This window comes from Pseudozobellia thermophila, assembly GCF_900141855.1.
GTDB lineage: Bacteria > Bacteroidota > Bacteroidia > Flavobacteriales > Flavobacteriaceae > Pseudozobellia > Pseudozobellia thermophila.
On sequence record NZ_FQYU01000009.1, the window covers coordinates 1 to 57,671 of the forward strand.

Here is a 57,671-nt window from a genome sequence, read left to right on the forward strand (position 1 = left end):
GCAAGAAGGTCCCGGTTTTTAAAAAGTAGATCATCCCGTGTAAGACGGCATACTTTGTCGGGAACGATTCCCAAATCTTCCAAGGGCACACCGCGATTGAGGCCGTTTCTCAAGGTTCGGCGAACTGCCACCCGGATATCGGCCCCGTAGCCCAAGGGGCGGAAAAAATCGGACCTGCCCGTTTCATCACGGGTCAGGTGGTAGAGCAGCGAATGTGTCCATACATTGGCGCCCCCTGCACCGGTATTTTTGTGCACCCCGATAATCTTGCCCAGATTTTCGTCGCGGAAGCCGGCGGCAAAAATATCACTGGCACTATAGCAAAGGGCATCGGTAATCAGCACTACCTTATAATTGCGTTTGGCCCGCAGACCATCAAGTTCGGCAACCGGAGTAATGGGATAACCGATGGAAAAAGCCGTTCCGGTATATCGAATATCGGCGAGGGTCGTGTTCCAATCGGTCAAATCGAGTCCGTTCAGGGAGGTCGACGGCGAATGGATGCGGCAAATCGCCTCGGTCAGTCCAGAATTGACGAATTGTGCATTTTGCGGAGTTATCGGTTCCTTTTTGAGGGCCTGCAAAACGAATTCCGACGCCCACACATGTCCACCTCCATTGTTGCGGATATCGACGATGACCTTGTCGGTCTTAAACGACTGCAACAACTTTTTAAAGTACAGGGCAAAGGCCTTCGGACGCGTGGTATTAAAACTGTAGATTCTGATATAACCGACATTACCGTCCAGTACCATTGTCTTAAAATGGGCGGAAAATTCGGCTTTGTCAAATGCCTCGCTATTCTTCGACTTTTCCTTACTGGCACTTAGGGCATTTAGGGCCACTTTGGGCGCAAAGAAATGCAACTTCGTCTTATGGATCAGTTCGGTAGTATAATCGTAACCGGCACTGGTGCTGAATTTTGAAATGGCCTGGTCGTTTTCGAGGTCGTCCCAAATGTTGGAATGTACGGAACCCACCAACCACTTAAACGTACGGTACCTGGCCCGCCCCTTACCGTCGATATAGCGCACCGTAACCCAATCTTCCTCGGGTGGCAACATAACGGCCAGGGGACGGAAGGTCAAACTGTCCAATCCACGGGCAAAGCGGGCCTCGTCATTGCTTCCGGCATGTTTTTTGGCATTGTCGAGGATAGCCGTTTCGATGGCCACCCCGTTCCAATGGGTAATCGGGACCCCGGCCGTAAAGGTGGCCGAAGGTGTTCCCAATATTTTGGAAACCATAAACTTGGGGCCTTCGTCATCGTAATACTGCTCGACAAAAAAGGGCAGAAAGGCCACTTTGTCCTTATACGGCATCGGTAATTGATACATGGTATGCAGGTCGCGTAATGAATTGAACACTTCGATAATACGTTCATGAAAACGAAGCTCGCCCTCGTCTTCATAGTTACCCGTCAAGAGTTCCTGTTTGATCACCTCCAAACGCCTGACCGGATTGGAAGCGTATAGGGCCGTCTTTTGATCCAAGTGTACATAGGCCATTTCCAGTACGCCTATGGCCTGGTCGATCACATTGATCTTATCGCCCATGTTCATATAGCCTTGGGTCTCCCTAAAGTCCGACAGGCGTACCACATACTCGAACTGTGAATCGGTATTGAATTTAGGCTGCACCTTATCGCGAACGGCATCGCTGAGCCGGATGTTCTGCCCGTAATAAAGAGGAAGCCCGGTCTTAATGTATTCGGGCAGGTTGCGTTGCCGTGCCAATTGCTTAAAATGCCCCGGATCTTCAAGCACGGTAGCCTTGTCCAGTTTTCGTTTTTCCACAATCAGTTCCGATAAGGGGGTGGCGGCCTCAAATAGGTCACCGGCCGAATCGGCTCCGGCCCACGGTATATGGTGCTGGTTGTCGTGGTCGGCGTGTTCGTGTTCAATAAACCAAGTAGCATGGGTACCATCGGCAGCGGCGGCCCCTGCAAAGATACCCAGAGTTCCATTTTGCTCGAGCTGTCGCGTTAAGGACGGTAAGTTTTCCATACCCTCTTCCAATGTCCTGCGGGCGGTATTGTAATCGAGGTCGACCTCAATCGGGTTTTCCCCCAAGGTATCGGTCAGGTAGAGGTAGCGGGTTACCGTTCCCAAGCTTGTTTTTTCAAGTGCTATATCGAACTTTTGCATAAGACGCCGTTGACCACAACGGGGCACTCCCCCGATTACCGTCCAAATTACACTCGATTCACGGGCCTCGACCAAGCGTTTGTACTCGTCCCCTCCCTTTCCGGCCAAGACGATAAAATCCGCTTTCTTGCCCGGGGCCAAGGAACCCAAATGATCTTGCCATTTCAACATACGGGCGGCGTTTGTATTGGTCATTCGACATAGTTCCTCATCATTGAACACCCCTCCTTTTTCTTCGCTAACGAGTTTGGCGACCTTAAGTTCCTCCAGCATGTTCTTGCTTCCGCTCGGTGTCCAGTCCGACCCCAACCCGATCAGCACACCGTGTTCGTGTGCCGCGGCGATATCGGCGGTAACACCATACAGTAGAAAGTTGGACATGGGCGACCATACCATCCCACCCTTGTGCTGTCCCAAGATCCTAAAATCATCGGGAAACAGGCCCACGGAATGGATGCCCACCAAGGAATCGGTAATGGCATAGCCCATTGAACTGGGCAACTGAAGGGCCCTAAAATGCTTATTGGCCTTTTCTTGGGTGCCCTCGGCGAGGTGCAGCAGGTAGCAGCTGCTTTTCTTTAAGCGCTCCAATAACTTTTCGGCACTGGTTATATCTGCAATTTTGGTCTTGGCAGCGGGCAGGTCCTTGTCAACGGTACGCTCTACATTGCGGACCACCCCTTTGTACAATTTGGTAATGCCCCCATGACTCGCCAAGGTAATTCCCTGGGAAGAAGTTACCCCGGAAAAAAGCAGCCTACACTCCACAAAACGCACAATGGCCTGTAAATACCCATCGATATGCCCCAATACCTTCAGGGGACCGGTAATCGTTTTTCTGTACAGGTCACCGCCCCCCCACTGGCCCCTATGGCCATAGGTTTTCGGAACGTCCCATAAAGGAATGATGTTATAACTAAGATGATTGTGCAGTTCGATCATCCCGGGATATAGGGTGCCCCCGCAGTTGATGGCCTCCGATTTCGAAAAGCCTTCGGGCGAGGGCGCATCATAATCATTAACGGCCACGATGGTGTTACCTTCGATGTACAAAACCCCGTCATCCAAGATCTCGGAGGTCTCATTAAAAGTGACCACCTTGCCCCGTACGGCGTATTTGACATCCGGTCCGAGTTTGATTTTTTCTGCCATACTTATTGCTCTAATTGGTTGAGGAATTCGATTTCTTCAGACGACAGCGGCCGTGGTTTATTTTTGAAAACCCAATCGGGCGCATACCACTTGTAGTAATAGGGCGACCATTCTCCGTCTTCGCGCTTGGCCCTTTTGGCCCGATCCCCACTGGTGCCCTGCCAGCGCAAAAAGCCATAGGGCAGGTCGTAGCGTGGAATTTGGATGCGGTGACCGTCGTATTGAAAACTCGCCTGTGTTTCCTTTGGGTAATCTAATGTTGCCAGTTCGGCCAGTGCCTGCTGCCAACTTTGCAACCCATTTCGTTGGGAATGGTTTTTTAGCCTTACCACGGGAAGGGCGGTAGCGATACCGGCCAGGTCCCAATGGGCCTCCGCCAAGGGCCCCATAAGCAAAACGACGGAGGCATCCTTGTAGTCAAGCACCTTCTTCAAGATGGCCCGATACATTTTTTGTACGTCGGGATGGCGTACCACCTTCATTTGTTCGCTTACCGACATCCCGGTATCGTCTATCGGAAGGCTTCTTAAAATACAGTAGCGGGAGGTGATTCCCGCCGCCTCAAGAAATCCTTGAAAATGCTGTCCGCTATTGCCACAAAGGGCCCGCATGCAAAAGAGGTCGTCTACCGATTGCGGATCGGCCACCACCAAGAAGGTCGTTTTATCGGGCCGGCCGCGGAACAAGGGCATGCCCCCGAAAGAGGGGTGCGCGCCCACCCCCAAGGATACAAAATCAGGCCATTGCAAACCCGTATAACCGCCCATGATCAATTTAAGAAAGGCATCGGGAGGCCCCATATCGTACGCCCCGTAATCGTTCACGGGCGGCTCATAGGGCACATCGCCCTCCCCGTCCCGATAGCCATCGCTACTGCCCGTTGCCAGGCCGCGGTAAAAAGTATCGTGGCGCTCGCCCCTAGGAATGTCGGCGGACAGTTGGATGCTGCGTTGCTCGTCTTGCCGCTGTCCTGCGGAAGTCCCGTTTCCCAAACGCCAGCTGACCCCGGCGGGCAGGTCCCTAAAGGGAATCGGCTTCTTCAGAATTTCAAAGGGAATCGAAAAATCGCGCTCCATCCCCGGGTCGCAGGGCAACCAATCGGGATCCTGGTCGACCCATTCCTCCAGTTGCGCCATCACCCTTTTATAGTCTTCCAATACGCTGTCCCTCATATCGGCTTGGTGCAAGGCCCCTGGGTGGATGATACCTACCACCTTGGCCTTGGGGCCGATTAGGTGGGAATCCGCCGTACTCAAATCGGCGATTCCGTCCGGACATTGGCCGCCCAATCCTTCGATCCAGGTTTGAACGGTCTCCTTGGCGGCGGTACCCACGGCGATAATAAGCCGTAGATCGTTCTTTTTACGCGCATAGTCCAATAGTTCTGTCCGCTGTTTGGCAATGGGCGATGCGGGATTTTGCGCAAGCACTTTTATTTTTCGTTCGGAGTACTGCCCGAAGATGGGGTACAAAAAAGTGTTGAGGAAGAGGTAGCTGTAATCGATACCCAGGTAGTTCACTATATGTTGCATCCGGCCACCGCTACTGCCCACGAATGCCCTATGGGCCAGGCTTTCGTCCATGGCACCCTCTTGACCGATGACGAGCACCTTGACCTGCTTGCTTTTGAGTCGCCCGCGGTAATGCATCGGTCCGAAGTGCCATCGAAACTTCTCCTTACCCATATAGGTTTCGGCCAGTGCCCGATAGTTGGGCGTTTGCGAAAAGAGCCGGGCCCAGCTTGTGTTCTTTGGCGGCCCTGGGTCGTGTTCCCAGGGAAATCCCCTATGCTCCCAATATGCATTCGTTGCCATAGTGCGGTTATTTAATTGGTATTTCGATTTCTGCTGGTTGTTTGGGAGGGAACCGTTGAAGCAGGTGGGCAGGCCATTGCATTTACCCGCAAGCTGTTCTTCGCAATATAAGCTTAGTACTATTTCCACTAAGGCGCAAGCATTTATGTATCAGTGGCAGGAAATCGTGTATAGATTTTAAGTTTTATACTGCTTTTTTATAGGAAAAAAGAGATTTTTTTTGGACTTGACTTATTTGGGTTTATGGAGGCAAAAAATAACATGCACTTCAATCTTACAAGGATAGGACTTCTGCCAGTTGAAACTCAGGGACCCTGTATTTTTAACTGGGTTTCACATTGAATCGTGAATTCGACCACTTAAGTTTGGTGCATTTCGAAACTGATCTACCCTTTAGTACAACTATTACGAGACCATAGAGAGCGAGAAAGACATTTTTATTCTTTTTTTCACAAAGAATGGATTCTACCCTGAGGCATAGAAAGGTAGCGTCTCAATAATTGTTAAGTATTCAGGCCCAAATGTTTAAGAACACTTCCTTGTTCATACATGTTTTGCAAATAATACAAGCGCAGTCATTAGGGATAAATCCAATTCCTCTTTACTATTCAGGTTCCGTGTTCAAAATTTCCAATAAGTCAGGAATGTGCTCCCCTTGGGTATCCGGTGTATTCCTAGCATCTCGTATCTCCCCATTACCTAAAACATGCCGCTGTAAACCTCTCCACCATCTTGATAGCAGATCATGTTCCCTACTAGGTAGCGGCATTAGATTAGAAGGAGCGTTGGTGCCTCCCCAACTCAGCTCAATAATATGATGTACTTCTAGCGGATGGTCATGTGCATCCAAAGGCCACGCCCGCTCAACGCCATCATAATCCCTGAACGTATAACCCATCTCCCTTAATTGGTCCATGCTGTATCGATTCAATGTATCTCGAAGCGCTGCGTCAAAAGAGGCCCTTATGTCCGATGGAAGTAAACCTAGAACATCCATAAATAAACGTCGCATAGTAGAAGTGGATGGCCTATCGGTGGTGGGACGGATTACCAAGGAATCACCCGGACTAATTGGAATGGGAATTGAAACGTCATCATGAGGGTAGGGAACAGCCTCTAACATTCGCCGGGTTACCGTTACAACGACATCACCTCTATCACGTGGACGGCGGCGGCGTCCTCTTTGCGCCCAACCATCACCTAACAGTCTATCTAATATTCGACGAGCCTCTCCTCTTGTCCTTCTTGCCCATTCCTGTGGGGTTACATCTTCTCTACCCGGTCCTTCCTTGTAAGTATCAAAAAGCCTATTCAAATCACTTGAATCTTGGCCATGTCCTTCGAATCTTTCATTGTCCCCTATGAGATCATCCGGAGTTTGAGGTGCTGCATCAACAACTTCTGGTGAAGTATCTGGAGTTGCTTGTGATTCGGTGGTTTCGGTATCAGGGGATTCTGGCTCTGGAGTATCCTCAATTGCATCGGTGTGGTCTGTATTTTCCTCAGTTTCAGATGAACTTTCTTCAGAGGGTTCTGGTTGATTGAGGCGACCTCTTAAAGCATCCCTTATTTCTCGCATGCTATCAATTAAATCATTTGCATTTCCCAAAGCATCCGCACTCTCTGGGTTATTAAAGATTTCTTGCCGTTTAGTCAATGCATCCTGTATATACTGATCAAGTGCCTGGCTCATCTCATCATTACTTTCACCAACTCTCTCCTTCATTCTTTGGAATTGTTCTCGAATTGCATCCAACCTACCAATAATTTGAGCCGCTTCAGGTGGAAGACTTTCAGCATTTGGTATGGTCTCGCCTCCTCCGCCACCATTGACTACCTCCTCATGTTGATTTTCTGTTGTACTTTCTTCTGCAGGAATATTTTCGGAAGGTTCTGGCCCAGATCTTGTTTCTTCCACTGTTACACCATCTTCAGATTCGGAATGAGAACTTTCAGCATCCGGTGTCGCTGTTGAATCACCATCCTGAACTGGGCTTTCCGGCCTTGTTTCAACATTTTGAGGTAAATTATCGCTCTCTATACCTTCAGGAGTCTGGTTAGTTTCAGTAGAATTGCCGTCAGATTCTGAATGATTTTCAACGGTTAATGCTGGGGTATCCGAATCCACTCCTAAAGAAGAATCGGAATCAGGTGGTCGGTTCGGTGCGCCTCTATGATTATAAGCCCTTTCCATTAATGGCTCACCAATTAACATTCCAAAATTGATTAATGCATGACCCAGGATTAGCATTAATTGTGTTCTTTTTTCCCCTAGGGAGGCGTTCGAAGCCTGAACTTGTTCAATTTCATGAAGTGTAACACCTCCCAATATAAGACCTTGTAACCCCATTTGACCTAAACCTAGCACCATTTTGACATTCCTGCCTGGCACCTGAACTATTTTTAATGCGCGACTAACCTCACCAAACCCACCTAAAACGGACACGATGTCTGAAGCCGAATTCCAATCAAGACGAAATGTAGAGTCTTCATATCTGGTTATTAGTCTATAGGCAGCTGGAAACGCCCCAATAACCCCTAAAGGAGCCAATAAACCGAGTGAAGCCCCGGCCGTAAAAGGAGCGGCCGCCAGGGCTGCAAGTTCGATTAGCGTTACTGCATTATCAATTCCTGTTGTTATGATAACCGCTGTATCTGCGGTTACCTCTCTGATGTACCTTTCTCTTTCCCATTCTACCGCGACATGCCCTCGTTGTCCATATCCAGCCGTGCTCCTTAAAAGTCTGACAATTCCCAATACAACAGGCGGGGTATCGGAATCGTCCGTTGCGTCATCCTCTATAGAAGTATCACCGCTATTAGGGGTAGTGATATCTGAAATGTGGTATTCATTTTCGTCCTCATCGTGCACATACTCAATTACGAGACTTATGGTAGCGCCTTCATCACCGATAAACCAAGCTCTTACCCTTTGGGCATTCACAAGCCCTCGACGATCTTGTACTTCCATAACCTGCGTCATTTGAGATAAACTTTGTCGTAGTGGCGCGTAAAACGCACGATCTGTTCTACTTATCTCACTTCTCTCTTCCATTATACTTCGCGCCAAAGTAACTTGGCTATCTGCGAATGCTCGGTTTTGTTCTAGGGCAGTGTTAATTGATGTCAACCTTTCTTGGATTTCCGACCTGCTAGAGCTGCTTAATCTCATTATTCGATCCTTCTCATGTTGAAATATCGCTCGGATAATGGAATCTCGACGAACCGTTAATTCTTCCTCAACATTGAATCCGTTCAAGATTTGAAGATTCCTTAATTCAGCTTGCAGACTACGTCTTTCGGTTGTGGAAAGTTCTCTATTATTATCGAGCTGGTCTTGAATTTCAAGAATTCTATGATGTCTCTGGACAACCTCTGCCTGGGTACTTGCAAGCATAGTTTCAGAGATTGTTTCAGTACCGTTGACGAAAATAGGGAAGGAATAAATAGCAGAACTAGGTACTCTTACCACCGCGTCATTATCATCTCTTGTCATAGAATAGGCTACACAGCTTACAAAATAAACCCCAGGCTCCCTAAAATTAAACCGTTGTTCGTGTCTCGGTCTAACCGCGCGACCAATAAATGGCACTACTGTAGCCCCAAGCAATCCCAAAGCAGAATTCAATTCTACTAATGAGTAGGTGAAGGGCGAAAAAATTCCCAACTCATCATCTACTGTTTCATAATCCTGATCTCGATACCTCAAAGATCTATTTACGCCCGATACTATGGAGTCAAGTACGGTTGGTGAACCGGATACAGGGGTCTCATCTTCGGATTCATTTTCTGATAGGAATGAATTTAAAGGTACTCTGCTAAACTCCCATTGGTAGGTATAGGAGAAATAAGCTCCTAATGCCTCCAAATAATTTCGGTGCACTAGGTTCATCGAGAAATCATAATCAGTTCCAATAACACCGAACGCCAGGGGCAGTTCCTGGGCGAACCCCCTTGGCGGTAATAGGGCGGGATAACTTCTTATATGGGAAGGAAATTCTGGAGTATTATATTCCGAAGGTCTTTCCGAGATTATTTCATCTCCCGATGTGCTCAGTTGCTGAGGCAAAGCAATGTTCATAAATCTATTAATAATCTCGATTCTGGCATCATGTTCGGTAAGAGCTCTTTCCGAAAAATCTGATTGGCTATAACAGAAGAGGAGAAACCTTGAGGCTAACATCTGATCCCTTACTGCGGTTGGAATGCCTTCTTCGGGTACATTCCAGATAAGTTCATAAAACCTCCTCGTTTCTTCCACTACGGAGAGGACAAAATCGTTCCTTATAGCTTCAAGAACATTTATTGATGGGTTCAATTGTGCCAATATTCTATTGTTGAGGCAGCCTTCTCCATAACAAGCCGTTACGCCTATAATTCCTTCCTCTGCCTGTTGTCTTTGTTCTTCCCAATCGGAGGTATACTCTGACAACAAAGCTCCTTGCCTTGACATTAGTCTCTGAAAAATAAAAGTAGTGAGCCACGGTGGTAAATCGCCTTCTAACTCAATGTGCAAATCCCTTGTTACTTCGCCAAGATGGAGAAGTTCTCTTTGATGTGGGGTTAAACCGGTAATATTGTAATCATTTCTTTCCAACCAATCCAATAATTCTGTTCCCGCTTCGCCGTGCAAAGTAATATTGCTCGAGTATTGTTGTGCATTGACCGGCGAAGCATTTGGATCGCTCCAGATTCCGTGGAATTCTCCATTTTGGGGTATATCGTTTTCTAAGCCCTCACTATACTGTGAACCTATAAGCTTTCTTAAAATTGCAGCATGAAACATCTGTCTATAGGTGCGCATTGAACTCAAAGTTGCGTCTTCCAAACGAAAAGTCAGTCCAGATAATGAAGCCCTGACGGTTACTCTTGGAACTTCCCATTCATCCTCATACTTATTTATGAGGTATGGCGTCCTGTTAGCATTTTGTTGAACTACATGTGTCAACTCATGTGCCAATAAGCGTTTTCCTTCGGAACTGTGAGGACTATACTGACCTTGATTGAAGTAGATATCATTGGCATTGGTAAATGCCCTTGCTCCTAAATCTCTATTTAAGGCTGTGGCGTGTGTGCCTGTATGGATGTTAACTTCGCTAAAGTCAGCCCCGATACGTTGTTCCATAAACTCACGAGTCGAGCTAGGTAAGGCTTGTCCCCCTCCTTTTTGTGCATTTAGTCTTGATTCAAAACCCTTGGAGGGACTTACATTGGAATCGGCTTTTGGACTTATCTGGGTGGTAGTCGTGGGCGTACCTATTTCGCGATTGGGTTCGTCGTGGAATCTTGGGTAATTGTGGGTGACATCAGGCAAACTGTAAAGATCTCCGCTTAAGGCGTGACCTATCGCTCCTCCCAAATTGACAAAGGCCTCGAACGGATTTTGGTCAAAAGGTGCCGTAATGGTAAACAATACGGCGGGGTTGTTATGGCCTTCCTCCAAGGGATAGTTAAAGTAACTCACATTGATCATGGTACCAATGTCCATAGGATTGGCTACAATGTTCAGATTGGGTATCCCATTATAGTGCTCAAAATTGTAACTGCTGGGCGCCCCAAAGAGGGTCACATCATCAGCGCTGATATACCCGTAGTGCAATGCATTGCGAATAAAGGAAGTACCGCCACTTAAACCATAGGCACTGTCAAAATGTTGTCCCAAATATTGCCGTGCCCGACCCATATGAAAATGAAAGTAACTTAGGATGGGAATCCCTAGGGACTCCAAAGCAGCCAAAGGGAAGTCGACCAAGCCGTTACCTGTATATGGTGCCAAATCCACGATGCTTCCATTTGGTCCCTGTACCAAAAAAGTCGGGTTCGTAAACATTACCCCATTTGCCCGGAGGATCAGGGGCGAAGGAACCTGCAGTGTGAGATTGGGCAAGGTGTTGTTCGAGGTTACAGGTGCTTCTGTTTCCGGAGATGTTGCTTCGATACTCGTTGGTTCGTCTTCTTTTTGAATGATAGTGTCCGTAGAGATACCCTTCATTTGCAATTCACTCCCGGAACCTGATTGCTTTTGAACAATTGGAGTAATTGAAGTCGCAAGCGGTTTCATCCGTACTTCTTCCTCTTCCTCCTCCTGTTTCTGAAGAACAGGTGTGATGGTTTGGGAAAGCGGCTTCATCTGCACCTCTTCCTCTTCACAAGCTTTGCACTTACGCTGAACTGGTGGAATCTGGGTGGCAGGCATTTTCATCACCTGGTCGGCCACGGCATCCGCCTCTTGCTCGTACCTATCGTTCGGTTGGCCTATAGCAAGTTTACATTGGACCGCCTTTTTCTGATTAACTATATGCGTGGCTCCCGAGTACATTATGGTTTGGTCACTTTAACTTTTGTTAAACCTATTACCGAATGGTAATTGATCTGCCTCATTTTAGCTGCATCTGATACACCTACATGTACACAACCATGGGAGGATTCATTAAGAGGTCCAATGTGTAAGGCTTCTCCTGAATTATAAAAAACAGCATAATGCATATTCGCCGGCTTTCCTGCTTTGCTATATCTTTTCCTCGGTCCTTCTTTATCCGATAGATCCGAATATTTTCCACTGTTGTATCCAAAACCTTCAATGCGATGAACCTTAAACGTTCCTCTATCCGTAGTTCCTACTTGAATCGAGCCTCCCGATATCGAAAAACTAAAATCAGATAATTCGTGTCCGTTTTTTGAATAAACAATATCAATTGTTCCTGCTTGGGTGTCATTACCATCGGAATCCTTTATGGTGGAAGTAAAATTGATATCGATTTGCTTTATCCAAGGTTTAGTGGTTTTATCTCGGGGATTGGCAAATTCTTGCTCTACCCACGTAGGAGGAATGTCCTTTTCTCCAAAATTCCAACTACCGCTATTTCTATACAGTTGAATTGTATTCCTTTGCTGCACCACATGCGTCAATTCATGCGCCAACAAATGCTTTCCTTGCGAACTTTGCGGATTGTACTGCCCTTGGTTAAAATAAATATCGGATCCGTTGGTAAAGGCCTTGGCATTTAACTGACGGTTCATTTGTACGGCGTTGTCGTCGGTGTGGACCTTGACCTGCGAAAAGTCGGCCCCGATACCACGGCCCATAACATTTTGGGTCGATTGTGGCAAGGGTCGCCCTGAGCCCTTGCTTTTAGACAAAGACTGGGATATGTTCGGTGGGGCGACCGAAGCGGTTGAACTTGATTGTTTTTGGACAATGGGACTGATGGTGCGCCCCAAAGGCTTCATCTGCAGTTCTTCTTCCTCACATTCGGCACATTTTCGTTGGATGCCCGAACGATCATTCGAAGGCATCTTTATTACCTGATCGGCCACGGCATCGGCCTCTTGCTCATACTTGTCGTTGGGCCGACCAATAGTCAACTTCGCCTGAACAAAAGGCTGCCTGTTTTCCCTTAAAGCTGTTGCAAAAGCCATATTTTCCGTTTTAGTTGTTCCGTCTACACTGTTCTCCCGTTTTTATGGTATTCCCGTTTTATTCCCTGGACGATATCCGCCATTAGAATTTCCTCGCCCGATCGGTCCAAGGCCATCAAGGAGGCATATTGTACCGCATTGATGATCGATCCGCCGGCCAGTTCGTAGTCGTTGGCGACCTGATAGAGGTCTATGCCCTTTTCAAGTTCGCATTGGTCCGAAAAAGCCATTTGCCACAGCCGGTAGCGTTCCTTGGCCGAGGGAATCGGAAAGCGGATCACCGTTTGAAAACGCCGCAAAAAGGCATCGTCGATATTGCTTTTTAAATTGGAGGCCAAAATGACCAATCCGTTGTACTCTTCGATACGCTGTAACAAGTACGATACCTGCTGGTTGGCATAGCGGTCGTGGGCATCCTTGGTGGCCGTCCGTGCCCCGAACAGGGCATCGGCCTCGTCGAAAAACAGGATCCAATCCTTGCTTTCGGCCTTGTCGAACACCTTGGCGAGGTTCTTTTCGGTCTCCCCTATAAATTTTGATACGGTCTGCGATAGGTCGATCCGATATACATCGAAGCCCAGCTTCTTTCCCAAAAGACTGGCCGTCAATGATTTTCCGGTACCGGGAGGACCGTAGAAAAGGGATTTGTACCCCGGTTTCAGCTTTTTGTCCATCCCCCAAACCGTCATTAAGCGGTGCTGGTGCTGCAGCCATACCTCTATTTCCTTGAGCTGGTTTTGGGTGCCCTGATCCAAGATCAGGTCGTCCCATTCCATCTTGGTCTCCAAAAGGCGGGCCGGAAATACGGTACTGAAGGTGGGTTTTTTGACCTCGCCCGTGGTGATCCGGTCCAGAATTTCCTGTGAGAGCGAGAGCTGACCGTTCAAAAAGCTGGTATTGTTCGAAACCTCCGACAACCAAACCATCTGCTTTTGGGCGAAGACGTGGTCGCCCTCAAAAGGTTTTAGCAGGGCAAACCTTCGGGCCAGGTCGTTGGCGGCCAAAATGAACATCACCGTTTCCCCCGTGGGCAGAAAGCCCGAATGCTGATCGCTTACCCTGCCTCCGAATTCGGTATACAGCTGATTGGTAGTCTTGTTTTTTTGAATAAAAACGTCGAGCAGCTCCGGCTTGATGTAGGGCACTGCCGCGAGAATGAGGATAAAGCGCTCCACGAAGCCGAAGTTATTTTCCTTGACCAGTTGAGCATATCCCGAAGCGCATTCGGAAAGAACAGGGGGGGCGATTTCAAAAACATCGGCGTAGTCCGAAGCTTCGTCGACATTCAAGGCCGACCGGGTCTTCAATATCAGTTTGAGCCAATCGAGTTCCTTGGCAATATCCGTTGCGTTCGCCTTAATTTTTTCCGTTACCATTGTGTCGTGATCAAATATTCGTTCCAGGGCATCTTAATTACCGAAATCGCCCAGGTCAGCCGGTCCAACAAAACGTCGTAGGCCTTTCGTTCGATTTTTAGTTTCCATCCGTTCTCACAGGGTTCCAAAACACCGCTTCTTTGCAAAAAGGTAGTTCGAAGGCTATCGGTACCCGTATTTTTCAAAGCGGACCAATTCGTTATCACCGCTTTGAGCAGGTGTTCGCATTCTTCCTTATCGGACGTCTTCAGGTCAAATTTTTCAGGAACGAATTCCGTAGGTCCCATCCCGCATAACAGCTTGTTCAAAAGCCATTGGGTCTCATTGCCCTCTTCCGTTTTAAAGGCCAAATAGTGGAGCAAATGAACGGCCTTGACCAGGGACTGTTCATCCTTGAAGGCCCGTTCTTCCATAAGTCCCATACCCGTAAAAAAGGCCTGTAAATAGGGCCATAGCAAGATTATCCCGGCATTTTCGATCGTCGTGTCCTCTAGGGACTGTATTTCCCCGGCCGTATCGATTTTGGTCCTTTTTTCTCTATTCCCGAAATCCTTGTCGGCCTTCTTATCCACCTTGGGTTCCGCCTCCGGGGGGAGTGCCATAGGGCCGAGTTCCTCCGGTGCCCCCAGGGCCGCCCATAAGGTCTTTTCCTCTTGGCTAAACCCTTTGCTTTCCCCAGGCCCAACGGCCGACAAAAGTTTTTGCAGACGTCGGCGGAAGGGTATGGGCAGGAAGCGGAACAATCCTTCCACCCTTTGTGCGGGTGCTTCGACCCACTGTAGCAAAAGTGCTTCGACCACAAAGACATAGGTGGTTTCCCCATGCTCCAGGCTCGACCAAAGGGCCTTTGCCTCTTGACGTGGGGCGACGCCGAGGACCGATGTTCGGGCCGCCAGCTTTTGCAAACAGGTTTTTAGCGTCCTTAATTGAAACCAAGGGATTTTTTTATCCGATGGATGGTTTTCCCTTAGAAAAAATCCGTTCCATACCGCTTCATTAAAAAAATGGACGGCTCTTTTCCGGCTTTGCCTTCTTTTAAAAATGGGCAGCAAGTACTCTGTATAATCGATTCCCGCGTTTGAGAACTCCTGTTTTAGTTTTTCGAGGTTTCCTTCGTAGTACCACGGCAATTGCCCCGTGGCCAAGTAGTGCAGCAGCGCTTCGCTCTTGGTCTGCCGTTCCGCCTTCCCCTTTGGGCGCAAGGCGACTTTTTTATCCCGAATTTGGACAAAAAGCGATTCCCTTACCGCTTGTACCAAAGCCTTGGGAAAGTCGTTCGCCAGCCCTTCCAAAGGCAAATGTCCCAAATCTACGGTCAAGGAATCGAAACGAAGCACCTCATCGGGTGGAACCAGGCCTTCACAAATGTCCCCAAAGACCGTGTCCAGGTTTTCCCTACAAATTTTGGAAAGGGCCGTCGTTACCTCTTCGTGGTCATCGGCATTGGAAATGGTGATGTCAAGCACCTGCCGCTTAATGCTATGTTTTGCTATATCGCCCAAGTCCTATGCTTTAAAATTTTTGGTGATTGCCTTTACGATATCCTCCCCTAATACACGGGTCTTGCTTTCTGACCATTCCTTCATCTCGGCCTTCATATTGATGCCCGCTTTCCCTATTTTACTTGACGATTCCTTTAGAACGGCCAGGCTTTCGGCGCTGAAATCGCCTTTCTCGCTCAGGATCAGCCGGTCCATATAACTGTTGGTCAACACCTTGAGCGCAGCGGCCCTATTGGCCATGGTAACCTTGTTTTTGGTCGTTGCGAGTTCTTTGAGCAAGGCATCCCTTTGGGCCACATAAGTCTTGTTCAACACTTCCGTCGGAATATCGTCTTCCTCGTTAAATTTGGAGATGGTCTTCTCGGTCGCTATCAGCGTTTTTACGTTTTCCTTTTCGCGGAGGATAGTACTGGCAATGACCTCCTTGTAGAGGTTTCGGCTGTTTTCGTATTCCTTGGCCATTAAAAGGGCTTCCCTAGAATTCTCGTTTAGGTCTAAATGTTCAACCAGTCCTTTTATCCCACCTTTCAGATCTATGCGGGGAATGAGTTCTATATCACGTGTGGCCATCGCATTTTTGACAACCACTTCGGAGGCTTTGCCTTGATAGAAACCGTTAGCCGTGGCGAACACTTCGTAAGAACCGTTGACAAGGGCATCGTTTACTAGACTGTATCCTCCCCTTTCATCGGCCTGGGAATGGATTTCAAATTTGTTGACATTCGTCCAGACCTGCGCCCCCGGAATCGGAAGTTCCCTGCCCTTGGTATCTTTGTAGTATATACGGCCCTGTATGCCCACGACGGCCTCTCCCCTAGGGATGATCGGGACAATTACGGTAATCTCGGCCGAATCGACCAAGACGGTTTGGGACTGCCCTTCCGTGCCACTACCTTCTACCCGTGATATGGCATACTCGAAAACATCGACGAGATAGGCACTCTGGCTATTGACGGAGGCCGCCAATACCTTTTTGGTATCTGCCGTATATAAAAAAGTTTGCACCTCTTTCTCCTCATCGAAGGGAAAGGGCCTTATGTTCAATTTGGCCTGGCCGTACTTGCCTTCGGTATTTTTAAGGTCGATACGATAGGCTTCGGGGTCGTACATCGAATGGAGTATACGTTCTTCCAAGGGCTCGTATTCGATAGACGCCTGCTTTTCGCCTACGATACGGGTAGGCACTATTTCGCAAATCGGAACGGCCAAGGGGTCTAAGGGGATTTCAACGGAACCTACATCAACGCAGGGGTCACAGCATTTGTAGGGCAGGGTAAAATCGGCCAGTACCGTGCCAAAGACCTCTTTGTTCCATTCGAAAAAATCACCGAGATCCACGTCGATCTTACCAGCATCCTTCAACCATATTTCAGCCTCTTTCATTAATTTTTCCTGGGTCGAATCGCTATATCCGCCTTGGTACAACAACACAAAGGTCTGCCCTTGTTCAACACCGGCCTGATGTTCCAACCCGGTATGGTTTTTAAGAAAATTGGAAAAGCTGTGCTGTTCGCGGTATTGTTCCATGCGGCCGGTAAGGGCGTTGTTGATGATACGGATATCGATATAGGGATAGATAAACAGGTTTCTGACCAATTCTTGCAGGGCCGCGATCAATCGGATCTTCAAATTGACCTCGGTCATGTTGGTATCGTTGGGTATTTGGCCCGACTGCAGTTTGAGGTATTCGACAAAGAGGACCAAGGGGCATCTGTATGCCTCTAGCCAAGGCTCCATTTCGAAGGATGCCAAATCTTCCGGGGTGTTGTTCCTTATCGCCTTCAGGCACTCGGTAATGGCCGCATGAAGGTCGTCGACACTTGCCTTTTGGGTACCTGTGGCCGTTGCCGTTTCCCTTTCCTTTTTGATCCATTCGGCCTTGTTGTCTTCCTTGGTCTTATAATGTACCTCGTCCGCCACCCGCATCCAATTGTCTTTGGTAAGGCTGCGGTTCAAACCATCCACGTTGTTCAATTTTTTGTAGAGGGCAGAGGTGTCATGGGCCGAAGTATAGTTGTTCATATTGGCGGAAGTGTCCTTTCGCTGAAGGAAGCGGGACCCCGTGACCAACCTCGAGAAACTGCCTAAAAAATAAAGCAATTTTCCCCTCCAAATCGAATAATCGACCTGTAGGTCTTGGTAAAGGCATTCGGGAAGGCGGACTCTTTTGTCATCTTCCGGGAAGAGGTCGCCCAGATAAATACCCTTGATGTCAAAATCGATATTGGCCTTGGTCTTAAGGGCCGTCAACCCCGCTACCGTGTCGTGAATGTCCTTTCCCTGATGGCCCTCGATCCGCAAGAAATTATGACGGTCCATCTTAAAACGCAAAGGGGTGGACAAAGGGGTCTTGGCCTCAGGCAACATCGTATTGTTGTCGTAGGAGAGGTTCAGGGCATTCTGTTCTTTCTCGAACAGCTGGCACCGTCTATGTTTTCTGGAAAAATTCCATTCCAATTCAAGGTTTTCCGATGGCCAAAAGCTGCTTTCGCCCTTCGAATCGTAGTAAAAAGGGATGCTTTGAACGGATAGGCTTGATTTTCTTCCACCACCTGGGGTTGCCTTTACAGGCAGTTCGATGGGGTCGTTGAGACTCTCGAAGGAAAATTTTTCCAAGAGCAATACGATTCGTTTATGAAGGGAAATGGTCTTTTCAAGCAAGAGCTGCTGTTTGTTGTATATGGGAGGTTGGGTAAACCCATGCCTGTACCTGTCCGTTTCGCATGGCCCAATTGGGTCCGCAATTACCTCGCCCAGCATGAGATGCCTGGGAAACCTTGTCATATCCGGGCAACACTGCCATATCAAATCATGGGCACACTCCCTGAATTCCTCATAGGCCAAAACAAGGTCATCAAAAAAATCATATACATACTGGATTCCGAGCCATGGGAATTTCACCAAGCCACCCCCCAGGTACTCCTCTATTTCCTTGTATACGTTCTGGATGACGGATGTTTCAAAAGGATTTTCCCCATAAACATTCCCCAAAATGGGTTCATAGGCGGTATAGGTAGTGGACAAGTACTTTTTCAACGGATCGAACACCGTGTTAAGCGCCTCGACATACCTGAAGGCAAAGGGAAAATAATGGACCGTATCCCCACCTTCAAAAAACACACGGGGCAGGGCGATGAATTTATCGGGAAAAAGATCGTCCTGCCTCTCCCCGTTCGTACGTGGGTTCACCTTATCCAGGTCGTCGCGGTCGATCAAGAGCTTCCTTAGGGTGAAAATTCGGTCGATTCCCAATTCGTCGCAGCTTTTTCCCAAGCACGACTTCAGGTCGTTATCGATGCACTCCAAAAACAAGACCACCACCTTATCCTCCAATCCCCCCGGGAGTTCCGATAAGGGTTTGACCTCCTCCTCTTGGTCGTACTCCGCCCCGCTCGAGAGCAACTCGAAAAGGGCTATATCTTGGTGAAAGCCTTCGTCTTGAAAGGGCGTATAGACCACCCCCTCCGGCAAATTGTAATTGCGGTACTGGACCGTGGTACACGAATTGCCTTCAGGACACAATTCTATGAGGTAACCTTCCGAACTGATGCCTAGGCCGCCCGTTATGGTGATGGATGGTTCGTTCCCCGTTACCGTCTTTATTTCCAGTCCGCAGGCAATTCCCATTCCTATGAGACATGAACGGGTCAACCTCGTTTGCTGATCCAAATAGTTGTGCAATTGGTTGAGCTGCCCACTGGTAAGCACCTGGTTATCTTCGAAGATGGGATGATTTTTTATAATGCTCATGATCTTATTTTTTAGGTTCCTAAAACGGAATTGTTCAATACGATGGCCCCTTCAAGCGATTCTTCTTCATCGCAGCTGTGCAAGGTGCCGGTCGGGTATATGTTTCTACTTGCTGTCAAGGCCTCGATGAACTCGTTGAGCGCCTTGGAAAGTTCCGGTTTGTTCCATATCGGCCGGTTAATTTCCATAAGCCAAGTTTTATAGGCCTGTTCAAAGTGCTGCATCTGCCCACAGTCTACCCAACAAACATTGAGCAGTATATGGGCCGGGGTTTCGAGGCGAATGGTTCTTTCGACATACTTTCTAAAATTGATATTTACAAAACGGTCGGCCCAATAGGGCAGGATGACGGTCGCAATGCACGAATACACATCGCTATGCTGGCAGGTATCGCAATCTTGGTCCAGGTAAATGGGCAGCAACCGGTCTTGTACCCGTTGCAATTTCGACAACAATTTTACCTCGTAGGCATCCCCTACCTTTTTTACACCTTGAACCCTATACTCCCCTTCGTTGCCTTCCTTTTCCGAATTGATAAGGATAATGGTATCGCCCTCGGCCATATCCTTGACCCTGACATCATCGGTTACCAAGGTATTGGACGTAGGCTTGATCTTGGTGATCTCGGCTTGGGTCGCGTATCGGATTCTTCCGTTTTCGAACGGGGCTTGCGGTACATCGAATTTGAGGTCCTGCCCCACTTTTAACCTCGATTTGCCCGAAAGGGTATTCACCTTGACCACCTTTAGGCTATGGCCGTCGTACGTCCCTCCCTCCACCAAAATAGTGTCACCCGACAATTCGGTCTTGATATTATCCTCGACCAAGACCGTATCGGCCTGGGCATCCACTTTTACAATTTGGCTGTACCTGTGAAAGACCATCCGGGCACTGCTCCCCTCCAAGGGCACCAAGCTTTTAGGGGCCATGGGAAGAAACAGGTCCTCGTTGATGCGGGGCCTTAACAGCGTATGCTCTATGAGGTGCATGCCTTCGTGGGCCAGAAAGGTATCCGTAACGAAATCGATCAATTTTTGAACGGCCTTTTCATCCTCACCCCCTTTTACGGTTATCGTTTTTCCATCGACGCCCATTATTTGAAAGGCGTGACCGTCGATCAGAACGCCATCGGGTTTGTCCGTCGGAACGGGTTCCCAAAGCCTTAGTACGGTTTTGCCGCCCTCTTCCGAAATCTCCCGTATCGTATAACGGCCGTTGTTGCTCGAGGAATTTCGTATTTCGAAGGTATCCCCTTCCAAAAAATGCGCACCGATATCGGAGCTGGCCTTAAGGTATCTTTCCGCTATGTTGATTTCCTGGATGCCGAAGCGCTCCTCCCACATGGCCTCCCCGTCTAAAATGGCCGATGGCGGGGCCCCGGTCAATTCAATTTCGATGTAGGGCCCCTTTGCCTGGGCATCGCTGATCGTATACTCCCCATCGTTTGCCCCGGAATTCCTGATTTGAAGCGTTGAACCCTCACTGTTCTTTATCTGGTCGGCCAACAGGGCGTTAAAATCCGTACCCGTGCTTTGGCCCAGCACCTCCCCTTTTTTATTGCGAAGTGCAAAGCGATACGGAGACTGTTCCGCATCGAGGTTGTAATTGCGCCTATCACCGGCGCTCGATACGATTTCCCATAATAATTTTCCGATCCGGGCCTCCCCTTTTTTGAGTACCTGCGCTTCGGTCAGGGGCGGGTTTTCGGTTTCTTCGAGTACAACTTCCTCGGTAATGGTACCTTCAATGATTTTATGGTCTTCGGTAAAATTGAAGGCTTCGGAATAGAGCGAATAACTGAAGGAATAGGTGGGCAAGTCGGGCATCGCCGGACTGACATCGGCCGTCAGTGAATAGGTAAAATAGTTTTTATAGGGACAGGCCAGGTTTTTGCGGTTCGATTCAGGATTATCGAGATGTTCCTTTTTCAGGATTTCGATCACTTGCCCGATAGCGGTATCGGCATCGCCGCCGTCGGTATCGGAGGTAAAATCGTTTTTGGCACTCAGGGCCAATACCTGCCCATCGCACCCCAGTTGAAAGGAAAATTTGCCATCCTCCCCTACCACAATGGTATAATTGCTTCTGTAGAGGCCCACTTGAACGAGTTGCTCCAACAATTCCTTTACGGCGACCTCGGTCTCCAAATTCCCATTGTGCCTTAGCAAGGGTGTTGCGTCGTCGGCCGCAATGGTAAAGCCCATGGCAGCGGTGTCGATGGAGAAATTCGGACCGAAGTTTAAACCTTGTATTTCCTTTTCGGCAATTCCCAAGAGAAAGGAAGTCCGTTGTTCTACCCCCGAGACATTATCGACATGCCACGGGCAGCACCACTGTCTGTAATCGAGCGCCTTTCCCCTCTCGGCACTTATGGCCGGATAGCGGTCTAAAAACTGTAGCTTGTCCTCGATCAGGTCGGCCCCGGCATTTTGCTTGTCGATCTTATGGGCCAATAGGGCGTAATCGGTAAAGGTCTCTGCGAACCTGCCCAACAGGTGGTCCAAGAACTTGTTTCTTCTTTCAATGTACACTTTCTCGCTTTCCACTATTTTTTCAAGGCTTGCCAAATGCCCCGCCCGGTCCCTGTACAAGGGGACCCCGTTGGGGATAACATCGTAAAGGGGTTTTGAAAAATAGGTGCGGTCTATGTTGTATTCGCCAAACTCATTTTTTTCGCCGTTCATTGAAAAGAGATCCTTTACCCCATTGAGTTGGGCCAGCTCATTGGCGATCAGTTGATCGAAGAAGGTCAGGAACCCCTTCAATTGTTTTACCTTTCCTTGCCGTTCCGCTTTTTTTAGGCCATCAAGGGAGGACAGATCGGGGATACCCGAAGTACCTACCCCATAGATATCGGGAAACTCTTCCTGTATCGAAACGTAATTTTCTAGGTCTTTGAACTCTCCCACCGGCGGGTCGATATCCATTTTTGGATAGCGAATCTTCTGGGGCCTTTCGGCTTCCTCGAGTTCGTTCAAGAGACTTATAACCTCCCCGTCATTGGCCAAAAAGGGCAATTGGTCTTTGTAATAGGTGATTTTCGACTTATCCCGGCTCAGCCTCGGCACGTAGTTGTGCTCCCAGGCCAGTTCGAGGCACCATTTGACACTTCTTTCGGGTATGGCATCGTCGTTGTCCCGGGGTTTATTGGCTATTTGGATATGGCGGACGGACTTGACACCGGGCACATCCATAATGATCCGGATCAAATCGGAAACGCGGATTACCTTGGTCAGTTGTGCCGCTTCCAATTCCTTTTCATCGATAAACCCGTGCTTCAACCTGGGTCCCTCAAAAATTTCATCAACGGTTCTGCATAAGTTTTCATCCATTCTTCCGACAAACAAGAGGGTCCCCTCGGCAAAGGTATCGGCCTTGATTTCCTCCATCACATAGATGTCGGTAAAGTCCGGGTTAAGTTCGTTCTTCCTTATGCAGCTGACGGTGTATTCGCCAGCGATGCCGTCATCGCCGGAAATGGATACCGTATCCTCGCTACCCACGTCTTCCTTTAGAGGGGAGCCGACGGTCACCTTTTTTTCTCCCTTGTCAATGGCCTGAACGGTATAGGTATTCTTTAACCCGCATTTGTCCATCATTTCCTCAAGGGTATAGAAATACACCGTAGGCGACAAAAAATTGGAGATGGCATAGAACAGGGCCGCTTCGGTCTCCTCCACATCGGCCTGGTTGTCCAGTTCAATATCGGCGCAGACCAGGATTTCTTCGACCTTGAGGGCATTCACCCGAAAAAAATCGTCGCACAAATTGCGGTTTTGATGCAGTTTGGCCTTGACTTCCCCAACAACTTGGTGGACGATCCCGATTTTTTCGATATACTTTACGATCAGTCCCTCATTGGGATCGTAGAGAAAAGCGTTGAGCGCTGCCGTCAGGTCTTCCAAGTGGGGTATAGGCTTTGAGTTGGGCGCCAATGAAAGTACCACCCGCTTGTCGTTGGCCACTTGGTAGTTCAGGCCGTAACCATCGGCTATCTCCAAAACCTTGAGGTCTACGGAACCCACCCCATTGCGCACCGCATCGTAGTCGGACCAGTCGATGGGGTCGTCCCAGCTGGGAAAGGTAATTACGGCGGCGATTTTCAGGCCTTGCAAAACCTTTAGGTCCTGAAATTCGTAGAGTACAAAGTTGCCCGCAATGCTATTCTCGTTAAGGTCGCCATAGGTGGTGTTCTTGTCGAATTCGAGTAGAACGTCATAGAGCGTCTTAACGTAAAAGCCCTCCTGCTTGGTCAGCCCGGGAACCGGGGAAAGTCTTAATTCGCTTCTTTTTCGATCGACGTAAATTTTATGTTCCGCATCGGGAGACTTTGCGATCCATGCATTCCTAACGCCGTAATACTGGGGTTCTTCCCCGCTCTCGTCCACTACCTCGACATCGATCATCACCTCCCTAAAGTCGTTAAAGGTCACGGGACAAACAGGGAGTATCTCCTTGGCGGTGTAGAAATTTTTTATGTCGTAGTAACTTGGGTCTCCCAGTTTTTGGGCAAGGATATCCTTGATGTCATAATCGATTCGGTATCCGATATCCGTCAGTACGTAACCAAGTGCCTCGAGGATGGTCACCCCCGGGTCGTGGGTGTTGTAGTCCGTCCATAATTTCCCCGCCAGCTCCTGAATATGGCGTATGCCCAATTCGCGCAGGGTCTCGTACTGCATGCTCTTTAAGGCAGGTAATTGTTTTGATATGGTTTGCGATTCGCTCATTCCGGCTTTGGTTTTAGCATTTATCGGTTACGGTCAGTTGTTTGGTACTATGGATGACATTGTCTTCACATTGGCATTGGTCGGAGGCATTGGCGGCGATCTCCCTTATCGTATGCCCATCGGCCGAGCCGATGATGGAGACCGAGGTGAGGGCAATGGCCTCATCGACGTCCTTACCGGGGTTGTTATCGGGATCTTCCCTTACGATATGGTACATTTTAAAGCAGGTCACATAATCGACATAAGACCTTTCCTCTACGAAATTCAGGATGACGGACTTATGGATTTTTCCCCCAAAGACGATATCGGAAGCGCAACTGGAAGCCCAAGGCGATAAAAAGTGCTTGATTTCCCCTTGCAGTTTTGAAATGTGGTACCCCACATCGATCCCGTGATGGAACTTGACCTGAAAATCGACCTTGATCTCTTCGTAGAGGGGATTCTTTATATGGATCATCGCACAGGGCGGCTTGATCGTATCGATAAACGAAGCGATCTCGGTCAATTGGTCGAGGCTGGCCCTCGGCCTTAAAGGGTCTACCGCATTTTTATTTTGCACATTGGCCACGATAACCAAGGTTACATGCCCGGGCCTGGTTTCGCTATAATTCGTCAGGCTTCCGTCAAAAAGGGTGTGGTTAATGCATTTGACCTTATATACTTTCGGGAACTTCTCCAAGATCAAATGCTCATAGTCCCATATGGCAATGGCCCTGTTCTTATGCCTTAACCTTTCGCTTACCCGGGTATAGAAGGCTTTTTCCTTTTCCGGGGGCCTACCCTCGGAAGAGGCGTACGGTTGCTCCAACTTCTTGATGGCCGCATCGGCGTTCACCAGCTTGGCGATGGTCTCTTTCGGCAGTGCGTTCTCCAAGAACTTGGGATCGTTACCGGCATCGGCAAAGGAGGCGCTAATGGCCTGTGCCCTGATGGCCACGATATCGCAAACGGCATCCGAATCCTTGCCCACACTGGCCTTTAGCCAATAACGATCGGGAGGCATTCTGCTGTTCCCCAACGCTATGCCCCGGGGAATGTCAAATTTTACGATCCCCGAAGTGAGCAGGCCATTGGTGCCATCGCCCAGCAGCATACCCGCATCGAAGGGCTGCCAGGTTTCTTCGGAGAGATAGCTCCATTTCACCTCTTGCTTGGCCTTTTCAGGATTCGCACTCCCCTCGGCCACCTGGATCAGCAGGGCCAGGGTTTGGGGCGGGTTTAAATTATCCACACCTATGTACAGACTTCCCTCATCGGCCATTTGGGGCAGCAAGGTAGTGGATGCCTTCTTGCGGTCTACTTCGTAATTTCCAAAGGGTTCCAAATGAAAAAATTGCTCCACCGTATCGGGGCCTTCTTCCCCGGTAGACTTACTGTCGAGCTTAAACGAGACACTGGAGCGGTAGTAGAGCGAGAGCTCCTCTATTGTCGGCACATAAGGCGGGTTCGGCAGGGTCCACTCGTCACTTCCCTGCGCGATGGCAAAGGCCTTGGCATCCGCGGTTTTCACAGCTCTTAAGATGTTGGGGTCCGTAGCCTCCCCTCCCTTGTCAGAATCGTTGGCCATGTTGATGGCGTGGTAGGCGTAGGCATTTTGAAATTCGCTATGTCCAAAATCCCTACCCTTCAAGGAAAGGCGCATAAAGCCTTTTGGCAAAGAGGCCTGGTAGGCTTCGAAATCCCCGATTCCCACATGGCGGGGAAGGTTCTTTAAGCTGTCGCCTTCCTCCTCGATCTTGCTAGGGGCCTCTGCCGAGGGCAGTGGTGTACCATCGGCAATGGCCTTCCCTTCCAAATCGGTAAAGAGCGGCCGGTCATCGGCAATTTCGACCCACTTCTTTTTACTGAGTACTTCAATTTTGGTCTTGAACCCCGTATTGTCCCTGTCGTCGGTGGTATTTGCCACGTGATAGTGTTTGTAGTGTCCGCTAAACCCCGAGGAGTTTTGGGGCAGGTCGACCCATTGGAATTTTAGGGCGAGGTAGTCCAGCTTCTTTTGGAAGACCTCGGTGGAGCCTATGTAGAATTTACTCCCCAAATGAGGCTGGCTACCGAAAATCGGCATCGGTTTGGTGGGATCGAGCCTCCCGTTGTCGTTTTGGACGATAATGTTTCGGATTCCGGGACTATCGTTGGTCCCTGAGTCGACCTCAACGGCGAGTTCCGCATGGCTCACGCCGGCATTCTTAAGCGTTTTATAGAGCGATGCATCATCGGGACCATCTTCCACCAACACCTTTAAGACCGGCCACTGCGTTTTTATATGTTCTTGGAGCACCTCGTTGTCGTAGGCGACCACTGCCGGTTGATCGGCTTCCAGGCGGGCAACAATCCTTATCTTCCACCCCGCTTCACCCACCTTTTTCAAAAGCAGTTCCTCAAGGCCTTTTTTGGGATACAATTTCTTTATGTATGCCGCATTTTTTTTGGATAGGGATTGGTAATAGAACAGGGGAGCATCGACATCGTCGACAATTTTCGCTTCGAGCCATTCCTCCTCCCCCGAGAGCAGGATCCTTACCCGGTCTTTAATGTACTGGGCCACCTTGGTCTTGGTCGACCTTAGGTTGAGCGACAGGGTAAGCTCTATTTTTCGTTCCCCTTCCGCCAAATAAAGTATCGGACTGGCGATGGCGAAGCCTACCTGGGTTTGTTGCCTGTCGGCTATTTTGGTACCGGATGCATTGCCTTCGTCGATTACAAAATCGGGGCGTCCGAAAACGCGCCAGTCCTGCTCTTCGGTCTCTATTTCCTGCCCCAGCCCATCGGCGGAATCCGCTATCGGGGAACGGTACATCCTATGATCCGTTCTTGGCAAACCGGCCTGCCCGCGCCATATATCGTGCATGTTGACAAAAAGGGCCTTCAACTCGGCCACTTGGGCCTTGTTGATTACGGTATCCTCGTTGAGTTTGTACCTAACCTCCACCCCGGTATTGTCCTTACCGGCCTTGAGTTCGGTACCGGCCTTTAGCAAATGGCTATCGATATGCTTGGCCAATTCGAACAAGACCGAAACCTTGTCGGGTTCGGCCGGCTTTTCCCTTAATCGCAAGACCTCCTTGTAGTAATAATCGAGGTGTCTTTCGGTAATCGTATTCATGTCATCCTGAACCACCCTGAACATATAGAGAAAACCGAAGAACAGGGCTTCGTGGGGCCTGGTGACCTGATTGAGCTTTAATTGTGCCAAATAATCCTCCAAGGAAAAACTCTTCCATTCCTCAACGGTTATCGCAAAGAAATCTTCCCAATGCGAATCGATTTGGTCCTTATCGTCAAAAAAATTGATCTCTTGCGCAAAACGCTGCACAAAGGCCCATAGGTCTTTCATGCTCCGTTCGTCAACGGCCACATAAGAGGGCAGCAGGGTATTCAACGTACGTTGTTGCTGGCTGGTACCGTCCCTTCTTAAAGGGTTGTTATGAAGACAGTTTTTGCTCATTCCAAGATATTTGTTCCTTCGTTCAGATAGAATGGGAAGACCAGGTTAGATCGGGTGTTGCTGGAAATAATGGTATAATCGATGGTGACTTTCAGGGTTCCGTTAAGGGATTGCTGCAGGGCCTCGACCTTATCGACAAAAACCCTGGGTTCGTGTACCAAAATGGCCTTTTTGATCTCTTCGGAAATGTAGGTGGCCGTATTGGCGTCGAGCGGCTCAAAGATGAGGGTGCGTACACTGGTACCATAGCCGGGGCGCAACAACCTGCTGCCCCTGATGGTGGTCAACAGAATGATAAGGCTTTCCTTTACATCTTGTTCGTGCTGTACCAGGGCGACCCCATTGTTGCCGCGGGCAAAGGTGACGGGGAATTTCCATCCCCTCCCCAAGAAGCCTTTGTTATCTATTCTTTCGTTTTCTTCCTTTGCCATGACCTATCCTATTAGAACTGTAAATTCGCCCAAGATTATGCTTCCGCCGTGCGAGGTCGAATCTCCCAACCTTGCGGCCGGCATGCCTCCTATCATCACCGTACTTGAACCGGCAATGATGGTATCGGGCGGTCCGGTACAGGTAGCCATATCGCCCACCCGGGCGGCCGGCATCCCCCCTATAAGTACCGTGGCCTCGCCCGCCGGCAAGATCGGGCCGCCTACGTGCGGTACCGTACCCGTTACCATGGGACAAACATGCATATCGTTTACTCTTGCGGCCGGTGCTCCCATTTTTCTGTTTTTTAGTTAATTTGAACCAATGATCCCTTTAGTGTGAGGGTGGCGCTTGATGACACCTCGGCCCCTGACGCCCCTTCGGCCTTTAAGGCCGATTGCGCCTTGAGGTTGACGTTTGTGCCCTCTATGTTCACATCGCCCGAGGCTTTTATATTTACATCACCGGCACTATCGAGGGCGATTCCATCGCTGTTCATGGTGACTTGGTTCCCGTTTTCATCTTCCAATTGAATGCCCCCCTCATCTTCCGACAAGAGCAGTTTGTTGCCGTTGGGGGTTTCCAAAAGGATATGGTTTTTATCGTCGTCGAAGACCAATTTCATTTCGCTTCTACTTACATAGCCCTTCTCGTTGTTCTCTTCGGTAGCCTCGAAGGGTGCCGGTCTTGCACTACTGTGTACCATACCTATTACAATTGGGTTTCTTGGGTCTTCGTTGAGAAAGCCGACGATTACTTCGTCATCTACCTCCGGTAAAAAGAAGCTTCCCCTATTGTCTCCCGCATCCAATGTGGTAATGCGCGCCCATGTTCCCTCCTCCTCGGTACTGATTATCGGAAGTTTCACCTTGATCCTGTTTTCTCCACGGGGGTCATCGTGCACAGCGGTTACCTTGCCCACGTGTAGTCCACTGATGGCCGGCAACAAGGCCGAGGAAGGAATGGCCTGTACATCGTCGTAGGTTTCGGTCAGGAATTTGGGATCCAACCCGATCTGTAGGTGGGTATTCCAATTCGAGGCGTACGAATGGCTGACCCCCGACACAAAGGCCGTTCCGTTAAACCGGTCGCCTACCCCTTCCAAATGGACGAGGTCGCCCGGTTTGATTGCGTTGTTTCCGAGAATTTTTATCCTTCCCGTTATTTTCGACAATTGGCTCCTTAACATCCTTGCATTGGTCCACGATTGCAGTTCTTCCGGATCTAAACTACCGGAATGCTGATAGTTGAGCGGATCCACCCCTAGGGTTGCCGATAGGTCGGCCGACGATAGGTTTCCCTGTTCGGTAATCTGCCGGGGCTGGTTGCTGCTTGTGACCACCTCTTGGTTGGCCGTGTCCCAGGCCCGGGTTTCGATGGTCGAAAACTGGTTTCGCGCATCCATCTCAAAATCGAATTCGAGGATATTGTGCCCGTAGGCAAGGTTGGCCACAGGTTCTTGTCCGAAGTCGGGTGCGGCAATTTTTAGGGTGGCATCGTCCGCCATTACCAGTTGCCCGTTGGTTTCTGCCCTTGAGACCATGAAATCCCAATCGGTGCAGTAGTATTGCACCATTTGGGCATGGACCGTGTCCGTGGCCTCGATATCAGGGGTTATATCGGAATAATCCCCCAAAACCGTCTGTATGACATCGCTATCGGTGCTATCGGAAAAGTATCGGTTCTTTCTCCCCACCGTCAGTTTTACGGCCTCTCCCTTGGCCTCGACGATGAGCAACGAGTTGGAATTGGCCCCCGTGGTCTTAATACCGTGCTTGACGATAAGGCCCTTAAAAACGGCTTCTTCCTCCCCGAGGTAGCCCAATTTTATTTCCATCGTTTTGCCGGGTACGAGGGCATCCTCGTTGCTCGACACAAAGTCCGCTTCGGCCACACTGCCATCGACCAGTTCGATCCGGGCCGTCGGTATTTTGTTGATGGCCTTGGTCACGGCCAGGGTTCGCACGGTAAAGGCACCGTCGAGCTCGGTTCCATCGACCAGTATGCGATACGAGGGTCTTTCGGTCCCTTTCGGAATGTGTAGGTCTGCTAATAACATTAGACACTTTGTTTTTCAACCGGGGGCAGAATAATTTCCTGTCCCGGTCTGATATTTCTAAAATTTGACAAATTGTTGGCCTTGGCTATTTCGATATAATAGGAGGAATTGCCATATACCTCATTGGCGATCAAGGGCAGGGTTTCGCCCGCCTTGACAATGTGTACCTTGGTCAGGTCGGACGAGAACAATTTGTTCAGCGCCGCTTGGATCACCCTAAACTCGTGCCCGACGAAGGTGGCGGTAACCGTGGCCCTCAGGGGTCTTCCGATTCCGCTGAACATGGTATAGTTTACCTGGGCACTTTTGAGCTTGCAATTAAAAATAAAAGTGCCCCATACGAGGGTAAGGCTCCTCGGCTTATGCTCCTCGGGATCGACATCACCCGTAAGTTTCAGAAACAGTTCAATTTCCAGATCCACCCCTCCCACAGCCTTCGCGGCCTCTCCGTTGATGGAATTTACCGAGGTTCCCGTGGCATCGAAGAGAAATTCGAAGGTAACCTCGCCACTTTGCACGCTGTGATAGCTTTGCTCCTGGCCGTTATCGCCAGGTATACACTGGGCCTGGTAGTTTACGGCGATATTTTTCGACAGTTTTTCAGGATTGTACATAACGGGATAAGGAATGGGCAAGCCCTTGGGCATACCGTTCTCATCGGCGTGGTACGAAAAAATCATCATCTTTAACAAAACACCGTCCAATACCCCCATTACCTTTCGTTTTGGTTCTTGATCATTTTCAAGACTTCGTCAACCTGCACCTGGCCCGTTTCGGCCGGTGTAGGGTCGGAACAACTTTGCTCCGCTGCTCCCGTATTCGATTTTTTATTCTGCCCATCGACCGTGGTTCGGATGATAAGCTCCTTAATTTCAACCGGCATATCTCATTTTTTTAGCTTACTTCCAATCTTCGGAAATATTGAAAACTCAGTTCTATGGTTTCGATTACGATTTCATTCTGCTGGGCGCCAAAAGTCGATATGGACCATTTGACCGGGTAGGCCTTTATAAAGCTCCAGGATTCCAGTGGCTCGTGGTCGGCATTCAGCAGGGTAACCGTAACATCCTTGGGGTCAAAACTAAAGGACTCGACGGCATCCCTGAACCATGCGATCAGTTTCGAGCCGATCAGGAGGCCGCGTTTCAGCACCAATTTTTCATAGGTAACCCTATCCGCCAATCGATGGACAAACCTGTTCTCGCCCCCTTCGTTATAGGTAAATTCGCCGATATTGGCGTTTAAGCCCGACACTTCCTGAAAGCGGATATCATTTCCGTCGGAGGTGATTCCCTCGATATCGACACGAAAGTGAAAACCGACAGGTGGATAGTAGTTGGCCATGGTCTTTAGACGAATTCAATGTTAAGCCCTTCATGGCATAGTTCGATCGTTTCAACGGCCACTTCGTTGCCCGTCGAGTTAAGGGAAGGCCCCTCTACCTTGCACGGCCAGGCCGATTTTACCTTCCACACCGTAACCGGTTCGTGTTCCTCGTTCAAAAGGCTTATGGTAATGTCGCGTCTTTCGATTTGATTCAAGGAAACCGTATTCAGCCATTGAAAAAATTCGTTGTCGGCCCTGAACATACCTCGCTTTAAGGTGATGTTGGAATATTGTGGAATACCGGGCATTTTGGTCACATGGTATTCGGCGGCATTTCCTTCTCTGTAATCTATTGATTGAAGTTCTACCGACAAGCCGGAAACTTCTGTAAATCCGATACGTGTTCCGCCCCATTCTACTTGAAAATGAAATACCGAAACGGGATAATTGATAGCCATAATGTATTGTTTTAATTATTATTTGTTTATCGATTTCTGGTTAAGACTCCTGAAGTTTGTGGGAGAATTTTAGGATGATGAATTCGGCCGGCCTTACGGCGGCCAGGCCAATTTCGACGTTCATCCTACCTTCCAAAATATCTTGGGCGGTCATGGTTTCCCCCAATCCGACCTTGACAAAAAAGGCATGTTCGGGCTTTGCTCCTGCCAAGGCCCCATCCCTCCAAAGACCGATCAGGAAGTTTTCGATCATGGCCTTGGTCCTTACCCAGGTAAGCTTGCTATTGGGTTCAAAGACCACGAATTCGGTCGCTTTTTTTACCGACTCCTCAATAAAGATGTACAACCTTCTTACCGGAACATAGCGCCATTCGTTATCGTTTCCGGCCAAGGTACGGGCGCCCCATATGAGTATGCCCTTTCCGGAAAAGGCCCGGACCACATTTATCGATTTTCCCGTAGACGGGTCTACGTTCAGGTTGTCTTGCATTTCATTGGTCACCAAAACCTTAGGGGCCAATACGGAATTGAGCCCTACGTTGGCGGGCGCCTTCCAAACGCCCCTGTTCGCATCTACCCGGGCATAGGCCCCTACTATGGCAGGAGAGGGAGGCAACTCTACGTACAACTTCCCTATTTCGGCAATGACCGAGCGGTAGATACTGGGGTTCGCCGCCTCAAGACCCGTCAGGTCGCCACTGAAATCCTCGGCCCCACCGGGCAGGGCCGTACCGCTTCCGCCATCTTCCTGAAGGTGGCTGATGGTAACGGTAGTCTCGGAATATCCGTGGTTGAGGGTGGTTTTTAGGTCGGGACCGTAACTCGCCCCGTATTTCAAATAGTTCATTCCCAGGGCCGTTCGATAGCTTTCGGTCTCGGTGGTATCGGTGATATCGCCCTTGAAATCGGCTACCGTGAACCTGTCCTGTACTTTGTTGCAGAGCGTTAATGCGGCAACTACCACCAAACCATATTCGCCCTGGGTAGCCAATTTGGTAGCTTCGGGAAAGACCAAAAGGGTAGGTTCATCTACCTTTTCGATAGCGTTTAGTCCTCCCGTCAAACCGCCAGCGATCCCGGTAGTAGAGCCATCGCCCACGATAATGGGATCGCCGTAGCCTCCAACGGAAACCACATAACACGGTCCGCCCCCATTGGCAAAATACAGGCTCATACAATGATATAATATGTAATTGGAGGCCGTTGCCGTCAGCTCCGATGCGTAAGTACGCCCTAAAAGAGCACCGGCGGGATCAAAGGTATCCCTTATGTTTACCGTAATATTTTCGTCGACCGCCCCTCCGAACAACTCGATATACTCGAGCATGGAGGTAATTCTTTGCGGCTTGAACTTGAGGTCGGTCCCTTCTTCGTCGACAGTGACGGCCGTATGTCCGATAAAGGCGGGCACGGCAGTGGCAACCGGCGCAATGGAGGCCGGCAAGGTCGAAATTTCTTCAATATATACTCCGGGTGTGTTATACGTGGGCATGATCTATGGTTTTAACTGTTATTTTATGATTCCTGTAGTTTGTGGGAGAATTTGAGAATGATGAATTCGGCAGGTCTTACGGCCGCCACACCGATTTCTATGTTCATCCTACCTTCGAGAATGTCAACGGCGGTCATCGTTTCCCCGAGGCCGATTTTTACAAAAAAGGCATGCTCGGGCTTAGCTCCCGCCAAGGCCCCGTCGCGCCAGAGCTGGGTGAGGAAGTTTTCGATCATCGCCTTGGTCCTTACCCAAGTGGGCTTGCTATTCGGTTCAAAAATGACGAACTCGGTGGCCTTCTTGATCGATTCTTCCATAAAGTTGTAAAAGCGCCTTACCGGAACATAGCGCCATTCGTTATCGTTTCCTGCAAGGGTCCTGGCCCCCCAGACCATGTTCCCCTTTCCGTTAAAGAAGCGGATCGCATTGATCGATTTGCCCGTAGTGGCATCGACGTTTAGATCGGCCTGTTCGGCTTTCGTAATCTGTATCACCGGTTCTTTCACCATTGCCACACTAACATTGGCCGGGGCTTTCCAAACGCCCCGATCACGATCGACGGAGGCATAAATACCGGCCATGGCACCGCAGGGGTACAGCACGACCTTGTGCTTTTGTATTTCTTTTTTGATCCTATTGTATAACTCGGTATCGATATAGCGATCAAGCCCCCCTTCAAAGGTTCTTCCCGATAGGCTAGCGCCCATACCCGACGCGGGGGTATACTCAAGTTCCAAGTCATTGCCCGCAGCTCCGTCGGCCTTCGCGGTAAGCGTAATTACATTGGCCGTTCGTTGGGACGTCGCCTCGGCCGCGGCCAAATTGTTGATGGCCGAATTCAGGTTCTGTGCCGTGCCGTTCGGGGAAGCCCCTAGTTCGAACTCATCATCGGGACCGCCCCCCGCATCGGTGCAGGTAAAGACCTGTGTTCCTATCTGAACCGTATCCCCGGCCACCATATTGGTCGCCTCGATGGTAATGGTTGCAGTCGCCTTCAAGGGGATGTCGTCCCCGGCCAAGGTTTGCCCGGTAATTACCGCACTTAGTCTCTGTCCGTCCCAAATGGCCCCGTTTCCGCCGGTGGTCGTATCGGAAATGCTTACGGTATCATCGGAAAAGGCATATTCGATCTGGGTTTTCAAGGAGGGGTAGTATGCTGCCCCATATTTTAAATAATCAGGCCCCACATTGTCGTTTCTAAAACTGTTGCCATCGTTAAAAACCGTAGACAATGCGCTGGCCTCTACGTCCATCACGGCAAAACGGTCTTGTAGCTTATTGCACTGAACCAGCATGTTGTCGTAAATGGTTTTTCTGTTGGCATCGTCCAGCATAATTGCCTCCGGCACGGTCAGGATCGTTATTTCGTCAATTTCCTCACATGCCGACAAGCCCTCGTTCAGTGCGCCTGAGTCGATATCGGTGGCAGCGGTCGGAATGTCCGCATCGTCGGGAAAGGTCGCCGGGTCGTCATCGCCATTGTTATAGGTACCTACCGATACGACATAACAGGTGCCTCCCCCGTTGGCGTAGAACATCCTTACCTGGTAATAGAGTATATAAGGAGATTCGAGGGGAGTGGTTCCCACACTGCTTACCGCTATTTGGGTTTGGACCTCCCCTTCCGGGGGGTCGGTCAGTTCTACGCTGTAGTACTCCTGAAAGGCTCCCCCAAAATGGGCTTCAAACTCGAGCATGGATGTAATCCGAACAGGTGTTCTCGTTGTTGCCGGGTCAATGGCCACATTATCTACAATGGCCTTTTCAGTATAGCCAATAAAAGCGGGTACCGCCGTAGCCACAGGGGCTACCGATGCTGGGAGCGTACTTATTTCCTCAATATAAACGCCCGGTGTTCTGTAATCTGCCATAATTGTTCTCTCTTTTAAATGAATACGAATATTTCTTTCTCTATATCGCCCCCATTTTCCTTTTCGACCGTATTGGCCGGTGGGTTCGACAGGTGTTCGACCATTACTTGGTCCGACGGTTTCAAGACGAGCTTCACATTCAGCTTCGGTTCTTCAAAACTTGGTATCTTGTCGCTCGATTTAAAAACCACGGTATCGTATCCCTTTACTTTGATACTGGTATGGGGCTCGGTTCCCTCGAGGTTAAAATCGACGTTGGCGTAGGGTGGGCCTCCACCGGAAGGTGAATCCTCTATACTTAAATTGGTCGTTGGATCGGATAGGTTTAGCGATTTTGTCTTATTTACCACCAGGTACTTCCAGAAGGCCGTCTTTCTTTCAAACCTTAAGCGGTAGTACTCGGTGGCCCCGTACATGTGGCCGGTAGCGGTATTGTATTTAATATCCACAATACCCAAAATTCCTTGCCCTGTAGACTGGTCGTCGATAAGCACTGTTTCTTCCCTTAGGATCGTGGCGCCTGAATCATTTGTAATGGTAATCGTATAAACACCGCTGACCTTATTTCTAACATCTACCTGTTGGTGAAATTGCTTGCTGTCGTCCCGGGTAAGGTTTAAGATGGTGGGCAGATCGTTCCCGGCCGCATCCTTCCCTACCGAAACCAGGTTGCCTTCGCTGTCGGCCATCTTAAACTTGGTTTTCGTATGGGTGGTTCCCAAGGAGAAAGAATAGGTGAACAATTTGGTGAACGCCCTGTCCAATAGGGTATGTGTCAACACCTCGGGCGATTCGGGATCGGCACTCGCCTGGGCGGGGTTATTCGTAAAATAAAGTTTGTTGCCGACTACATAGTTGTTGGCCGTATCGAGTTTGGTGATGTTAAAGAAGGCATCACTGCCCTCTGTGGTAAGGTAGAACCTAAAAACGATGTCCGGGCCCAAATCGATAAAGGGGGATGTTCTGTCGCTATCCGCCTTAAATAGGACCACTGCATTGTTGCCCAAGCTTTTGAACAGCATTTTTCCGTTGCCCAATATTCTCTTTGTGTTGGCATCCGGTTTTAGGGCAAGCGCCCTATTAATGCCGTCCTTGAAATATTCGTGCAATAGCGATAATGAAAACAGCCTGTTGTATTTCGTCGTCACGCTTATTTGTTTTTAGCCAGTAAATCAATTTCCTCGATCGGTCGGGCGTCGCTTATCAACTCATCTTCCTGAATGGTGATCATTCTTACCTTGTACAGGACGGAAGGAAGGTACTTGGTGCCCAGTACGCTCCAAAAATTGTACATCTGTTCAAAGGAATAAGAGTAAAGGTCCATGACCAGTTTTTTTATTTTGGGCTCCTCGGCTGCCAGAACCGGCGAGTTATCGTGGGTAAAAACATTTTTCGCCTGGAAAAAGGAGATTACGTGTGACAACTGCTTTAGCCCCTCATAATAGTCATCGGAAGGATCGTCTATATTTTTATTTTGATAATTGGCGGAAATTAGGATGTAGAGGTTCAGCTTTATCTCGGGGTTTCTATATTCTACCGTACCGTCGCCATTGATAAAAGTGGCGCTCTGCTCTTTAAAGACCTTTTCCTCTTCGATATTGACCAATGACAGGCCCAGGGCCTTATCGGGAATGGCCACACCTCCCTCGCCCGAAACATGGGTCAAAAAAACCTTGTCCTCATCCAGGCCGTTCTTGATCTTTAAATAATCGTTGACCGACCGGGTCAAAAACTTTAACGTCGAATGGATCATGGCAAATTCGATTAAGTTCAAAACAATAGAACAGGGGAATATGCTACTTAGGGGAAGTTTTTTTGGGGAAGGGATTTTGAAACGAATGGGTAATACCATTCGCGAATACCTGCAAGGTTCAAAGAAAAAGCCTTCGAAACAATCCCCATAAATGGGGATTTTGCCTTTTTAGTTATACCATTCTATAGAAAGGGCTCCAGGCAGATAAAGTCGGCCGCTTTTTTTACCAGGTGTGCGGTGTTCCTCACCTGAAACTTTTCAATCAAATTTTTACGGTGCGATATGGCCGTATGGTTACTGATGAACAAAATATCGGCAATTTCCTTGGATGAGAAACCATTGGCGATAAGCCGTAGAACCTCCTCTTCCCTAGAAGATATGTTCAAAGGGCCTTGGTTTGAAGCCGGGGCACCGTCACCTGGACCCGAGCGTTTCAAATGCCGCTCTATTCTTTCCTTTTCGGTTACATCGTGCCAATAATTTATGGCGATTCTCCGACCATCGACTTGGTGGAAACAAATCTCATGCCTTAAGTACATCCGGTCTCCATTACAATTGGTAATATGGTAACTCAAGACAAGGGGAATCTTGGTATCCGGATTCATAAAAATATTGTGGACCTGGGCTTTAACGGCCAATACCTCTCCAGGATCGATCATTGAAAACCAAAAGTTCCATCCATCTGCCAGTAATTCGAAACCGTTTTCTCCGATACTGTCCCTTAACTTCTTGTTGCAGTAAGAAAAGTTACCTTGTTCCTCCCCACAGATACCGATCATCAACCCGTACGAGCGTTCGCAGGCCTCTTTGATTTTCGCCATCTTCGATACAACGGCATCTTCAAAAACGCTATTGGGACCTAGGCTTGGGTGCAATTCTAAAAAGTTCATTTTCATTGGGGTTATTCATGAATATACCTCCTTTCAGCGAGTCGCCATAACAGAATTGTATAGTTGGTATGGATTGCCTTATAGACTACATCTTTCGGTCGATTCTTCATAACAAAAGGGCTCTTTAACCCCAAAAGTTCCCGATGGCCCACCTCGGGTCCGTGGGCCTGCAAAACAAAATGACCGGGGCGCACCATCACCACCACAAAACGAAACAACGGCACAAAACACTCACAAACAAATACTTAAAAACCAACTAGTCGTACATTATACCGTGCTAGACATACATAAAACGGGGAGCGGTATCCGTTTTATGACTATCTTATCCTTAGCTTCCCCTTTTTAGTTTCACCAAGTTTTGGTAGAGATTCGGTTTCACAACAAAAACTCCAAACAAATGACCTCGAGACTTCACAAAACCATTCTTTCGGGAGCCACTGCGCTAATTGCCATGTCCTTACTCCAATCGTGCTACACCACACGATTGGTAAGCACGCACGGCGTGCCGATGCCCCCGGAAACCATGGAAGGCCAAGATTGGTACCGCGATAAAATGTTCGGGGAATATGTGGCCGTGGTCAAAACCTCTGTACTTACCGACGGTATGATGATCAAGGTACCCAAGGAGAAATGCGAATCGGGACAGCTGTTTTCGGTCGAATTTACCGATACCTTCGGGGGCAACCTACTGTACTTGGCGACCTTTGGAAGCCGAAGAAAAGTGAAGATCAAATATGTATGTATGATTCCTGATATGTAAAAAAACCATGGCCAAGACAAGCGAATTATTAGTTGGAAAATGGGACACCCTTCACGAGAACGGGCTCTTCGACCTAAAACGTCAGTACATCACCCGCCACGAAAGCAAGGCGACCATGCCCAGTAGGGTCGACCGTTACAACGACGGGGCCAAGGAAATACAGGCCCTGATCCAAAAGTGCATAGACGAAGACGAAGGCTTCCGTGCCTACGGCTCGCGATGGTCGATGTCGAACATCGCCCATCAGAAGGACAATATGCACCAAAACAACCTGATGTACCTCGACCTCGAGGTCGTAGAAGACGATATACACCCCGATTCGGAATATGCGCATGAAAACATCTTCTTTTTCGAATGCGGCAACACCATTAAGCGCATTTCACAAAAACTGAACGAATACGGCAAATCCTTAAAGACAACGGGGGCCAGCAACGGCCAGACCATTGCGGGCTGTATTTCGACCGGGGTGCACGGATCGGCCTTCGACGTGGGCGCGGTACAGGATTATGTGGTGGGACTAAATATTATCACGGGGCCGAAGGCTTCGGACAATGTGTACCTTGAGCGGCATACCCGACCCGGCTTAAACGACGCCTTTGCAAACCGAATAAATGCCCGGGTAATCCGAAACGACGAACTGTTCAATGCCGCTTTGGTAGGGCTCGGCAGTTTTGGTTTTATCCATGGGGTAGCCCTCGAAGCCGAGGATCTTTTTTTGCTTGACCGTTATGTTACACGTATCGATAAAAAATTGGCCCTGGCGCTATCGAAAAACCTGGATTTCGAGAACTCCGATTTTAAGATCGCGGGAGAGGTAGGCCCGGACGGCAAACCCAACAGGCCCTATCACTACAAAATTTTTATCAACCCCTATGTCGACGACGACCGGTATGTAGTGGAGGCCATGTACAAGAAAAAATACGAGATGGCCTACCCCGACCCCTTTGGCAAGATCGAAAAATCGATTTACAGGGACCTCATCTATCTGTTGATCAAATTCAGTGAGAAGTTCCCCAAGAGCATTCCCTGGTTTATCAAGAGTTTGCAGAAAAGCATCTTGCCCGAAATTACCAAGGACGAAGAAAAAATCAGGGCCACGCTCTACGAAACCTTTTGGGACGCCGGTTATAAGGGCCCCGCCTTTGCCTGTTCGGTGGGCGTGGCCATCGAGGATTCTGAAAAGGCGCTGAACGCCTTGGTCAAAATGACCAAAAAGCACCCGATACCAGGTATTTTCGCCATGCGCTACGTCGACCAAACGAAGGCTACCTTGGGTTTTACCCGGTTTCACAAGACCTGCGTCATCGAAATAGACGGTATCCAATGGGAAAAATCGAGCAAAATACCGAGCCTTGAAGAATATGCCCGTTTTATGATCGAAGCGCTACAGGCCGAAAACATACCGTTTACCGTGCATTGGGGAAAAAGTATGGACTATGCCTTTCCCGGCCTGGCCGAATACATGTACGGAGACAGGGTTGAAAAATGGAAGAATTGCCGAAGCTGGCTGCTTTCCGAAAAAATGGCCCGGGTATTTTCCAACGACTTTATTGCGACCCTTGGCCTGGATACCTACCACAACGTACCCCACGATTTTATTGAATCGTTGGACAAAAACGGGCAGCCGATACAGTCGATAGTGTAGACGAAAGGCTATCACCAATTGGACTTTACATAAATGACGCAATGCGCTACATAATTCAAACAATTGATTTTCAGATACCTACACAAAGCCAACCACACAGATTCCCATACCATCCATACATTTAACACCTCAGGTAAGGTAAAAACTTAATAAATTAAGTTTTTACCTGTTCGACCAAAGGCAACCCATCTCAATTTTCTTCCCCTGATTTTCCGACGTACAACATAACAGGCATTCATGTTATGGTTCATTAAAACATCACGGATATTGAAATTACAAAATCAAGAACTTAACCCCGCCCAAACTAACCACCATGGCCACTACATCGAAAAAAGGGAGTTCGATAAGCAAGACCTTTACTGCCAGAAAGCGCTTATTTACAATGCTCACCATAGCAGTAGCTATACTCGGCGTGCTGTTCGCCCTATACTATTCCTATATTAAGAATAACGAATACCACTATCAAGAAAGCAGATTGCGTAGTCTTAATGCCAATTTTAAGATAATCAAAAAGCAATTGGACAATGGGTTTCAGAAATTATCCTCAACGAATTACGAAAGTATCTTCTCCAGTAAAAGTATTATTGACAAGGCCATGGAAGAAATCAAGGCCGGAACACCCAATTGGGACGATATACTCAAGGATTTAGACGAAGCTGAATTGGATGGAAACCAACATAGGGCCGACGACAGTGATTTATTAGGTAAAATACGGAAAGCCAAGACCATATATGAAATCGTGCAGATAACCGAGCCAAAGATCGGTAACCGGGGAATTAAAGGCGTATCCCTACGCTTTAACATTGAGAGGCTTGCGGAAAAATATATTGAAGCAAAGCACAGACTCACCGAAGAAAAAACAAATACCAAAAGTGTTTGGAAATTCGTTGAAAGCGATTTCGAGGTACCCAATCAGCTAAGACAGGAGTTTGATGAATATATCCTCATATTCAAGAACAATTCGATTAGCGTCGATAAGGAGACGAAGGTTCCGGACAAGACACCAACATCCTTAAGAAAACCCATTATAAGAACATCATTGGACGGTACCGTTGCCTTACCGGACTCGCTTGAAAAACTTGACCCCTATAACTTGGGGCTGGTTCTCGGCGTTCCTAAGGAAAAGGTCAAATATCAATTTTTCTCTCGAAACTACACTTATAAAACATCTCTTGACCCTACGATTGAGTATGGCATTCAAATAATAGGTTTTGTCGAAACGGAAAAATACAAGGCTGCCAACAGACAACTTGACGCTTGGATCATTACGCTATTGTCCCTCTTTCTTCTTTTGGCCCTTTTTGGGCTGCCTTACTTTAAAATGCTTTTCATTGCCGAAGACGAACGGGTCTTTAGTAATGATGTCATTCTCTCGGGCATATCGATAGTGGTAGGGGCCCCTGTTTTGATCTTGTTTTTTTTGTCGCTGATGAAATACTACAACGATTATGAATTGCACATTCCCGATAAGCTTAAAAATTTGACCCAAGACCTTCGGCTACGGTTCGAAGAGGAAAACGCCTCCATTGTGAAATCACTGTATTCAATGGACCTGAACCGCGAGGACCTTTTGTACGACACAATAGACAATGGGCCCCATATCGATTCAATTTACCCAAGCAAAGATCGATATAACAAGCATTTAAAATTTGTTTCGAAAACTAAGAACAACACTAAGGGAGAGGTCTATTATCACATCAAACTTATTGCCAACAAGGGCATTGAAAACACCAAGAACCTTGGACAAAGACCTTATTTTAAAGCCTTTAAGGATAGTAGCAATATTTGGTCCGTAGCACATAATAAATCGCTTATCAAATATGCCATGCGCCCGGTCGTCTCCATTGAAGACCAAAATGAAGAAGCTGTTTATATTCTTGAGAACCCAAAAGACCCCCTAAGAGGTTACCGAATAGGCTCCTCACAGTTAAAATCATTGCACGAGGCCATTTTGCCTTTTGGTTTTCAATTTGCAGTGATACATAAAGATGGAGGAGTCTGGTTTCATTCAGAAAAAGGAAGGGCTACTTTAGAAAATCTATTCGATGTAACCAGACACAACAACAAGTTTCTGGCCGCCATTGCAGGCAGGATAGATGCCCGCGGCAAGCTAACCTATAGGGACGAGGGAAAACTGTACCATGTTTCCCCAATAAAAGGGACCGATTTAAGTGTTGTTGCATTTTACGATATCGAATTGCTCCGTAGTCGAATTTCAGAGGTATTGACCATGTCGTGTATTATCCTGGCCATAGCTTTGATCGTCATCTTGATTATAACCATACTTTCATTGATTATTAGAAACCCAAAGCTGGGCCTATACCATTACGACCGCTTTCTTTTTGACTTTCTTACCCCGAAAAAGTCCTTGGCCCGCAATTATATGGTACTATCCTCCTCCCTCCTATTGGGACTGTTTTTACTTATAATCGTAGCGCTGTGCGCCCACAACATAAATCCGATCGAGTCCTTCCTTTTTTGTATCCTATTACCCATAAACTCTTATATAATCGTATTCTACGCCTTGCACCCACATGGTTATAAACCGGATATCAAATACTGTATCCGCGATTTCATTCTGTTTACCACTATTGTATTATTAAATTTACTTTTCTTTAAAATTAACGGTCCGAGTACCTATTTTACAATAATATTTTCCCTTCAAACACTCTACATCCTGTACATAGTATGGAGAAAATTCCAGTATGTAAAGAAGCCCAAAAATGCCACGGAGAACAAGACTTGGTTAGGCAAAAAGGAAAAGGCTGTCTTTAAAGCCTTTGCGGACTATTGTAGTCGGCTTAAGCTTCCGTATAAATATTGGTACGCCCTCTTTCTTTTTTCTTGGTTGCTTTTGGCCGTAATATTTCCAACGTTCTTGATATTCACCAACATTGAAACAAAGAACGACGGGGTTTGGCTAAGGATTGATCAGTATTATATGGCCCACAAGTACATGGACAAGGAAAACAACCTTAAAATCAACTTAAGTCCATTTAAATCAGAGCGTAGGGGTTTCGAAAGTCTTTATGAAACTTTTTTAAAAGAAGGCCAATATCACCCAAACCTTTGTTTGGAATTTGTTAAAGGGGAGCAAGGAGATGGCCAAGAACAGGAACCAACTACCGAACTTGACAACTTTCTTTGGTCGATTTGGCCGGCATACGACAATCGTATCAATCTTTTTCAAGGCCTCATCAAAAAAAGAGCGGACGATTTAAGCTGGGCCGCTAGAGGAAGCAACGATGATTCAGAAGCTCCAAGGGACTTTACGTTAACTAACCGGAACCAGGCCAAAATAGTGATTGGTTATGAGGTTCCCCAGCACAAGATAAAAAGGGATTACACATTGCTCTTCGTAAAATCCACAGGGTTTGCAATCATCTTATTGGGATTGTTTTCCTTGATCTTGTTCTTTATCGACCGCTACTTTGCCTTTCGGTTTAGCCATTTAAAGGCGAACGATTTCGACACCAATAAAGAGGCCCAATATGCGGCGAAATTCAGTAGGATAATCAATGATGTGGATTCAAATTCAGGTTTGCTATTGATCGGGCCTCCTTTTTCCGGAAAGCTCAATTTTGCCAAGGAAATCCTGAACAAATCGGTTTTCGAAAAAAGCATGGTGTTATCGATGTTACAGCTAGACGCGGTCAAGGACGATGCCGACCTAAAAGAAATAATGGAGGCGCTCACCATCTCTTCGGAAGATCAAGCAGATGGTGATTGGGAAACTTGTGAAGTTTTTATAATCGACCATTTAGAACACAATATCAAGTCCTATCGGGCCAACCACCTCAAGCTCAAGCTCATTCTATTTCTTATCTCGAAACACAAACGGATTATATTGATATCGGAAGTGTACCCCAGTCAAATTTTTGCGATGTACGAAAACACACCTGAAAGCCCAACCCTCCCCTGGGGAAGCCTGGAAGATGACTTTAACTCCTGGAGAAATATTTTGAGTGCTTTTCCCCAAGTTCTGATAGGCATTACCAAAAACCCCGAAAAGACCAAACTGAGGTGTACTTTTGGTCTTGATAAGAAGGAAATGCCCAGTCTGGAGGATATCAATTTACTTGTAGGGGAACTTGGCTATAGCAAGTTTTTACCAAACTTGGCACCAGTAATAGTGGCCAAGTCGATGAAGGACGAAAAAAAACCTTGCCTTGACATACAACATGTGATTATGCATACCCAAAACCTGGCCCACGGTTATTACAACGATATATGGAATACCTTGCCTACCCGAGAACGCTATTTGCTCTACGACCTGGCAAAAGACGGCTTTATGAACATAAAAAACAGGAACAGCCTCTTTTCCCTGATGAAAAAGGGCCTCATCGTATGGAAAGACGGACCCCGGATATTCAACTATAGTTTTAAAAACTTTGTTGTTACTTCGGTTTCGCTCAACGAAGCCCTCCGTCTCGAGAACAAGAATCGCGGCAACGGCAGTTGGGCAAACACCCGTATATTACTTTACTTGGTAATCGTGGCGATTATCGTATTTATCGGCTTGGGAAATCCCGAATTCATACAGGATTTTGAGGCGCTCATTACCGCCTTAGGTGGATTAGGGGCAATCATTCCTTTAGTAAGTAGGATGTTGGCCTCTGGCGGCCAGAAAACATGAGTATAGCAAGAATTCCTACCTACTTAAACGGACCTTATAAACCAACATGAAGGTAGGGATTGCCCATATGTATCAATACCGATTATCCAACTCGGGATACATCTTTCTCGCCCGGGCGGCCATGCTTGCCGCTGCGGGGTTGCCGACCCCGACCGATTCCATGGCCGTGCCATCGGAGGCATTACGCGGGCTTTCGCCCTGTTCGGCCTGAATGGCCATGGCCCCCAAAATAAGGGCCTTTTTACGTTCTTCGACCGCCTGTTCCCGAGCTGCTTCCTTTAGTTTTTCCTCTTCCTTTTTTCCAATTTCGGCCTGTTCGGCACGCCTTCGGTTCACTTCCTTACCAAACAGAAACCCGACGGCCGCAAAGACAATGGCCTCCACCCCGGAAAACAAATAGATCAACCGGCTCCAGGCCGGGTCGCCACTGTCTACCCTTCCTACCAAATAATAAATAAAGAAGCCGTAGCCTACCAACAAGGCCACCGCAATGATATACTGTAAGGAAGATGTACCGCTGGTAATGGCCGTTTTTTTATTGTGATTCCCTGTACCCATAACCTTCTGCATTGATCATTTTTTGACTTTTGTTCCGACCGGCCTTCGTTTGGGGACCGCATGTTTTCTCTTGTTCAAAAAATCATGCCCGTTATCGTACAAAATGTTCGAGACCACTTCCTTTAGGTCTTCATTCCGTTGAAGAAAGGGAAAAAGGTCCTTTGTTCCCCCGTACACTTTCTGATACCGCTTGGCCGCTACCGGAAGCCATTTCATCAAGCTCGCCTGCAATTCCTTGAACTGCCTACTATCGCTACAAAACTTGACCGATTCGATAAAGCCGTCAAAATTGCTGCCGATACATATAAATTCGTACGATTTTTTCTGTAAGGAGCCCTTTTTAGTCTTTAAATCGATTACCGCCATAATATGGATAATATTAAAACATAGACTGAGCGGATGTACGTCGTTGCGCCGGGGCTCTTGCCACGACTCCCCGCTTTTTATTTCGTCCGTGCTCGCATACTCCAATTTTCTAATACTGGTATAGGGGAAATAATAGGAAAAGTCGGCCGTGGTCAAAAATTCGCAAGTGGACGTGTTTTGTCCAAGGTCGGCACTGCGCCCCAAAATATCTACATCGAGACTGACCCCGATGAGGCCATCGCTTTTGGCAATTTCCACAATATCCTCATCCATCAAGTTGAGGGTGGTCGAATTAAACACATACTCCTTTTTGGTACCATTGCCCCAATACCCTGCCACTTTTGAGGTGTTGCAAATCTTTACCGTTTTAATGCCCTGGTCGACATGGTTGACACATTTTTCAACCACTAAGTTGTCTTTCCAACCCGCAAGGGAATATCCTGTAACCCCAACGTTGGACGCAATTAAGGGGATGTGTTCACACGCGTTGTCCCTTCGGAGCCGGTACAGGTCTTCCCGCGATTTAAGGCTCAGGTGCGTTATGTCGATCAAGACCCCGGTATCCTTTTTGCTTTTCAGGGGATCCTCCAATTGGTATGCCGTCAAGACCACTTCCTTACCCTGTTCGCTTAGGCCATGGCCAAAGGGATAGAAGGAAGGATGCCTTAGTGCCTTCGCCCCAAAGGCATGGGTGGCCAGGTGCTGCTCGGGGATGTAGGTCAAATGGGCCAGACTGAGGTACAACAGGTCCATTTTCGCTCCCTTTATGGTCTCGTAGAGGCGCTTCAACACTTTGGAGGGGTCATGTCTGTCTTTGGAAATGCCATAGATGGAACTAAAATGACCTTTGTTCTGAAACTCCCCAAAATCGTCATAGTCCATGGTATTGCCTATCTTTTTCATGCAGAGGTTGTGGCCGCCCTCAATGGCCAGGACAAGATTGGGTTTGCCCTCTTCCTCCCCTTGCTTAAAAAAACGGCTTATTAAATTTACCCTGCTTTCTTCGGTACTTTTCTGGTCTTTATCCACTTTCCGCAACTCCATGTACCGCAACACCTCCTTAAGGAACAGTTTGAGATAGGACACCTCGCCCTCCCTGATCGCATTAAAATAGGTTCGGTCGATCGGCTTCTTTAATTGGCCCCTTAAGACATCGTCGAAGAAGCCCTTGCTCGATGCCACGCCAAACTCTAGGGCCCCGACGGCGGCGACACCGTTTATACGGCCTTCGGCCAAATAATCGATACAGCATTGGCTTTCGAATTTACGGAGGATGGCTTCATCCGTATAGTCCCTAAACTCCTTTGACATTTCTATCGGCTTGGCCAAATTGTCCGCGCCCATACTGGCGTTGTCATTCAAACTTGACGCCAGGTGCTTTTTGGCCAAGGGGTGCAAATGCAGGTCGAAATACTTGTCCATAATCTTATTTTTTAGTTGAAACTTTCAAAATATACCTTGAGCAATTTTTCGGTCTGGTCCTCATCAAATTGATCATAGCTCTCAAAAACCTTGTTTACGGGTCTTCCCGTCATTGCGGCGACACTGATCCGGGCCCTTTCCGTTAGCGACTCCTGCCCTGTTGTACTTTCAAACCCGGGCGTTAGTTTCTTTCTGGCCGTATTCCACAGAAAATGTACGGTTTCGCGTACTCCCAGGTCCCATTGGGCGGGTTTTTCCTTGTCTTTATAGGCATGGGTTAGTCCGTCTAACAATTTTTTGATTTCCCCGTCTTCCGTAGGCATTTCCAGTTCCAGTAGTTTTTTTACGCTGAGGATACCGGCACCAAAGCGTTCCTCGTCCCATGTACTTCCATTTCCATTGGGGTCTTTTTCGGCCGTTTCCTTTAAATGCTTGCGGAACAGCTCCACGACCTGCCAAGGTTCCTTTACATGGTCTTTGATGAATTTAGAATGCTTGGCCTTCCACAGGGCCGCTGCCGAGGCCACGTGGGGCGTGGCATAGCTGGTTCCCGAGCCGAAGACCATGATATCTTCCTGCCGCTTGTTTTTAAAGGGCACGTAGACGTCTTCCCCGGGTGCCGCGATATCCACGGCCGGTCCATAGGAGGTGTAGCGCCAAGGTTCGTTGTTGGGATTGGTGGCCGCCACGGCAATGGTTCCGGGATATACCGCCGGGGCGATGACGGACTCGACCTTGTTACCTGCGGCACAGACCCAAATGATCCCACGCTCATAGGCCGTTTTGGCAATGCTATAGATCATGGGGCGCGGATAGCTGCCCATACACATAAATATGATATCGGCCTCCGCGTTTATGGCTTGGGAGACCGCATCGAAGAGATTACGGCCCCTACCGATCAAGATGACCGATTTGGAAATGCGGTAAGGGATCACCTTTACCAAGGCCTTGTCTTCCTTGCTGACGACCACCCCTTGGTTGCCGTCGTTCTTTATGGTACCATTGGCTTGTTTTCCCACAACGATACTGGCCGTTCGCGTACCGTGGCCCGGTTGGCGCAATATACCCATGCTCATTTCGTCGCGGGCATCCTCGCCATCGATAAAGTCTTCATCGTACAAGAGGTTGTAGCCGTCCAGAACCTTATTGTGGTCGGTATAACCGGTATCCAGCTGTACCAATTTTATATTGGTATCCGTAGGGATTTTTTGATCCAGGTCGACCTTGTCCAATTGGACGGCCTTCCTGTTCCACCCCCGGTATTCCAGGCTTTTACCTTGTTGAATATAGTCTTTGACCAAGTGGGCATTGGCCCATTTTATTTTAAAATCGCCCTCGCTCTTGTCCCAATCGGCGGTGCCGTCGTCCAAGGATTCCAGGCTTTCGTTTCTCGACCATCTCCCATAGTGGCCCGGCTTGATATCGGTGGCCATTTCAAGGTCGGGCGTACAGGTTTCGATTTGGGGAAGCCCCTCCAGATCGGCGGCTACTTCCCACGGACTTTTTTCCGATTCTACCTCGATGTAGAAGAAATTGCGGTGTGCTTTTTCGGTCGACATGGGATACAAGGGCTCACTCAACACCAGGCCGGGCACCAAGCTCGCGGCGTTCGCTTTCCAGTCTTGCTGCATTTCCTTTACCTCCGACAGTTGGATTTCAAAATATAGGGTGTGGACCTTAGTACTTTCTGAACGGTTCATAATGTATGTTTTGGAGGATGTAGTTCTGTTTTCCACCCGCGAAGGGGCAACCCTTCTTTCGGTATCCATGGTCCCTACCAAGGCCGCCTTGTGTTTTTCCATTGGCTTCGGCACCGGTATTTTTGCGATCATGTTCAGTATACTGCTGACCCGAATGCCCTCGTTCCCCATCCAATCGATCATATTGTCGGGGTCGCCGGGCTGTACTACGGACCCGTCTTTTCGCAACCATTGCCCATGCCTGTTTTTTCGGGGTACCGCAGAGTGGTGCAAGGCTACTACCTCACCCGTACCCAGGCCCAGGACCATGCTTCCGGACGACCCCGGCAGGGTATCCGATTCGTAAATGAGGAAGTCGTCCTTAAGTACCAACATACGAATGTCTTTCATTACTATCTTTTTGTAATCGCCCTTGGGGTGTTGTACGATGGCACAGTTTTCCCCATCGATGATCTTTCCCAATTTTTTGTCCAAACGTGCTGTGGGAAAGGTCGAAATCGGGGTCCCCCCGTTCGAAACCTTCTCCACGGCAACGATGGTAAAATCGAGACCGCTATACGGGTCGCTTGCATCCTTTTTGTAGTGGGATGTCACAAAGAACTCGTCGGGAAGCAGGTTAAAGCTTTCCGATTTGTTAGGGTTGCCTTGCTGGTCCAATTCGTAGTTGAACTGGATGGTGGAATTGGCGGCCACCTCTGCAGTGCCCAAGACGTGGTTATTGGTAAGAACCAGGTTCGGGGCGATCAAAAATCCGGTACCGTAACCTGTATTGCCCAATCGGGAATTGGTCGTTATTCTGCCTACCGCCCTAGAAAGCTCCACAATGCGTTGAATGATACGGATATCCTGAAAATTGGCTTCCCCGTTGATACGTTCCAGGGCCTGCAGCTCGGCTGTGCCCTCACGGGAAATCCGGTTGTGCAACCGCTCTTTATCGGTTTGAATCTCGGACAGTTCCAACTTCCCCTGGCGAACATGGGATATATCCGTTTTTATACGGTCGATATCGACCAGAACACTTGAATAGTTGGAATATGCCTCTTCGGCCAGCTCCCTTAGTTTATCATCCATGGTACTTAATTATAAATGCTTGTCATTGATATTCCTTCCGCTCCAAATCCGCGGTATAATGCTCCAACATCGATTTGTCCAATTCCTTGGGTGTTCCCATAGGGGCAGACTCAAGTTCGGAGTAATCGAGTTCAAAATCCTGGTATTTTAAATAAAGACCGTTTAACATGGCTATGAATTCGGGCTGCGGAAAGCAGTCCGTTTTATCGGTTCGCACGTTACAATGTGTCCAAATGCCCGGCTCACCGTCCATCGCCCCTTCATTTACATCGAACCAAGACCGATCGTATGTCAAATCCTTAATGGGCACATCGAAAATTTTGGCCAAGGTGAGGATCAGCCGTTCACATTCCCCAAGCTGTTTGTCGGTGTATTTTTGAAAATAGCGATGCCCCCTCCACGGGTGGTCCAATTGACAGACTTCGGTTTCGGGCACGGATATTTTCTTCGAGTGGCCCTGAAAATAAAACCGGCCCTCCCCGTCTTTTTTCAAAGGGCCCAATGAACAGATTTCAATCCCGATCGATTTCCGGTTCAGCTGTTGGTTGTTCTTCAATTTGGTGCCCAAATGGTGGGCCCAATACATTTCATTAAAAGCCCTATAGGTTACCCCGTCGAACATGTCGTTTCCCTCCAGGGACCTTCTGCCGATAACAAAGGAGGTGCCCACCCTGTACAGGGTGCCCGGTTCGTTGTCGTTTTCCCACCAGCCTATGGTGTAATCGGGCCTGTGCAGTCCCGCGGTATGATGCAGATAGATGGTATCTTTCTCCGTATATTCGTGCATCCATTCATCGTCTTCCAATAAATAATCCTGTGTTCCCCAACTGAAGTTATAGCCTGTGCGCATTAGTTTTTCCCATGTATTCCTGCCCACAATCCCATCGACAGAAAGCCCGTTTACCTGTTGAAACTGGCGTACCTTATAATGGGTCGTACCATCGAAATCGGGAGAAACGGCCACGGGATACCCGGCCTTCCCCAATAGCTTTTTCAAGAATGGGACGGACGGATCAAAACTGCCTTGGCGCAAGGTTTTCATGTTTTATTTTTTGAAATTGGATGCGTATACCCATCGGGCCTACCAATGGGCCACACCATCGATAAATTCTTGGTACAGGTCCGATGATTTGTTGGGGCAGCCCCCGTAATTGTGAATACCGACCGCGGTGGACCTATTTCTCAAAAGCGGACTCCCGCTTTGCCCCCCGAAGGTATCGGCCTGGTAATAAAAGCGGCCTTCGTTCTTGATCAAGTTATCGGACATGCGGTACTGAAAAATACCGTTGTCCCTATCGGCAGGATAGCCACAAACCTCGGCAACATTAGGGTCTTCGACCGCAGGCGTTATAAATTGGCCATGTACAACCGGTTTGTTCAACTTTATGGCCCCCATGTCGTAGCGCGTGGATGCACTATCGATCCAGGCCCTGACGGCCATTACCTCAACGGCCTCGTACCTGCCATAGGGTTCTGAAAGTCCGCTTTTACCCGGCACTACGATAATCCTCGATTTCCATCCGCCGGAGCCCTGATTGTAAACGCAATGTCCAGCGGTATACAGCCGATCAGGTGCCGTAAGCCATCCCGAACCGACGTAGTTGAGTCCGTTGGGCGCCTGCATATAAAGCTTGCATATGGCCATATAGGGCATTTGCTTTGTGGCCAAAACCTTTTGGCGTTGGTCTATACCGCATACCGTTTCAAAGGTCAGGTCGTCTTCGTGCTCGATCCAGCTCTCGCTGGTAATCTGGTTTTCGTCGATGCTCGATTTTTGACTTCCAAGCGTATGAAAAACCAATTCTTCCTGCCTGACGGCGGTATCCACTTCTTCCATGTCGAATTTGAATTTGGCTGTTTGCCCCTAACCCTGCATATCGTTTTCGATCGAGGTCGGTGGTAAAGGGAAACAGGTATTTGTTCCTTATATAAAGTTGATCCTACGGAGGAGGGCTTCTAGAGGACCCATAATGAGTCTTAGTAAGGGCAATACTACTTAAGCTAAAGGGGAAGAATTTTATTACAAAATACAAAAAAATTATGATCTTACGGCAATCGGCTACCACAAAAAAATGCATTTATTACACTACTAGACAAGACCTTACACCGACAAGGCCAAGCGCATGGACAAGGACCGAAACCCTGCGACGGCCCTGACAGCGATACCCATATAACAATGCCTTGGGGTAGGTGCGGAAAGCCTTGGCCGCTTCAAATTCAATACCTATTTCCAATACGGTTGCCTTACACCGGAATAGGGCTACATGGCATGTAAAACCATCACCCGATCTAAGGGGCCTCGTAGTAAAAAGACCTTGGAACTTGATTCGTACCTACTGCCCCATCTCCGGTATGCAACCTTCTGAGCACCGACAGGGTCAATATATAGGAGCAGGTCTTCAGCGCAACGGTATTCGGTGCACCGGTGATCGACACACTGGAACTATTGGCGTGGTTTACCGAGGGATTGCTGTTGTTGAGAATGGGCAGCCCGCCACCGACCAAGGGCGTATTGATATCGCCATCATTGCTCCTCAGGTGTAGCGATACACTTTCGAGCTCAGGGTGATGGGCGGTATAATTCACGGAAACCTCCCCGTTAACGGCCGAACAATCGGTGGTGCTCAAATGCTGTGAAACGGCCAATTCCTTCACAGCCGCAGTATTGTTCACTACCATACAATTTAGGGTCTGCCCACTGGCCGGCAAGTAATTGAAAACATTGTTGGGTTTGTCGATCACTTCCCTAAGTTCGAATCGAAGGGCTATTTTTTCGACGCCTTTACGGTTAGCCACTGGAACGGCGTCTCCGGCCGATACAGTGGGCATAGAATTCTCGGTAAGCGTCCGTGTATCGATTCCCATCATTCCGTCGAGATCGATCCAATTCCACAGCGGGCCTTCGATAGGGTCCGTCAAATCGGCCACATTGAGTGAAGGATCTTCGGTAAACGTCCGTTCAATGGATTTATTGACATCCAACCATCCCTCGGCATCCAAATCTTCCAATTTGCAAAAAATATTTACCACTTTAAAGGGTGACCCGAAATACATCATCTGGCCTATCTTGATCGATTCAAAAAGTCCGATATCCACACCCACGATTTTATTGAAACTGGATGCCGGTAAAGGGGCCGCCCCGTTGTCGGCCGTAACGGTATCGCTCACTAGGAACCGGTATTCGTAGGGGTTTCCGTCAAAAACCCTGTTGGTCGAACTGATGGCCACCTGGCCCGTGGTCCGTATCTTACCGGTAAAACCATACCTTTTGGTCCCCGCATAGCCCTGTGGGTCAAAATCGTTCAGGTCACTGCCGATGGGAATGGTAAATGCGGTACCTATACCCGTCCATACACTGGCTATTTCGGGTGTATCGATAGTTTCAAAAGGCACGCACAGGTCAAGGCAAAAACAATGGCCCACATCCCGTCTTGCGGAACCCAGCCCTACCGTCCTTGTTTCTTCCATCAACACCGTACCTCCCCCGGAAACCACCTTAAAATAGACATCGGGACCCGATTTCGATGAAAAAGGGGTTTCTACATTGATCAAGGGGGAAAGAAAGGTCTGTTTGAAATCGGCACTGGTATAGTCGATCCTAAAATGTCCGGTCGCATCGGTGGTGGTGCTTCCCAGCACATCGTCGGTCAGCCAATCGGCATCAAAGGCGGTTACCTCAACGGCCACCAAGGGCGTTTTTTTATCCTTACACGAAACCACCTTGCCACAAATGACCCATGCATCGAACAGCGATCTTATATGGCACCAAAAACGGGGCGATAGACAGTAATCCCATCCGTAGAAATAATCATTGTCGCCTTGGCGCCACGCCGGTTGAAGCACGGTAACCGTAAACTGCACCTGCTTGTCCGTTTTCTTTTTTTGTCCCTGTACCTGGGTGACTGCAATATCGACCATCACCGGACCGCCCTCATACGATTTATCGAATTGAATGTTGTAATCCCCCGAAGCATCGGTACTTCCCTCCCCGATCAAGTACTTCTTCCTTTCGGCAATCTCGTCGGGACCCAGAATCTTAAGCGTGTTTTTCGGATCGGAGGCCAAAAGTTCGGTCACGTTTTCCATCTTGGGAGGTTGATATAGTTTTACCGATACCTGACTCAAAGCCTCCTTGCAATCGTGACATAGGTAGCCACAAAAATTCCCTTTTAAATAAAAGCCCATCTTGAAAAATTTTTAAGTTAAACTGACTGAATATGCAATCGAGGGAAGTACATGCGAAGTTGGGAAAGACCATCTATGCCCCAACCTTATAATCTGGTAATCAATTGGTCATACACCGCTATCAAAAAAAACGATGGTTTGGAGTGGATGATAAAGTTAAATCAATTTACCGCCCCCTAAACAAAATTTGTACAAGTGGCCTGTTTCGGTGTGCAAATGGACGTGGGGGCGATAAGGAGGGGGTATAGGCTCAAGTAAACGACACCTTTAACATTCAATGCGAAAGACGTCCTTTATTCCGTACAAAAACCAGCTGATTTATTGCCCTATATTGGTTACCTTAGTATCTCACCTAAATTCCTATACCATGTATACACTAACCTATGAATCCAAGGCGGTACCCAACCTGACCAATGCGCAGGTAGAGGATATCCTTAAAACGGCACGGGCCTTTAACTCCCAAAATGGGATTACGGGTTGCCTTGTATTTTATTTAAACGGCTTTATTCAAATTCTCGAAGGCCCCAAAGAAAAGGTCACGGAACTTTACCGTCGCATCGAAAACGATCCGCGGCATACCCGGGTCAACCTGTTCTCTGAAGATGAGATTACCGAACGCAATTTTCCCGATTGGGGCATGGCCTATTATCCCATTAGCGAGAATTCCCTGGGCCATGCGGAATTTCTGCAATTTAAGCGGAACCTCCGTTTGCTGGCCGACCTTTCAAAACCCACCAACGTCACCGCCATCCTCTTTTGGAAGCGTATGAAATTTTTGATCTCGTCCCCTCCGAAAAGGGTCAAGTAGCGGACCTGGAACCCATGTGCCCTTTATTTTTTGCACTAATTCTTTTTGTGAAAGGACCAAATAATGTGGTAGAATAACCCGAATTTGGTATTATCATAAGTTTGGATGATTGTTTGTGGGGAACAATTGCATCTATAAAAGAGGGCGGTCAAAAAAAACCGCCCTCTTTTCTTATAACAACAACCCTACATAGACTTTTAATCCTGTGGGGGCAACTTAAAGACCCGCTTCATTTGCACCCATTTTTCGCTTGAGGCCGCATTGGGATCGGAAGCCTGGTACTTGGCCATAAGCTCTTCCCACTCCGCTTGGCGGGGCAATTGGGCCAATTTTCCCATTTGTACCTGAAAATCAAAATCGGCCGGTACCGTCAAGATCATGACCAAAAGCGTACCATGCCTGTAAATCTCCGAATCGATCACCCCTACTTCCCTTAGTCCGTCGGTAATCTCCTTCCAAATGTTGTCCGACCGGTGCCACTTCTCGTACTCCGCTATCAATTCGGGATCGTCTTTCAGTTGCAGGGTCTGGCAATAGCGCTTTACGGGCCGGGGCTGTGCCGCCTGCACATAACCATAGTCGGCAGGGGCTTCCTGGGCCTTTACCGGGATAGGAAGGGCCATCGCCACAAGGGCAAACAATAGGGTCGCTTTCAAAATCATTTTCAGTTACTTAAGGATGTTCATATCTAGTCAAACCTAAATATAAACATTCTATCTTTTTCCTTGGTCCCTTGGCCAGGAAGTTTGGCTTTCATGGCCCTATGAACTCCATCCTCCCCCTAGGGCCCTATACATGTGCACCCGGGCTATCATTTGTTCTTTCTTGGTCTCGACGAGTTCCATCTTCGACTCGAGCGCCTCCCTTTGGGTCAACAAGACCTCGATGTATTCGATCCTTGCCGATTGGAAGAGGCGGGTCGACAGCTCGATCGATTCGGTCAAGGCCTTTACCTGTTGGGTCTTTAGTTCATAGTTTTTTCTCAGGTTATCGATGTTCGCCAATTGGTTGCTTACTTCGATATAGCCTTGCAAAATGGCCTTTTCATACTCGTAGACCGCTTGCAACTGTTGTGCGGTGGCCGCGTTGTATTCGGCCTTGATGGCGTTTCTATTGATCAAGGGCCCGACTATGTCGCCCACCGCCGAATATACCAATGATTCGGGGGTAGAGGTCAAAAACTTGGGCTTAAAGGCCTGAAGGCCCACGCCGGCCTTGATGCCGATCGAAGGGTAAAAATTGGCCCGGGCCGCCTTGACGTCCAATTGGGCGGCCTGTAGCTCATACTCGGCCTGCCTGATATCAGGTCGGTTCTGAAGCAATTGGGCCGGCAAGCCCGTATAGAGCGTGTCCGTTTCACTTTCGATAAAGCGATCGGCATGACGTTCGATGTGGTGGGGTTTGCTCCCGATCAGAAAACTAAGCTTGTTTTCGGTTTCGATCTGTTGCTGCCTTACCTCGAACCGATGGCTTTTGTTCTTGAGCACTTCGGCCTCGAACCTTCGCACCGCCAATTCCGTGGCACGGGCGGCCTGCTTTTGCAGCCTGACCATATGAAGGGCGTTTTCTTGGATGGCCAAGTTCTGGTCGATTATGGCCAGCTCGTTGTCGAGGGCCAACAGCTCGTAATAGGTATCGGCAATTTCCGAGATCAGGTTGGTGAGCATAAAGTTCTTGCCCTCTACCGTTGCCAAATACTCCATTACGGCCGCCTTTTTCGAGTTGCGCAGTTTTTTCCACACATCGAGTTCCCACGAGGCCACCAAGGCCGCCGAATAATCGGTGAGGGGTTCGGGAAACTCCTCCCCGTCCTTTATGTCCAGGTTTTTCTCAACGGCCCCGTCACGGGTGTACTCCCCGACCTTTTCGACCTCGGCACCCGCCTGCACGCCGACAAAGGGCAGGTATTCCCCTTTTCGGGCCTTTACCTCACTTCGGGCCACCTCGATCTGCTGTAGCATTACATTCAGCTCCTGATTGTTGACCAAGGCCGTATCGATAAGGGCGACCAAATAGGGATCGGAGAAAAACTCCCTCCAGTTCAGGTCGGCTGAATTGACCGAGTCGGACACCACCGTGCCATCATAGCTGTCAGGTAACGAAGTACTCGGCTCCCTTACCTGTTTGGTCGAAATACACGAATGTAAGGCCAGAACAAGGAGGAAGCCCATGGCGCCCCCCTTGTACTTGTCAATGGATACTTTTATCTTATTTTTCATCTTTCTTTCCTTTGGTCAGTTTTTTTAAAAGTTTCTTGATCTCGTTCAGGCGGGCCATGGTCTTGCTCTCCCCTTCACTGGCCCGCATCAGCTCTTCCGAAATCGGTTCGAAGGATTCGTCCTTGATCAAACTTCGGCCTTCGGCCATTTTGGCAAAAACGAAGTAGAGCCCGGGGATCACCAATACGCCAAAGATGGTTCCGATGAGCATACCGCCCATGGCCGACCCCCCTATGGTTCGGTTGCCTATGGCCCCTGCCCCGGATGCCACCACCAAGGGGACCAAACCGGCGATAAAGGCAAAAGAGGTCATCAAAATAGGCCTGAACCGAGCCTTGGACCCCTCGATGGCCGCTTCGAGAACGGTAGCGCCCTGCCTGTGCTTCTGAACGGCGAACTCCACGATCAGAACGGCATTTTTGCCCAAAAGGCCGACGAGCATGATTACCCCGATCTGCGCGTATACATCATTGGCAAGTCCCATCATTTTCAACAGGGCAAAGGATCCGAAGACCCCAACGGGCAACGAGAGGATCACGGCAAAGGGCAAGAGAAAACTTTCGTACTGGGCGGCCAGCACAAAATAGACAAACACGAGCACGACCATAAAAATGTACAACGATTCGTTCCCCCTATTGGCCTCGTCGTAAGAAAGGCCTTCCCAGGCGATATCATAGCCCCTGGGCAG

34 protein-coding genes (1 of these 34 running past the window's edge) are annotated in these 57,671 nt (G+C 48.5%); 4 read left to right on the forward strand and 30 right to left on the reverse strand.

The features are described from left to right. The 21 genes from BUB37_RS17220 to BUB37_RS17315 all read right to left on the reverse strand — a co-directional run. The coding region (locus BUB37_RS17220) for a S41 family peptidase (RefSeq protein WP_072995076.1) at positions 1-3,299 on the reverse strand (3,299 nt) is incomplete at its 3' end. Positions 3,300-3,301: 2 nt separating this feature from the next. Continuing rightward, positions 3,302-5,113: a uracil-DNA glycosylase family protein gene (locus tag BUB37_RS17225; RefSeq protein WP_072995077.1), complete on the reverse strand. Its 1,812-nt coding sequence runs from the start codon at positions 5,111-5,113 to the stop codon at positions 3,302-3,304. A gap of 604 nt (positions 5,114-5,717) precedes the next feature. Next, a complete protein-coding gene (locus BUB37_RS17230) occupies positions 5,718-11,432 on the reverse strand; it encodes an eCIS core domain-containing protein (RefSeq protein WP_072995078.1) in 5,715 nt (1,904 codons plus the stop codon). Continuing rightward, entirely contained in the window at positions 11,432-12,532 is a 1,101-nt protein-coding gene (locus BUB37_RS17235) for an eCIS core domain-containing protein (protein ID WP_094766781.1), read from the reverse strand. The genes BUB37_RS17230 and BUB37_RS17235 overlap by 1 nt, the downstream gene beginning before the upstream one ends. Before the next feature lie 23 nt (positions 12,533-12,555). Continuing rightward, a complete protein-coding gene (locus BUB37_RS17240) occupies positions 12,556-13,908 on the reverse strand; it encodes an ATP-binding protein (RefSeq protein ID WP_072995080.1) in 1,353 nt (450 codons plus the stop codon). Beyond that, positions 13,902-15,410, reverse strand: coding sequence for a contractile injection system tape measure protein (locus BUB37_RS17245; protein WP_072995081.1), 1,509 nt, complete (start codon positions 15,408-15,410; stop codon positions 13,902-13,904). The genes BUB37_RS17240 and BUB37_RS17245 overlap by 7 nt, the downstream gene beginning before the upstream one ends. A 3-nt stretch (positions 15,411-15,413) precedes the next feature. Next, positions 15,414-19,160 (reverse strand): carboxypeptidase-like regulatory domain-containing protein, encoded by a 3,747-nt coding sequence (locus BUB37_RS17250; RefSeq protein WP_072995082.1) that lies wholly within the window; start codon positions 19,158-19,160, stop codon positions 15,414-15,416. Positions 19,161-19,171: 11 nt separating this feature from the next. Continuing rightward, positions 19,172-23,890: a hypothetical protein gene (locus tag BUB37_RS17255; RefSeq protein WP_139278132.1), complete on the reverse strand. Its 4,719-nt coding sequence runs from the start codon at positions 23,888-23,890 to the stop codon at positions 19,172-19,174. A 13-nt stretch (positions 23,891-23,903) separates the two neighbouring features. After that, on the reverse strand, positions 23,904-27,335 hold the full coding sequence (locus BUB37_RS17260) for a baseplate J/gp47 family protein (protein ID WP_072995084.1): 3,432 nt from the start codon (positions 27,333-27,335) through the stop codon (positions 23,904-23,906). Next, positions 27,332-27,766: a GPW/gp25 family protein gene (locus tag BUB37_RS17265; protein WP_072995085.1), complete on the reverse strand. Its 435-nt coding sequence runs from the start codon at positions 27,764-27,766 to the stop codon at positions 27,332-27,334. The genes BUB37_RS17260 and BUB37_RS17265 overlap by 4 nt, the downstream gene beginning before the upstream one ends. 3 nt (positions 27,767-27,769) lie before the next feature. Beyond that, a complete protein-coding gene (locus BUB37_RS17270; protein ID WP_072995086.1) occupies positions 27,770-28,060 on the reverse strand; it encodes a PAAR domain-containing protein in 291 nt (96 codons plus the stop codon). A gap of 11 nt (positions 28,061-28,071) precedes the next feature. Continuing rightward, entirely contained in the window at positions 28,072-29,823 is a 1,752-nt protein-coding gene (gene vgrG / locus BUB37_RS17275) for a type VI secretion system tip protein VgrG (protein ID WP_072995087.1), read from the reverse strand. Beyond that, on the reverse strand, positions 29,823-30,536 hold the full coding sequence (locus BUB37_RS17280) for a CIS tube protein (RefSeq protein ID WP_072995088.1): 714 nt from the start codon (positions 30,534-30,536) through the stop codon (positions 29,823-29,825). Before BUB37_RS17280 ends, vgrG begins: the two co-directional genes overlap by 1 nt. Further along, the gene (locus BUB37_RS21675; protein WP_170863185.1) at positions 30,536-30,706 is read right to left on the reverse strand and encodes a DUF5908 family protein; all 171 of its coding nucleotides are present in this window, start codon (positions 30,704-30,706) and stop codon (positions 30,536-30,538) included. The genes BUB37_RS17280 and BUB37_RS21675 overlap by 1 nt, the downstream gene beginning before the upstream one ends. Before the next feature lie 11 nt (positions 30,707-30,717). Then, positions 30,718-31,167, reverse strand: a complete 450-nt coding sequence (locus tag BUB37_RS17285) for a phage tail protein (RefSeq protein ID WP_072995089.1) — start codon at positions 31,165-31,167, stop codon at positions 30,718-30,720. Positions 31,168-31,172: 5 nt separating this feature from the next. After that, positions 31,173-31,607 carry a phage tail protein gene (locus BUB37_RS17290; protein ID WP_244526880.1) on the reverse strand — a complete coding sequence of 145 codons (435 nt, stop codon included), beginning with the start codon at positions 31,605-31,607 and terminating at the stop codon, positions 31,173-31,175. A 40-nt stretch (positions 31,608-31,647) separates the two neighbouring features. Continuing rightward, entirely contained in the window at positions 31,648-33,099 is a 1,452-nt protein-coding gene (locus BUB37_RS17295; RefSeq protein ID WP_072995090.1) for a phage tail sheath family protein, read from the reverse strand. 23 nt (positions 33,100-33,122) lie between these two features. After that, entirely contained in the window at positions 33,123-34,970 is a 1,848-nt protein-coding gene (locus BUB37_RS21810) for a phage tail sheath C-terminal domain-containing protein (RefSeq protein WP_072995091.1), read from the reverse strand. A gap of 14 nt (positions 34,971-34,984) precedes the next feature. Beyond that, positions 34,985-36,118 (reverse strand): hypothetical protein, encoded by a 1,134-nt coding sequence (locus BUB37_RS17305; protein WP_072995092.1) that lies wholly within the window; start codon positions 36,116-36,118, stop codon positions 34,985-34,987. Between the two features lie 2 nt (positions 36,119-36,120). Continuing rightward, positions 36,121-36,723: a Pvc16 family protein gene (locus BUB37_RS17310; protein WP_072995093.1), complete on the reverse strand. Its 603-nt coding sequence runs from the start codon at positions 36,721-36,723 to the stop codon at positions 36,121-36,123. Positions 36,724-36,905: 182 nt separating this feature from the next. Beyond that, a complete protein-coding gene (locus BUB37_RS17315; RefSeq protein WP_244526881.1) occupies positions 36,906-37,613 on the reverse strand; it encodes a response regulator transcription factor in 708 nt (235 codons plus the stop codon). Positions 37,614-38,010: 397 nt separating this feature from the next. Between BUB37_RS17315 and BUB37_RS17320 the strand changes: the two genes are divergently transcribed. From BUB37_RS17320 to BUB37_RS17330, 3 genes are all read left to right on the forward strand, one after another. Then, positions 38,011-38,373, forward strand: coding sequence for a hypothetical protein (locus tag BUB37_RS17320; protein WP_139278133.1), 363 nt, complete (start codon positions 38,011-38,013; stop codon positions 38,371-38,373). A gap of 7 nt (positions 38,374-38,380) precedes the next feature. Next, entirely contained in the window at positions 38,381-40,018 is a 1,638-nt protein-coding gene (locus tag BUB37_RS17325; protein ID WP_072995095.1) for an FAD-binding protein, read from the forward strand. A gap of 313 nt (positions 40,019-40,331) precedes the next feature. Further along, complete coding sequence (locus BUB37_RS17330) at positions 40,332-44,654, forward strand: hypothetical protein (protein ID WP_072995096.1); 4,323 nt, start codon at positions 40,332-40,334, stop codon at positions 44,652-44,654. A 72-nt stretch (positions 44,655-44,726) separates the two neighbouring features. Here the strand turns inward: BUB37_RS17330 and BUB37_RS17335 are convergent, their stop codons facing one another. The 6 genes from BUB37_RS17335 to BUB37_RS17360 all read right to left on the reverse strand — a co-directional run bounded on the left by BUB37_RS17335 (position 44,727) and on the right by BUB37_RS17360 (position 53,956). Continuing rightward, the gene (locus tag BUB37_RS17335; RefSeq protein WP_072995097.1) at positions 44,727-45,224 is read right to left on the reverse strand and encodes a hypothetical protein; all 498 of its coding nucleotides are present in this window, start codon (positions 45,222-45,224) and stop codon (positions 44,727-44,729) included. 3 nt (positions 45,225-45,227) lie between these two features. Then, positions 45,228-47,000: an amidohydrolase family protein gene (locus tag BUB37_RS17340; protein WP_072995098.1), complete on the reverse strand. Its 1,773-nt coding sequence runs from the start codon at positions 46,998-47,000 to the stop codon at positions 45,228-45,230. Between the two features lie 11 nt (positions 47,001-47,011). Next, a complete protein-coding gene (locus BUB37_RS17345; protein WP_072995099.1) occupies positions 47,012-49,771 on the reverse strand; it encodes a S8 family serine peptidase in 2,760 nt (919 codons plus the stop codon). A gap of 22 nt (positions 49,772-49,793) precedes the next feature. Then, positions 49,794-50,813 carry a peptidoglycan recognition protein family protein gene (locus BUB37_RS17350; protein WP_072995100.1) on the reverse strand — a complete coding sequence of 340 codons (1,020 nt, stop codon included), beginning with the start codon at positions 50,811-50,813 and terminating at the stop codon, positions 49,794-49,796. Between the two features lie 39 nt (positions 50,814-50,852). Next, entirely contained in the window at positions 50,853-51,608 is a 756-nt protein-coding gene (locus BUB37_RS17355; RefSeq protein ID WP_072995101.1) for a trypsin-like serine peptidase, read from the reverse strand. Positions 51,609-52,060: 452 nt separating this feature from the next. Further along, positions 52,061-53,956: a transthyretin-like family protein gene (locus tag BUB37_RS17360; protein ID WP_072995102.1), complete on the reverse strand. Its 1,896-nt coding sequence runs from the start codon at positions 53,954-53,956 to the stop codon at positions 52,061-52,063. 367 nt (positions 53,957-54,323) lie between these two features. Between BUB37_RS17360 and BUB37_RS17365 the strand changes: the two genes are divergently transcribed. Continuing rightward, the gene (locus BUB37_RS17365; RefSeq protein WP_170863186.1) at positions 54,324-54,764 is read left to right on the forward strand and encodes a BLUF domain-containing protein; all 441 of its coding nucleotides are present in this window, start codon (positions 54,324-54,326) and stop codon (positions 54,762-54,764) included. 197 nt (positions 54,765-54,961) lie between these two features. On the opposite strand, the gene BUB37_RS17370 is transcribed toward BUB37_RS17365, so the two are convergent. From BUB37_RS17370 to BUB37_RS17380, 3 genes are all read right to left on the reverse strand, one after another. Continuing rightward, a complete protein-coding gene (locus tag BUB37_RS17370) occupies positions 54,962-55,426 on the reverse strand; it encodes an L-rhamnose mutarotase (RefSeq protein WP_212635316.1) in 465 nt (154 codons plus the stop codon). A 99-nt stretch (positions 55,427-55,525) separates the two neighbouring features. Next, the gene (locus tag BUB37_RS17375) at positions 55,526-56,983 is read right to left on the reverse strand and encodes a TolC family protein (protein WP_072995104.1); all 1,458 of its coding nucleotides are present in this window, start codon (positions 56,981-56,983) and stop codon (positions 55,526-55,528) included. Beyond that, on the reverse strand, positions 56,973-57,671 hold the 3' end of the coding sequence (locus BUB37_RS17380) for an efflux RND transporter permease subunit (RefSeq protein WP_072995105.1). Its footprint extends 2,547 nt past the window's final position; 699 of the gene's 3,246 nt are visible here — the last part of the coding sequence; its start codon lies off the right edge, out of view; it ends in the stop codon at positions 56,973-56,975. The genes BUB37_RS17375 and BUB37_RS17380 overlap by 11 nt, the downstream gene beginning before the upstream one ends.

Excerpts from the sequence above, each read along its gene's own strand:
- BUB37_RS17350 (WP_072995100.1), bottom strand. The coding sequence starts at position 50,813 with ATGAAAACCTTGCGCCAAGGCAGTTTTGATCCGTCCGTCCCATTCTTG.
- BUB37_RS17290 (WP_244526880.1), bottom strand. The coding sequence starts at position 31,607 with ATGGCTATCAATTATCCCGTTTCGGTATTTCATTTTCAAGTAGAATGG.
- BUB37_RS17255 (WP_139278132.1), bottom strand. The coding sequence starts at position 23,890 with ATGAGCGAATCGCAAACCATATCAAAACAATTACCTGCCTTAAAGAGC.
- BUB37_RS17325 (WP_072995095.1), top strand. The coding sequence starts at position 38,381 with ATGGCCAAGACAAGCGAATTATTAGTTGGAAAATGGGACACCCTTCAC.
- BUB37_RS17265 (WP_072995085.1), bottom strand. The coding sequence starts at position 27,766 with ATGGCAAAGGAAGAAAACGAAAGAATAGATAACAAAGGCTTCTTGGGG.
- BUB37_RS17250 (WP_072995082.1), bottom strand. The coding sequence starts at position 19,160 with ATGAGCATTATAAAAAATCATCCCATCTTCGAAGATAACCAGGTGCTT.
- BUB37_RS17285 (WP_072995089.1), bottom strand. The coding sequence starts at position 31,167 with ATGGCCAACTACTATCCACCTGTCGGTTTTCACTTTCGTGTCGATATC.
- BUB37_RS17310 (WP_072995093.1), bottom strand. The coding sequence starts at position 36,723 with ATGATCCATTCGACGTTAAAGTTTTTGACCCGGTCGGTCAACGATTAT.
- BUB37_RS17280 (WP_072995088.1), bottom strand. The coding sequence starts at position 30,536 with ATGGGGGTATTGGACGGTGTTTTGTTAAAGATGATGATTTTTTCGTAC.
- BUB37_RS17315 (WP_244526881.1), bottom strand. The coding sequence starts at position 37,613 with ATGAACTTTTTAGAATTGCACCCAAGCCTAGGTCCCAATAGCGTTTTT.
- vgrG (WP_072995087.1), bottom strand. The coding sequence starts at position 29,823 with ATGTTATTAGCAGACCTACACATTCCGAAAGGGACCGAAAGACCCTCG.
- BUB37_RS17335 (WP_072995097.1), bottom strand. The coding sequence starts at position 45,224 with ATGCAGAAGGTTATGGGTACAGGGAATCACAATAAAAAAACGGCCATT.
- BUB37_RS17375 (WP_072995104.1), bottom strand. The coding sequence starts at position 56,983 with ATGAAAAATAAGATAAAAGTATCCATTGACAAGTACAAGGGGGGCGCC.
- BUB37_RS17370 (WP_212635316.1), bottom strand. The coding sequence starts at position 55,426 with ATGATTTTGAAAGCGACCCTATTGTTTGCCCTTGTGGCGATGGCCCTT.
- BUB37_RS17230 (WP_072995078.1), bottom strand. The coding sequence starts at position 11,432 with ATGTACTCGGGAGCCACGCATATAGTTAATCAGAAAAAGGCGGTCCAA.
- BUB37_RS17225 (WP_072995077.1), bottom strand. The coding sequence starts at position 5,113 with ATGGCAACGAATGCATATTGGGAGCATAGGGGATTTCCCTGGGAACAC.
- BUB37_RS21675 (WP_170863185.1), bottom strand. The coding sequence starts at position 30,706 with ATGCCGGTTGAAATTAAGGAGCTTATCATCCGAACCACGGTCGATGGG.
- BUB37_RS17365 (WP_170863186.1), top strand. The coding sequence starts at position 54,324 with ATGTATACACTAACCTATGAATCCAAGGCGGTACCCAACCTGACCAAT.
- BUB37_RS17360 (WP_072995102.1), bottom strand. The coding sequence starts at position 53,956 with ATGGGCTTTTATTTAAAAGGGAATTTTTGTGGCTACCTATGTCACGAT.
- BUB37_RS17295 (WP_072995090.1), bottom strand. The coding sequence starts at position 33,099 with ATGCCCACGTATAACACACCCGGAGTATATATTGAAGAAATTTCGACC.
- BUB37_RS17340 (WP_072995098.1), bottom strand. The coding sequence starts at position 47,000 with ATGGACAAGTATTTCGACCTGCATTTGCACCCCTTGGCCAAAAAGCAC.
- BUB37_RS17240 (WP_072995080.1), bottom strand. The coding sequence starts at position 13,908 with ATGGTAACGGAAAAAATTAAGGCGAACGCAACGGATATTGCCAAGGAA.
- BUB37_RS17260 (WP_072995084.1), bottom strand. The coding sequence starts at position 27,335 with ATGAGCAAAAACTGTCTTCATAACAACCCTTTAAGAAGGGACGGTACC.
- BUB37_RS17355 (WP_072995101.1), bottom strand. The coding sequence starts at position 51,608 with ATGGAAGAAGTGGATACCGCCGTCAGGCAGGAAGAATTGGTTTTTCAT.
- BUB37_RS17345 (WP_072995099.1), bottom strand. The coding sequence starts at position 49,771 with ATGGATGATAAACTAAGGGAGCTGGCCGAAGAGGCATATTCCAACTAT.
- BUB37_RS17235 (WP_094766781.1), bottom strand. The coding sequence starts at position 12,532 with ATGGCTTTTGCAACAGCTTTAAGGGAAAACAGGCAGCCTTTTGTTCAG.
- BUB37_RS17330 (WP_072995096.1), top strand. The coding sequence starts at position 40,332 with ATGGCCACTACATCGAAAAAAGGGAGTTCGATAAGCAAGACCTTTACT.
- BUB37_RS21810 (WP_072995091.1), bottom strand. The coding sequence starts at position 34,970 with ATGGCAGATTACAGAACACCGGGCGTTTATATTGAGGAAATAAGTACG.
- BUB37_RS17320 (WP_139278133.1), top strand. The coding sequence starts at position 38,011 with ATGACCTCGAGACTTCACAAAACCATTCTTTCGGGAGCCACTGCGCTA.
- BUB37_RS17270 (WP_072995086.1), bottom strand. The coding sequence starts at position 28,060 with ATGGGAGCACCGGCCGCAAGAGTAAACGATATGCATGTTTGTCCCATG.